Source organism: Shewanella sp. SM21 (assembly GCF_025654335.1).
GTDB classification, from domain to species: Bacteria; Pseudomonadota; Gammaproteobacteria; order Enterobacterales; family Shewanellaceae; genus Shewanella; species Shewanella oncorhynchi.
On sequence record NZ_JAKKRL010000001.1, the window covers coordinates 403,699 to 461,369 of the forward strand.

Here is a 57,671-nt window from a genome sequence, read left to right on the forward strand (position 1 = left end):
AATACATGCATAAGCTGCAACAAAGGAAATCAAAGTGCCTAAGATCAATGCTTGATAATCAATTGGCAGCGCGCTTTCCGCCAAATCTTTACCCACTAAAATTGCCGCGCCTAAGCTCACAGGCACTGACATTAAGAATGAAAAGCGAGCCGCAGCATCTCGACTCAAACCTAGCATTAGCGCCGCGGTCATAGTGGCACCAGAACGTGAAGTTCCAGGGATTAAAGCAAGCGCCTGGGCGAAACCAATTAACAAGGCTTTGCGCCATCCAGTCTGATAGATTGTTAAATCGCGGCGCGACATCTTATCAGCCCACCACAGCAATAAACCAAAAACGACTGTCGTGACCGCGATAACCTCTGTATTACGTAGGTGAGTTGCAATAAAATCCTTAGCCATAAAACCAAAAAATACAGCGGGTAACGTCGCCAGAATAATCCACCATGCCAGCTTGCTGTCTTCGGATTGCTGACCTTTAAAAATGCTTGCAACCCAAGCATTAAACATAGTCCATAACTCGTGTCTAAAATAAATCACCACAGCAAATAACGACCCCGTATTCACCGCCACGTCGAATGACAAACCTTGATCTTCCCAGCCTAAAAGCTGAGCAGGCAGAATTAAGTGAGCAGAACTAGAAATAGGTAAAAACTCAGTTAGCCCTTGAATAAGCGCTAAAATAATGACCTGAAACGTATCCATGACAATCCTATCAATAAATTAAAACGTCAGCCCTTGGGGCCATTCAAACATCACAGGCCAAAGTCGCTGTGACTCTTTATCATACTCTTGCCACAAACTGGCATAGCTTTTATCAACCACGGGATGAATCAATTCCGGCGCTAACTCGGCTAATGGCCATAGCACAAAGGCATTATTAACTATCTCTGCACGGGGGAGCGTAACGGGCGTTTCACAAACCACATGGTCATAAAGCAGCAGGTCTAAATCTAAAGTTCTTGGGCTAAATTTCTTCGCCCCGACAAGCCGGCCGTGATTCTGCTCGATTTGCTTAAACTGCGCAACTACCGCAGCAATATTAAGGTCAGTTTCAGCACTAACAACCATATTCAAAAAGTTAGTGCCACTAAAACCTACCGCTTCACTTTCATACATAGAAGAGAGGCGCAGCGGCCCAAAACACGCTCGCAGCGATATTAATCCCGCTTGCAGATGCTGTTCAGGCTCGATATTGCTACCTAGACTGATATAAATACGTGCCATGCAATGTCCGATTTATCTGAAGATAAACATGATTTCTTAATCAACAGTCAAGTTGATCAAACTCTTATCTAACGTGAACGCTCTATCTCAACGCCAACCGATGCGGCAGTCGCTACCGCCCCCGGCTTCATCACGACAACTTTCACCCAAGTCACGTTAAATTCTTGAAGTAAGCAATCCGCTACGCGCTCGGCAACCGTTTCGATTAACTCGATTGGATGCTCAGTAATAAGTTCTGTTAATCGATTGGAAACTGTCTCATAGCAAAGCGCATATTGATAATCGTCTGTCGCGGCGGCAGGTTTGTTATCCCACGCCATATCTAAATCTAGCAACAGACTCTGATGGATTGTCTTTTCCCACTCATAGACACCAATCACAGTATCAACGCGTAATTGCCGTATAAGTACTTTATCCATGCTTTCTCCAACTAACTTACTACTATGAGGTCTGATAAGCTAAAAGCGATCCTAGCTGTATAATCCGCAATCTTCTGACAGATAACTAATTTGCTTTCTACTCGAGCCAATCCACAGTAGGATAACGCCCTAAAAGGATTTGCTCATTCAGAAAATATCTCAACCTCAAATGGGCGAGTTATTCCACAAACCTATAGCGGGATTGACAACTGAGTCAGCTTTTTAAATTGTTGCGCGATAATACCTTAAGACGCGTAAGGAAACCAATGTGAGTCCATTAACACTGACACTTTTGATGATTTTGGCCGCCTATTTGGCAGGTTCAATCTCGAGTGCTGTGCTGGTTTGTAGAATGAGGGGTTTACCCGATCCAAGATTACAGGGTTCAGGTAATCCGGGAGCTACCAATGTACTGCGAATTGGCGGCGCGAGTTCGGCTGCCATGGTGTTGTTTTTTGACATGCTCAAAGGCGCCCTGCCATCTTATTTAGCCTATCTGATGGGCATAGATGCAGTATCACTCGGGCTTATCGCTATCGCCGCCTGCCTTGGGCATATTTATCCCATATTTTTTGGATTTAAGGGGGGAAAAGGTGTCGCAACGGCTTTTGGTGCTATGGCGCCTATTGGCGATGATTTAGCCATTTGCTTAATGGCATCTTGGATTGTTCTACTCTTAATTAGCCGCTACTCGTCCCTTGCAGCCATTCTGACGGCCTTACTTGCACCACTTTATACTTGGTGGTTAGACGACAGATTTACCATTCCCGTTGCCATGCTATCGACGCTTATCATTATTCGTCATAAAGACAATATCCAACGGTTACTTAAAGGTGAAGAGTCCAAAGTTTCACGTAAAAAAACACCTAAAAAATCTTAATGTGACAACATTATCCCAATAAAAAACTGCGCTATAAGCGCAGTTTTTTTGTCTCAACATAACCTATCAACATCAAAGGCGTTTTATGCCACAGGTGGCAAGGTATCTAACGGCCATCTTGGCTGACCTTTTACCGCCAAATCTTCGTGCTGCCCCGCCTTTAAACGCTGCAATCCTGCAAAGGCAATCATGGCGCCGTTATCGGTACAAAACTCACCACGGGGATAAAACACTTGTCCACCAAGCGAACTCATCATTTCGGCCAAGGTTTCTCTTAAGCGCGTATTAGCACTCACGCCACCAGCGATCACTAAGCGGTTATAGCCTGTTTGCTTCAGTGCACGGCGACATTTAATCGCTAGCGTATCAACCACAGCTTCTTCAAAAGCACGAGCAATATTGGCACGAGTCTGTTCATCGTCAGGTTCGGCAGCAATGGTATTAGCGGTAAAAGTTTTTAGACCCGAAAAGCTAAAATCGAGTCCAGGCCTATCGGTCATAGGCCGCGGAAACTTATAACCTGCTGGTAAACCTTTAGCAGCAAGCTTTGCTAAACGCGGACCGCCGGGGTAATCCAAGCCCATTAACTTAGCTGTTTTATCAAACGCTTCACCCGCAGCATCATCAACAGACTCGCCTAATACTTCATAGCGGCCAATTCCATCGACTTTAACCAACATAGAATGGCCACCAGAGACTAATAAGGCCACAAATGGGAACTCGGGCGCATCATCTTCAAGCATAGGCGCCAGTAGATGTCCTTCCATATGATGCACACCAATAGCAGGCTTGTCCCAAGCAAACGCCAGTGACCGCCCCACGCAGGCGCCAACAAGCAAAGCACCAATCAAACCTGGGCCCTTGGTATAGGCAATCCCATCGAGATCAGCCATTTCAGTATTCGCATCTTTCAGCGCTTGACGAATAAGCGGCACAATTTTGCGTACATGGTCACGCGACGCCAACTCAGGCACCACACCACCATAGTCAGCATGCAGCTTAACCTGACTGTATAAAGTATGAGATAATAAGCCCAGTTCATCGTCATAGACGGCGATACCTGTCTCGTCACAGGATGTTTCAATACCTAAAACCCGCATGGTGTCTCATCAATTGCTAACTCAAGGGCGCCAATTCTACCTGCAAGCGCTCGATTACTCCAGTCGCGCAGGCTATATTGAGTCCACTATAGGACTGAGCTCAGTTTTAGGGCTTTACAAGCCTAGGTGTCTCGGTATAAAATTCCGCACCATTTTAAATAGACTTGGTTCGAGCAATTGAACCAGAACAACCTACACCTAAGGGGTGATGGCGTATGCCAATTATTAAAGTACGTGAAAACGAACCATTCGACGTAGCTCTGCGTCGTTTCAAGCGCTCTTGTGAAAAAGCTGGTATTTTAGCCGACGTGCGTGCTCGTGAATTCTACGAGAAGCCAACTACTGCACGTAAGCGCGCAAAAGCAGCTGCAGTTAAACGTTTAGCTAAGAAGCTTTCTCGCGAAAACGCACGTCGCGTACGTTTATATTAATCTCATATGAGCCTAATTGATCAGCTAAAAGACCATATGAAACAGGCCATGATCGCCAAAGAGAAGGCGCGCTTGAGCACTATTCGTATGGCATTAGCCGCCATCAAACAGATTGAAGTGGATACCCGCGAATCTCTGACTGATGAACAGGTTATAGCGGTCTTAACCAAAATGGTGAAACAACGTCGTGACTCGATTGCTCAATTTGAAGCAGCGGGTCGTAACGAGTTGGCCGACGTGGAAGCAGCAGAGATTCAAGTTATTGAAGCTTTCCTGCCTACCCCTCTTACAGAGGCGGAAATCGCGGCGCTCATCGATGCAACTATTGTAGAAGTAGGTGCATCCGCCATGGCGGATATGGGCAAAGTAATGGGAGCATTGAAATCTAAAGTGCAAGGACGTGCAGACATGGGCGCTATCGGCGCTATGATCCGTGCTAAATTGCAATAATTAGCGTTTCACTGTATGAACAAGCCGTGCCTATGCGCGGCTTGTTTGTTTAAATTCGCGCAAGGCGGGATTTTAAGCACTCAATGGCAATACCTCGTGATTTTATCAATGAGCTAATCGCTCGCACTGACATAGTCGAACTTATCGATCGTAAGGTGCCCTTGAAAAAGGCGGGTAAGAACTACTCGGCTTGTTGTCCTTTTCATAGCGAAAAATCACCTTCGTTTACCGTCAGCCGTGATAAACAGTTCTATCATTGCTTTGGCTGCGGTGCTCACGGCAACGCCATCGATTTTGTGATGGAGTATGACCGACTCGATTTTATTGATGCCATTGAAGATTTGGCGGGCCAGCTTGGATTAGAGGTTCCCAGAGAACAAGGCACAGGCAAGCGACATGATGACGGTTTAAGCCGTGACTTATATCAACTCATGGAAGAAGCAAGCCTTTACTTTCAAAACCAACTTAGACAACACCAAGATAAACAAAAAGTTATCGATTATCTTGCCTATCGTGGTTTATCCGATGATGTAGTAGAACATTTTGGTATTGGCTTTGCGCCAGACGGTTGGGATGGCTTATTGGGCCGCTATCGTCAGAATCAAGATGCGCAGGATAAGTTACTGACTGCGGGTATGTTAATTAGCAACGACAGTGGGAAACGTTACGACAGATTTCGTGACCGCCTCATGTTTCCTATCCGCGACAGGCGCGGACGAGTCATTGGTTTTGGTGGCAGAGTTTTAGGTGATGGCACACCCAAATACTTGAATTCTCCAGAAACGCCCATATTTCATAAGGGCAATGAGCTTTATGGTCTCTATGAACTAAAGCAGCGCTATCGCGATCCAGACAAAGTACTGATCGTTGAAGGCTATATGGATGTGGTGGCATTGGCGCAATTTGGCGTCGATTATGCTGTCGCATCATTAGGCACCTCGACCACAGCAGAGCAATTTCAGCTTTTGCTGCGCAGCGCTAAAGAAGTGATTTGCTGTTACGACGGCGACAGAGCAGGTACTGAAGCGGCATGGCGCGCCTTAGAAACGGCATTGCCATTATTAAAGCCGGGCGATCAAGTGCGATTTATGTTCCTGCCTCAGGCCGAAGATCCTGATTCTATGGTACGTAAAATTGGTAAAGATGCATTTGAAACCTTAATGGACTCTGCCATTGCACTACCCGAGTTTCTATTTGACACGTTAGCGACAAAATACGGTACAGATAAAGGCAACTTAGCGAAACAAGCTTTTATCTTAATTGAAAAAATTCAAGACACTGTGCTGCAAAATTTACTGCTTGAGAACTTAGCTCACAAGTTAGGAATGAACAGCTCAGAAGATATGAAAAAGAAGCTAGGCTTTAGCGTGAAACAAGCTAAACCAATGGCAAGTAAAGGATTAAAAGGACGCGGTACACCATTGCGACTCGCCATCGCACTGTTAGTACAACATCCTAAACTGGGTATGGGTTTACCCCCACAACCCGCACTCGCCCACTTGCAGATGCCAGGCATAGAATTGCTGCCACTGTTATTGGAGATGACTCGAGAGCAAACGTTAAACAGCGCACAACTACTTGAACAATTCAGAGAGCACCCTTACAGCGGCACTCTCCATAAATTGGCCCAATGGGACCATCAAGTGGCGGATGAAAACTTGCTCGAAAAGTTTAAACAAACCCTGGTTTGGTTGAACAATCAATATATTGAACAACGATATCAGGAATTGAGTCTAAAGCAGACTCATACAAAAGAAGAGAAGATGCAGCTCTCGAAGCTGATCTCAGTCATGAAAGGGTTAAACTGAGGCAAAAATGTCCTCATTCGCTACCCCAGTGACTAGCACAGACATGTGCACACGGCTATAATTGACGATTTGCGCGACACTTGGCTTATGCTAAGTGTCCGTCGTTGTAACAGTTTCCCAACTTGGATGATATCTATGGATCATACTCCGCAGTCGCAACTTAAGCTGTTGCTTGCCAAAGGTAAAGAGCAAGGTTACTTAACCTATGCAGAAGTGAACGATCACTTACCTGCAGACATGGTCGATTCTGACCAGATCGAAGATATTATCCAGATGATAAATGACATGGGTATCCGGGTGTTCGAAGAAGCCCCCGATGCCGATGACATGATGATGTCGGAAGACAACACAGACGAAGATGCAGCAGAAGAAGCCGCCGCAGCACTGGCAACAGTAGAAAGCGAACTTGGCCGCACAACCGATCCCGTACGCATGTACATGCGTGAAATGGGTACCGTTGAGCTTCTGACCCGCGAAGGCGAAATTGTTATCGCCAAACGCATCGAAGAAGGCATCAACACAGTTCAAAGTTCAGTCGCCGAATATCCACAAGCGATCGCTATGATCCTTGAGCAATTCGACCAATTTGAAGCCGACGAACTGCGCTTATCTGATATTATCTCTGGATTTGTAAACCCGGATGAAGATGACGTCGCCCCGACCGCCACTCACATCGGCTCAGAATTATCTGAAGAAGAGCTGGACGATGAAGATGACGAAGAGGATGACGATGACAGCGAAGATGAAGAAGAAGGCAACAAAGGGCCTGATCCTGAAGAAGCTCGAGAAAGATTCGGTCAACTCAGAGCCGCTTACGAAAGCGCACTGAAAATTATCGAAGCTAAGGGCCGTGAACACCCTGAATCGGTAAAAGCCCTCTTCGAAATCGGCGAAATTTTCAAAGAATTCCGCTTAGTGCCTAAGCAGTTTGACCGTTTAGTCAAAAGCATGCGCACTATGATGGACCGCGTACGTGTTCAAGAACGTTTAGTATTAAAACTGTGCGTTGAACAAGCCAAAATGCCGAAGAAAAACTTCGTCAAATTCTTCACTGGCAACGAAACCAACCTCGATTGGTTCAACACTGAGAAAGCCTCAACGAAACCTTATGCCGAAGGCCTAAGAATGGTTGAAGATGACGTCATTCGTTGTCGTACCAAGCTTGCAGCAGTTGAAGAAGAAACCGGCTTAGCAATTTCTGCCATAAAAGACATCAACCGTCGCATGTCAATCGGTGAAGCCAAAGCTCGCCGTGCGAAAAAAGAAATGGTTGAAGCCAACTTACGTCTGGTAATTTCTATCGCGAAGAAATACACCAACCGTGGTCTGCAATTCTTGGACTTAATCCAAGAAGGTAACATTGGCTTAATGAAAGCCGTAGATAAATTCGAATACCGTCGTGGTTACAAATTTTCGACCTATGCTACTTGGTGGATCCGTCAGGCGATTACTCGCTCTATTGCCGACCAAGCGCGCACGATTCGTATTCCAGTACATATGATCGAAACGATCAACAAGCTGAACCGTATCTCTCGCCAAATGCTACAGGAAATGGGCCGCGAGCCTTCACCTGAAGAACTGGCTGAGCGTATGATGATGCCGGAAGATAAGATCCGTAAGGTACTGAAAATCGCTAAAGAACCTATCTCCATGGAAACCCCAATCGGTGACGATGAAGATTCGCATTTAGGTGATTTTATCGAGGATACTACCCTCGAATTACCACTGGATTCAGCGACCAGCGAAAGCTTGAAAAACGCCACTCACGAAGTGTTAGCAGGTCTAACCGCCCGTGAAGCGAAAGTACTGCGTATGCGTTTTGGTATCGATATGAACACTGACCACACACTTGAAGAAGTGGGTAAACAGTTCGACGTGACCCGTGAACGTATTCGTCAGATTGAAGCTAAGGCACTGCGCAAACTGCGTCACCCTTCACGCTCAGAAATCTTAAAATCGTTCCTAGATGAATAGGCTGTTACAAGCCTAAAGTCATCTAAGATGGGTTGAAGCCCTGCCCATGCAGGGCTTTTTATTGTCTTTATCACCTCAATTTATGCACAAGCACAGTATCGAAGCCTTAAATTTAGGCAACGATAGCATTTAAGTTGATTAACAGATAACCAATTGAATCAGTTGCGTGAATTTCCAGCCAAAACACGGGTGACAAGCGTAAGTAAGCTTAGTATACTTCCTCCCGCTTCAGGTAATGACGATTACCTTAAGTCGGCCCCTTAGCTCAGTTGGTTAGAGCACACGACTCATAATCGTTAGGTCCACGGTTCAAGTCCGTGAGGGGCCACCACCCGATTCAACAAAAAAGCCCATTTATTCAATGGGCTTTTTTGTATCTAAAAACTGATCTCCGCTAGTTATCACACAATATCCGTGTATTTACACACTCCCCTCGCTGAAGTGTTTTAAATTTTTAGCCTATTCGATGTTATTTAAATATCCATAAAAATAGGCTCTTTGATAAGTGTTAAGCAGCAACACAATCAAAGAGCCTATTTAAAATCAATGAGCTAATTCCACAAATATCTGAGTGCTAGGTTTTTAACTTGCCTAACTGCTCATGTTGCTGCTTCACTAAGTTTGCTAAAACTACACTGCTTTGCTGTGCTTCACCCGCAAGACGCGCAAGTTCAGAAGCCGAATCAGAAATGCCTGTAATATTGCGATTAACCTCTTCAGTCACCGCGCTCTGCTCTTCTGCTGCTGCCGCGATATGGGTCACTTGGCCAGAAATTTCTTCAATCTGACTCACCATAGAGTTCAATGAGTTCAGCGCTTGCTCAGTTTGAGATACGGCCATTTGTGCCCGTTCAGCGCCTTTATCTATGATGCCAGAAGCACTTTGAACTTCTTTTTGCAGTGCATCGATAAGAGTACTAATATCATTCGTCGAGCTTTGAGTCTTAGATGCCAGCGCACGGACTTCGTCAGCCACCACTGCAAAACCCCGTCCTTGTTCACCCGCCCTCGCCGCTTCAATCGCCGCATTTAATGCCAGCAGGTTTGTTTGTGCGGCAATGGAACTGATCACCTCAAGAATACGACTAATATTCATACTGCTGTCTGCGACTTTACTCACGGCCAGCTTAGCTTCCATTGACTCTTTAGACATAGTCGCCACAAAGCCCATCGCCTTAGTCAGACTTTCTTCACTGTGACGAATGTTGCGTGACATAGCTTCTGTTTCTGCAGCGGTTTGCTCAGACGCCTTAGCAACCTCAAGTGCGGTGGCACTCATTTGGTTTACGGCCGTTACCACACTCTCAATTTCACCATATTGACGATTGACACTATCACGCGTGAGCTGGGCAATTTTCGCTGAAGCTTGGCTTTCTTCCTGAGAACGACTCGCGAGGGTTTTAAGTTCGGCAATCAAGTTTTTCAGTTTATAAATAAAGGAGTTGAAACCTTTTGCTAACGCAATCAACTCTGCATGGGAGTCCACTTCTATCGATTGCGTTAAATCGCCATCAGCGCTTGCCAAGTGTTCTACACGGCCTTGGATCATCTTTAAGGGTGAAATAATGCTACGGATCACTAGGCTAATCGTAATCACAGCAGCAATCGACACGACAACACCGACCATGAGCAACAAACTTCCCAAGGAAGTTGCCATTTCATCCATGTCATTATTTAACACAATCGAACTCTTGTACGCCTGCGCAGTCGGCACTTGGATCACTAAGGACCACTCGGCATTCGCTAAAGGGATCTTAATTGGGTAGGCAACAATAATTTCATCATTGTTAACCATGTAACCCGAGTTCTTGTGTAACGAGATAATTTGTGAAGCAATAGCTGGATTTATTGACTCAGCTAAAGGACGGGCCTTTTTACTGTAATGACTTGCTGCAACCACTAAACCTCGGGTACTCAATAAAGTTACTTTCGCTTGCCCATCGTAGAGGCTCTTAGATAACTTATCGATAAGAGTTTGAAAGACGGGTAAGTTTAAATCAACACCGACCACACCGATAAACTGTTTATGCTTAAGCACTGGAACAGTTAGCGAGGTCATTAATGCTTTGTTACCGGGAGTGATTTCGTATAAATACGGCTCCATTAGACAGGGCTTTAAGGTTTCTTTACCGCATAAATACCATTCTGCATCACGGATCCCAAATTCATTTAGGCTAGTAAGGTATTTTTCTGACGAATCTTCAACCTGTTGATGTGCAACAGTGCCATTGTCATCACGGGTATAGTAAACCTCTAGGGCACCTGATGTCGTTACACTGTGGCTGGAATTAATATTCAGAAACTCAGTATCGAGCCCATCATAACCATTAGGTTCAAACTGGGCATACATGGAGGAAACTTGCGCATTCTTCTTAAGCACAGCCGCCACAGTGAGTTCTAAACGATCACGCTTTAAGGGAAGTTCTTCTGCTGTACTCTCCACCATACCGGCAAAAGAGTAAGGAATACGATAGGCTTCGTTAATAAATCCAGCGACCATTTCACCATATTCACCGGCGCGGGCTTCGAGTTTATCCCGCGTTTCAGTTTGTAGGGTATTTTGAACTTGATCCGATAATTGCGCGTTTTGAGCCGACAGTGTCCACCATAAACTGATAGATAAAATAGCCACTATCGATAAAAATAATGCTGATGTAATCCACAACAACTTAGTACTGATGGACAAATGCTTCATCTAGTAAACTCCCAAGAGAACGACAATAGCGTAATTATTTTGATCTACTTTATTTTTATACTTTCTATACAGCATTAAAAATAGCACTTAGGGTAAGAATTACCAGTACTTAAGATAAAGAGTTGTCAATGAAATGTAAAACTTTTGAATGACTAAATCAAAAAAAGGCCAAATTCAAATAAATGAATTCAGCCTTTAATATCAAACACTATTCTTGATTGAGTCTAGGATTAGCGTCCCCACAACCAAGCGGCGCCACGCACCCCAGATGAAGCACCATAATAATTTTTAACAACGGGTGTGTGGCACTCTCGGCCAACCACATAGAGCGGCAAAATTTTCGGTAATTCGGTATAAATAGCATCGATGTTAGACACGCCGCCACCAAGGACGATAACATCAGGATCCATCATATTGATCACATGGGCCAATGAACGGGCTAAACGATCAATAAAGCGGTTAAATGCTTGAGTTGCCAGCGGATCTCCCGCTTGCATCATTTGGGCAATTTCAATACCGCTGTCAGCAATACCGCCCGCAGCGCGAAAGTCGCGAACAAAGCCTGTTCCAGATATAAACGTTTCGATACAGTCTCTATTACCACAAAAACACGTCGTGGTATTAAATTCATCGGCTTTCATCCACGGTAAAGGATTATGGCCCCACTCACCACCAATACCATTGCCACCATCATGTACTTGGCCTTTAATTGCGATACCAGCACCACATCCCGTTCCAATAATGGCACCAAATACAACTGACTTTCCTGCGGCAGCGCCATCTACCGCTTCTGATACGGCAAAACAGTTCGCATCATTAGCAATTTTTACTTTACGATTTAATCGAGTCCCCAGATCCACATCAAGTGGATGACCATTGATCCAAGTTGAATTAGCGTTTTTTACTAGGCCAGTAAAAGGAGAAACAACCCCAGGAATACCTATTCCGATAGTGGCGGTTTGCTGCAGGCTGTCTTCGACTTCAGTTACCAATGCAACCAAAGCATTGACTGTCGCAACATATTCTCTCGGTGTCGGGATGCGTTTACGAAAGACTTCGTTACCATCGCTATCTAATGCGACTACCTCGATTTTTGTGCCACCAAGATCGATACCAATTCGTAACATTCATATACTCCGTTTAAATATATTTAACGCAAAGCGGTGCATTAACAACCTGATGCATATCTGCAACTGTAGAGACGCTGCTAAGTAGAACTTTTCGTTTTAAAGTTATCTACATTAGAATTTCCAAGCGCACTATGCCTGCTGGACAAACAGCAATCAACCTCAATGTATTTAAATACACCATAGCGCATACCCGCACATGCCATTATCTGCTTATCCGATAGTACTGCGAATGTTCCTTGATTTATCCGCAGCAGAAAAACTTGGATAGAACTGTCTCCGCTTAAATCCACCTTAAAATTGATAAGGTCATTTGTAACAAAGTCTGTTTTTGCCTATGTCTGCCATTGGTTTGAATTGGTTATCGCCTTATACTTTTGAGCTCAAATATTAAAACAACAATGTTGGAAGCAAGCGATATGACTATTGGGACTGCTCCGGTAAGTAAAACACATTCATTTATGACTGTGTCTCTTATCGAATTATGGGAACGCTTTGGTTATTACGGCATGCAAGCGCTGATTGTGTACTTTATGGTGCAGCGCCTTGGCTTTGATGACTCACGTGCAAACTTAGTATGGAGTGCCTGTGCGGCACTTATTTATGTATCACCGGCGATTGGTGGCTGGGTTGGGGATAAAATTCTCGGCACCAAACGCACTATGCTGCTCGGTGCGGGGATCCTCTCTCTGGGTTATGCACTAATGGCCGTACCCACTGAAAATACGTGGTTTATGTTTTCAGCGCTCGGCGTGATTGTGGTCGGTAACGGCCTATTCAAGCCGAATGCGGGTAACTTAGTCCGTAAAATCTATGAAGGTGACGATTCTAAAATCGACAGTGCTTTTACCATCTATTACATGGCGGTAAACGTGGGTTCGACCTTCTCTATGTTGCTCACGCCTTGGATTAAAGATTACGTTAACGCCCAGTATGGTAACGAATTTGGCTGGCACGCAGCCTTTGCCGTGTGCTGTGTCGGTATATTGGTGGGGTTAGGTAACTATGCACTCATGCGTAAGAGTCTAGTCCATTACGGTTCTGAGCCAGACACTCGCCCAGTGAACAAGAAAAACCTCGCGATTGTATTGGGTCTATCCGCATTGTCGGTTGTCGCTTCAGCCATTATTCTTGAATACGAAGCTGTTGCGCGCGTCTTCGTTTATGCAGCAGGCGTAGCCGTATTGGCAATCTTCTTCCACTTGATCCGCACCAGCGAAACCAGTGAAAGAGCGGGACTGATTGCAGCACTGATCCTTACCGTGCAAACCGTGTTCTTCTTTATTTTCTATCAACAAATGTCAACGTCACTCGCGCTGTTTGCCCTGCGTAACGTGGATTGGGATTTTCAAGTTTTTGGTACCCACTTGTGGACTTGGTCACCTGCCCAGTTCCAAGCATTAAATCCATTATGGATTATGGTATTAAGTCCAGTACTCGCATGGAGCTATTCGTGGGCTGGACGCAATGATAAAGACTTTTCTATCGCGGCGAAGTTTGCTCTCGGTTTTGCCGTTGTGGCGATTGGCTTCTTTATCTATGGCTTTGCGGGCCAATTTGCCGTCAATGGTAAAACCTCTTCATGGATCATGATCTGGGGCTATGCCTCTTACTCTTTAGGGGAATTGCTGGTGAGTGGTCTTGGACTTGCCATGATTGCTCGCTACGTACCTGCACGCATGGGCGGCTTTATGATGGGTGCCTATTTCGTCGCATCAGGTATTTCACAGTATCTGGGCGGTGTGGTTGCTAACTTTGCCAGTGTCCCCAAAGATTTAGTCGACCCACTGCAAACCTTACCCGTATACACAAGTCTGTTTAATAAACTAGGTATAGCTGCTGTGGTTTGTACCTTTATCGCACTTGCGGTATTACCTCTGATGCGTCGCCTGACTGAGACTCACCATTCACATAACAATGCTGCTGATCATGATATTAATGAAAGTGCTGCAGCATCGCTACGGGATGTGAAAGCCGAGCAGTAATGCTCGACTGACGATAGCGATTTATCTATTGCATAACATTAACTGCCGATAGCCCTGCTATCGGCAGTTTTTTATCACTTCACTTAGTTATACCCTTGTGTTGCAACTCATAACCAAATGAGCTGTAGCAAACCTCACCCAATCCCGCAGTGACAGGCCTAGCGCTGAGTTGCTGAGAATAAGATCTTCAGTTCCACATTATCGTCCCTCACGCTGGGATGACTTCACCGTCTCGATTTGTTACAAAGCAAGTATGAACCTAGACGCACTCGATTTAATAGCGCTGCTCAAGTGCAAACTCAAATTAACATGATTAATGAAATAACGAAGGGTAAAGAGTTAGCCGTTCAAGCTTGAGAAGCGCGGTACTTAGCCCCATATCAATATCACTGAATACCTTTTATTCATCAAGACTGAGCCGTTAACGCTTGTTCTTCGCTATGCGACTAACACAGTTAGCGCCTCTTGTTGTCGCTAGCAAAAACGGCAGTCACTTGGAGACACTATGTCAGAACAGACATCAATATTGGCCGATATTCCCTTCTCGCTATTGGAACTCGCGCCCATGCGCCAAGGCTCAACCGTGGGTGAAACACTGCACAGCAGTTTGCAGTATGCCAAGGAAGCCGACAGACTCGGCTTTAATCGTTTTTGGTTTGCCGAACACCATAATATGCCCGGTATCGCTAGCGCGGCGACCTCGGTATTAATTGGCTATATTGCTGGCAATACTCAGCGTATTCGCGTCGGCGCGGGTGGGATTATGCTGCCAAACCATGCGCCTTTAGTGGTCGCCGAACAGTTCGGTACCCTTGAAAGCTTATATCCTGGTCGAATCGATTTAGGACTGGGCCGCGCGCCCGGCAGCGATCAAATTACCAGCCGAGCACTGAACCGTGATACCAGTCGCGCCGAACAATTCCCTGAAGAAGTCAGTGAATTACAAACTCTACTTGGCCCTTACAATGGTCGTCATGCGGTGCGAGCGATTCCCGGAGAAGGTACTAATGTGCCGATTTGGTTATTGGGCTCGAGTCTCTTTAGCGCGCAGTTAGCGGCGCAGCGCGGTTTACCCTATGTGTTTGCGGGCCACTTTGCACCACGCTTTCTCTACGATGCGATTGAAATCTATCGCCGCGACTTTAAACCTTCTCAAGTGCTTGATAAGCCGTATGTGATGTTAGGTTTGCCGCTCGTTGCCGCCGACACTGATGAAGAAGCGCAATTTCTGGGCACAACCTCGAAACAGCGCGTGCTGGCACTTATCCGTGGTCACGAGTTATGGCTAAAGCCACCGGTTGATACTATGGATGGCTTATGGAGTGCGCAAGAAGAAACCTATGTCGATAATTTCTTAGGTTTATCAGTTACTGGTGGCCCAGCGACGATTAAGCATCGCTTGGAAATGATCGTAAAAGAACTCGGCGTGAATGAGTTTATTTTTACCAACGACTTGTATGACCTTGATAAACGCAAAAAAGCGCTGCAGATCCTAATGGAGATTAAAAAATAGCGATTCATTTAACTGATGAGTGCTGAAAGTCACTGGCAGTAAAAACAGCCAATTCCAAAACAATCGCCCCAATAAAAATCCCGCCGAAGCGGGATTTTTATTGGGCAAAGCTTTTATCTAAAACTGTTTTTATATCAAAGTGATATTAGCTTTTCAGTACGGCATTAAAGCTGGCGTTAAGAATACCAAGGCCTGCATCAATTTGTGCATCCGGCGCCGTTAATGGCACCAAAATACGCAGCACATTACCGTAAGTACCGCAAGATAATAAAATCAATCCACGGTTACGAGCTTCAGCCAACACTTGCGCGCAATAGTGCGGTGCAGGTTTACCCTCTTCCATCAATTCGATGGCGATCATAGCGCCTAAACCACGCACATCGGCGATTTGTGGATGTTCGACCTGCATCACATTTAGGGCAGACTTAATGCGCTCACCAATGGCATTAGCCCTTTCTAGCAACTTTTCTTCTTCAAACACTTCAATGACAGCAAGCGCAGCGGCGCAGGCTAACGGACTGCCGCCATAGGTGCCACCTAAGCCACCGGGGCCAATTGCATCCATTACCTCGGCGCGACCAGTAATGCCAGAAAGGGGGAAACCACCCGCAATAGATTTGGCAAAGGTGGTGATATCCGCAGCAACCCCCATTTGCTCCATTGCGAAGAAAGTACCAGTACGGCCCGCGCCCGTTTGCACTTCATCGGCGATCAGCATAATACCTTCACGGTCGCATAGTGCGCGTAAACGTTGCATAAAGGCGGGCGATGCGGCGTAGAAACCGCCCTCGCCCTGCACTGGCTCTAAAATAATGGCGGCGATATCACTCGGCTCGGCATCATTTTTAAAGATACGTTCAATCGAGGCCATAGCATCATCATCGGACACGCCATGCATTTCGCACGGGAACTCGGCGCGGAACACATTCGCCGACATCAGTCCCATACCTTTACTGTAAGGCGCGACTTTTCCGGTCAATGCCAAGGCCGCAATAGTGCGACCATGGTAGCCCGAGGTAAACGCAATCACGCCAGCACGTTTGGTATAGGCACGCGCCACTTTAACTGCGTTTTCAACCGCTTCTGAACCACTAGTGAATAGTGCCGTCTTCTTGGCAAAATCCCCAGGAACCAGTTGATTGAGCTTTTCACATACTTGGATATAGCTCTCGTAGCCGAGCACCATAAAACAGGTATGGGAAAAATTATCCAGCTGAGCCGCAACCGCCGCCTTCACTTTAGGATGAAGGTGGCCCGTATTGAGCACGGCAATGCCGCCCGCAAAATCGATAAACTCGCGACCTTCAACATCCCACACAGTCGCATTTTCGGCGCGGGCGGTAAAAATAGGGTGAATTTGCCCGACACCACCCGCAACTGCGGCTTGGCGACGTGCCATCAATGAATCATTGGTTGTTGTCATTTAGTCTTCCTCACTCGCCAAATCGGGCCGTATTAAACGGACATACAGATATATTTAATTTCTAGATATTCTTCGATACCGAACTTAGAGCCTTCACGGCCAAGCCCTGAAGATTTCATCCCGCCAAAAGGTGCGACTTCCGTCGAAATCAAGCCAGTGTTGACCCCAACCATGCCATATTCCAAGGCTTCGGCGACTTTCCACACCAATGAAATATCGCGGCCATAGAAATAGGCGGCGAGGCCAAATTCAGTATCATTAGCTTGTTTGATCACATCGTCGACATCGCTGAATTTAAACAGCGGCGCGAGTGGACCAAAGGTTTCTTCGCGGGCAACACGCATACTTTTATCAACGTTAGTGAGTACGGTTGGCTCGAAGAAATTACCGCCAAGATCATGAACTTTGCCGCCCGCGAGCACAGAGGCGCCTTTAGCGATAGCATCGATAAGGTGACTTTGTACTTTCTCGACTGCGGCAGCATTGATCAACGGACCCGTAGTGACGCCCTCGTTAATGCCCTCTCCAACCTTAAGCTTGCCCACTGCAGTGCTGAGTTTTAAGGCGAATTCATCGTATACGCCGTCTTGTACATAAATACGGTTAGCACAGACGCAGGTTTGGCCAGCATTACGATATTTAGCAATCATGGCGCCTTCAACGGCCGCATCAATATTGGCATCGTTAAATACGATAAATGGTGCATTGCCGCCAAGCTCTAGCGACAGTTTTTTTAAGGTAGGCGCACATTGCGCCATTAATTTAATACCGATATTGGTTGAGCCAGTGAAAGACAGCTTACGCACTATCGGGTTGCTGCACATTTCATTACCAATCTGCACCGCATCACCCGTTAACACACTAAATACGCCCGCAGGAATACCGGCACGCTTAGCAAGTTCAGCCATCGCTAATGCGGTAAAGGGTGTTTGGTGCGCAGGTTTTACCACCATAGTGCAACCCGCAGCTAACGCTGGAGCGGCTTTGCGGGTGATCATAGCAGCAGGAAAGTTCCACGGCGTAATCGCGGCGGTTACACCGACAGGCTGCTTAATTACTATCAAGCGCTTATCCCCTTGATGCCCAGGAATGGTATCGCCATAAATACGTTTAGCTTCTTCGGCAAACCACTCGATAAACGAAGCGGCATAGGTTACTTCACCTTTCGCTTCTGCCAGCGGTTTACCCTGCTCAGTCGTCATGAGCAATGCTAAGTCATCACTGTTTTCATTGAGTAATTCAAACCAACGTCTTAACTTAGCGCCGCGCTCTTTGGCTGTGAGCGCTCGCCATGCAGGTAAAGCCGCTTCTGCCGCCTTAATCGCCATTTCAGTTTCAACTTGTCCCATATTAGGAACGTAGCCAATCAGGGCATTGGTTGCGGGATTAACCACCTTTAGCGTGTCACCAGAAACGGCATCACACCATTGACCATTAATAAAAGACTGTTGACGTAGCAAACTCGGATCATTTAATTGCACAAGGATTTCCTCGTATTATGAAGCTACCTAGCTTCTTAAAAGTGATGATGTTAAAGACCTAGTTTGTCTCTTAACGTGTAATACCAAGCTCCGATAGCACTAAAAGGGACGCGAAGTGCGTGACCGCCGGGGAAAGGATAATGTGGCAATGCAGCAAAGGCATCGAAGCGCGTGGCTTGGCCGTTGAGCATTTCAGCCAGTAACTTGCCTGCCAGATGGGTATAAGTGACACCGTGGCCACTGCAACCCTGTGAATAATAGATGTTCTTACCGATACGACCGACCTGTGGCAGGCGCGACAGCGTCAGTAGGAAGTTACCCGTCCACGCATAATCGATCTTCACATCCTTTAATTGTGGGAAGGTTTTGAGCATGTTAGGAATAATGATCGATTTGATATCCGCCGGATCGCGGGCGCCATACACTACGCCGCCGCCGTAAATCATCCGCTTGTCACCAGACAGACGAAAATAATCGAGCAGATAGTTACAATCTTCGACGCAGTAATCATGTGGTAATAAGCTCGCAGCCAGATCGGCACTCAAAGGCTCTGTGGTAATCACTTGCGTGCCGCAGGGCATAGATTTCGCCTGCAGCTCCGGCATTAACTTACCTAAATAGGCGTTACCCGCCACCACCACAAACTTGGCTTTCACACTGCCCTGCGCCGTATGCACAACAGGGCTATCGCCTTCATCGACACTCAACACCGCTGAGTCTTCATAAATCTTACCACCGAGGGATTCAACCGCGCGCGCTTCGCCTAGGGCTAAATTAAGCGGGTGAATATGGCCGCCGCTTTTATCGAGTAGACCACCGACATAACGCTCAGTATTTACCACACCGCGAATACCTTTAGCATCGAGAAGTTCGAGCTGATTAACATGGCCGTGGCTTTCCCACAGTTGTTTTTGATGGCGTAGATGGCCCATTTGCTTTTCGTTCATCGCGGCAAACACGCCGCCATCTTTTAGATCGCATTGAATATTATACTTAGCAATACGATCGCGGATGATTTGCCCGCCCTCAAAGGCCATTTGGCCAAAGAGTTTACCTTGTTCTTTACCGACTGTTTTTTCAATAGTATCAATGTCACGGCTATAACTATTAACGATTTGTCCGCCATTACGGCCCGAGGCGCCCCAGCCAATGCGAGCAGCTTCTAATACCACCACACTCATGCCAGATTCTAATAAATGCAGCGCGGCAGAAAGGCCTGTATAACCTGCGCCAATCACACAAACATCGGCTTCAATCGATTCCTGTAGACGCGGACGTTCAACCTTATCGTTGGCCGATGCCGCATAATATGATCCAGCGTGAGCTATAGCAGACATGTTGTTCCCTTGAATTCTAATGTTCATTATTTTAAACAGCCATCACATCCTACACCTTCATAAAACGAAACACTAGCCAGAAAAGCGCAATAATTTACATTTTGTTTGATATATCAAACACGCGATTATTTTTAGCTCAGTGATTCAATTCTGGTGATCTTGAGTAACAGGACTAGCCTGCAAAGCAAAGCGGGTGATGGGAGCGGTGACAAATATCAAGGATGGCTTTAGCAATACCAAAGCCATCCCCAAATTAAACTAACTAGTTCATTGGTGTACGGTCGCGTTTCTCTGCCCGTCTTGCCATATACCAAGAAAGGAAAGCGATGAGTGAAACACACAGTATGATCAGCGTCGCTAAGGCATTGATCTTAGGAGAAACCCCTAAACGTACCGAAGAGAACACCACCATAGGCAAGGTCGTTGCACCAGGGCCTGAGGCAAAACTTGCGATCACTAAATCGTCTAAGGACAAACTGAATGACAACAACCAACCCGCCACCAGCGCCGGCGAAATCATAGGCACAGTGATCAAGAAGAAAGTCTTGAGCGGTGTTGCCCCTAAGTCCATTGCCGCCTCTTCGATTGACATATCAAGCTCGCGCAATCTTGAAGACACCACCACCGCCACATAGGCAGCACAAAATGTTGAGTGTGCAATCCACACTGTCATCATGCCACGCTCTCTGGGCCAGCCCAACAAATCTGCCATGTGCACAAACAGTAAAAGCAAAGACAGACCAGTGATCACTTCAGGCATTACCAGCGGTGCAGTAATCATGTTCGACAGGGTCAGTTTTGCCCATGAACGCTTAAAGCGTGTCATCACAAAGGCTGCCATAGTACCGATAATGACCGCCATAGTTGAGCTATAAAACGCTATCCGCAGGCTGGTCCATACCGCATCTAAAATCTGTTGATCTTGAAATAATTCACCATACCATTTAGGGGAAAATCCTCCCCATACCGTCACTAATTTAGAGTCGTTAAAGGAATAAATCACCAGCACTAACATAGGTGCATACAAGAAAAACAAGCCAAACCAGAGCATCACTGAAGAAAAGCTTAATTTTTTCATAGGTCTTTCTCCAAACTACGCGCCTGATAGCGATGGAATAAAGTGATCGGAATAATCAATAGACCCAACATCACAATCGCCAGTGACGAAGCCACAGGCCAGTCGCGGTTATTGAAAAACTCTTGCCATAACACTCGACCTATCATCAAGGAATCGGGACCACCGAGTAGCTCTGGGATCACAAACTCACCCACGGCAGGAATAAACACCAGCATAGAACCAGCAATCACACCACTTTTTGACAGCGGGAAAGTAATTTTCCAGAAGGTATTCAAACGGCTCGAACCTAAGTCAGACGCAGCTTCAATCAAACTCATATCAAGTTTCACTAAGGTGGCGTACAAGGGCAGAATCATAAAGGGTAAATACGCATAGATGATGCCGATATACACTGCAATATTGGTATTGAGGATCTGTAACGGCTCAGAAATAATCCCCAACCACATCAGTGAATTGTTAATGATCCCTGTGTTACTTAAGATCCCCATCCAAGCGTAAACACGGATTAAAAATGAGGTCCAAGAAGGCAACATAACTAACAGCAGCAGCACGGTTTGCAACCGCGCAGGGGCACGGGCAATGGCATAGGCCATTGGGTAGCCAATAATCAAGCAGCCCAAGGTCGAAATTAACGCCATTTTCAATGAGCTGAGATAAGCCATGTAATATAGCGAATCATCGAGCAACATCAAATAGTTACCCAAATGCAGGAAGATATTTAATACATCGTCAGCATATTGGAATGTTGCTTCATAGGGCGGGATAGCAATCGCCGCCGTCGAAAAACTCAGTTTAAGGACAATCGCAAACGGTAAGGCAAAAAACAGCAGCAGCCAAGCGTAGGGAATACCTATGGTCCAGAAGCGGCCCTTAAGCCACTTAAATTTAATGGGTTTCTTCATGATCTCAACACCACGCCACTGGTGTCCTCCCAACTAATGAACACTTCGTCATCCCATGTGGCATGATCGGCGCGGCGTTCACGGTTAGTCATACTGCACTGTACGATTTGACCATTCTCTAAACGAATGTAATAGACTGAAATACCGCCTAAATACGCGATATCATGCACGATTCCTTTCGCCCAGTTGTACTGACCTTCAGGCTGTTCACGGCTAATAATGGTCTTTTCGGGACGCACTGCTAGCCAAACATTCTTATCTTCAACGTTAGTCGTGACGCCATAACCGACATAGAAAGGTTGAGCCAAATCATTAGATTTAATGATCAGATGGTCGACTTCATCCACTTCAATCGCGCCACCAAACAAATTCACAGTACCGATAAACTCGGCAATCATACGACTGTTCGGGCTTTCGTAAATATCCATTGGCGAGCCAGTTTGAGCAATCCAACCATCACTCATGATCGAAATTCGACCAGCCATTGTCATGGCTTCTTCCTGATCGTGGGTCACCATCACGCAGGTCACGCCGACACGCTCAAGGATTTCAACCACTTCTAGCTGCATTTGGGTACGCAGTTTTTTATCCAATGCGCCCATAGGCTCATCGAGCAGTAATAATTTAGGTCGTTTCGCCAATGAACGGGCCAGTGCAACACGCTGGCGCTGACCACCAGATAACTGATGCGGTTTACGCTTACCGTATTGCTCCATATGCACGAGTTTCAGCATATCTTGCACACGCTGTTCAATTTCGGCTTTAGGCAGCTTGTCTTGCTTCAAACCAAATGCAATGTTTTGTGCCACTGTCATGTGGGGAAACAAAGCATAGGATTGAAACATCATATTGATGGGACGTTCGTATGGCGGTAAATCGGTGATATCTTCCCCATCAAGGAAAATACGGCCAGAGGTGGGCTTTTCAAAACCCGCCAACATGCGCAGTAGTGTTGACTTACCCGAGCCCGAGCCGCCAAGTAAGGCAAAAATTTCGCCTTTATTGATAGTTAATGACACATCGTCGACAGCCCGCACGTCATCGAATAATTTGCTTACCCGCTCAATCTTGAGCAGTACTTTTTCTTGCGTCTTTGTTGTCGGTTTATTGGTGACGCTCGAGGTGATTGCCATAGTACTTCTCCACCCGAAAATGAGGCGTAGATACGCTCAAACTCTAGGTTCAACACGATTAATGAATGAAAAGTGGTTAAACAAACTGTGTCAAATCCTATACGTGGATTAACTATGCATAGGATTGGACATAGAAGTTTGCCAAGCTGGGGGCAAGCTAGGCTTGCCCCCTATCGACTATTGTCCTGACTTCACTTTGGTCCAAACACGGGTTAATACGCGCTGAATTTTCAAAGGACGAATTTCACCAATATAAAGTTTGTCTAACACTTCTTGTGGTGGATAGATCGCAGGGTCGGTACGGATAGCCTCATCAACCAGAGGTTGAGCGGGATCGTTCGGGTTAGCATAGGCCACATAGTTAGAGATAGGCGCTATGACTTCTGGACGTAGAAAATAGTTAATCAGCGTGAGTGCATTATCGACGTTCGTTGAATCAGCAGGGATAGCTAACATATCGAACCACAGATTGGCACCTTCTTTTGGAATGGAGTAGCCAATCTTATTGCCATTTTTTGCTTCTTCAGCACGGGCCTTCGCCTGGAATACGTCACCGGAGAAACCGTAAGCGACACAGATGTCACCGTTCGCTAAGTCAGAAATATAACGTGAAGAATGGAAATACGTCACATAAGGACGAATTTTTTCCAGTAACTCACCCGCTTTTTCATAGTCTTCAGCCTTAGTACTGTTAGGATCTAAGCCTAAATAAATCATCGCCTGTGGCACCATGTCGTCGGCAGAGTCCAACATAGCAAAGCCACACTTAGAAATTTTTTCAGCGTATTTAGGATTGAAGATCAGTTCCATTGAGTTAAATGGCGCATCTTCCCCCACAGCGGCTTTCACTTTATCGATGTTGTAACCAATGCCATTGGTTCCCCATAAATAAGGCACGGCATATTGGTTACCCGGATCGGCTTTTTCAAGCAACTTCATCAGGGCTGGATTTAAATTTTTAAAATTAGGTAACTTAGCACGGTCTAAAGGTTTGAAAGCACCCGCTTTGATTTGCTTAGCGAGAAAGTGGTTAGAAGGTACAACGATATCGTAGCCACTACGACCAGACAGTAATTTAGCCTCAAGCACTTCATTACTATCAAATACATCGTAAATTACCCTAATGCTCGTTTCTTTCTTGAAGTTTTCTAAGGTATCTTCCGCGATATAATCTGACCAGTTATACACGCGAACCACTTCTTCCGCTTGGGCCACTGCGCTTGCAAATACGCTCGCAGTCACCAGCGCTAATGTGGTCATCTTATTAAATAGCTTCATGCTTTCTCCTTTCTCGGGTAGCAGAACTGCTTAAGCAAATTCTGACATTGTGTCACCGGGCTGCCCGGATATTGTTGTTATTTTCGACCAATGCAACACCTTAAAAACCGCATCGGCAGTCTCTACGGCATGATAACCATGCCTACTTTATATCTTGCTGCAATTTGTTAAGTATCAGGTTTCGTGCCAAATTTTCGAGGCATCGGTATTGCATTAACACTCAAAAAAATAGACTAGATATGACACTGCTTGTACATTTTGCAACATTAAGGCAAATGCCTCAAGTCCCTAAGCAATCGCAAAAAAACACTTAGATAAACACATTTTAAATATGACTAACAATTAGTTAGTAACGCTAGCAAGCGAACAACCTAAAATTGTTAAGCCTATTTTACTTCCCTTGCAGACAAGCAATGGAATTGAATAATCACTTTAACGGACAAGCCATTAAAAACCATCATATTATTTAACAAGCGAGTTGCACCAGTTAAGTGCAACCTCACTAAAACAGTGCACGCATCAGTATCGTTATGGCCAACGTTAACCCCTTATTCCTTGGGTTAACGCGGCAACACGGTCAGTGCAATCAATCCAAAACATTACACAGTGAGTAATAGGAATTCACGTTCCCATGAGCTGACAACACGGCGGAAGTTTTCAAGTTCAGCCTGTTTTACCGCCACAAATCCAGTGGTGAAGGATTCGCCTAAATATTGCTTACAGGCATCACTTTCTTCCATCGCCGCTAATGCTTCCTCTAATGTCAGTGGTAAACAATGGGTATTATTGCTACGACTTTCATTGGCTTTACCTTGCACAGGAGTCGAAGGTTTTAGCGACTCAACCATGCCGATATAGCCACACAACAAGCTCGCGGCAATCGCCAAATAACAGTTAGCATCGGCGCCGGGAATGCGGTTTTCAATGCGACGGTTTTGTGGTGAAGATTCTGGAATGCGTAAACCACAGGTACGGTTTTCATCGCCCCATTCTAAGTTTACAGGTGCCGAAGTGCCGGGGAGGAAACGACGAAACGAGTTCGCATTTGGCGCCATCAGTGGCAGTAACTCAGGAATGAATTTTTGTAGACCTGCAATATATCCCAAGAATAGCTTGCTCTTAGTCCCATCTTCATTGGTGAAAATATTCTTGCCAGTCTCTTTATTGATCACGCTTTGATGAATATGCATCGCACTGCCAGGTTCATCCGTCACGGGTTTTGCCATAAAAGTGGCGCACACATCGTGCTTCAGCGCGGCTTCCCGTAAAGTGCGTTTAAAGATAAACACTTGATCAGCTAAAGATAATGCGTTGCCATGGCTGAAGTTAATCTCCATCTGTGCGGGACCATCTTCATGGATTAAAGTATCGATATCTAAACCTTGAAGCTCACACCAATCGTACATATCTTCAAACATAGGATCATATTCGTTGGCAGCATCAATAGAGAATGACTGGCGACCCGCTTCGGGGCGACCTGAACGACCAATTGGAGGCTTTAAGGGTAAATCGTGGTCGTCACTACGACGAGTCAAATAGAACTCCATTTCGGGAGCGATAACAGGTTCCCAGCCCTGTTCGTCATAGAGAGACAAGACTTTTTTCAACACGTTACGTGGTGACAGCTCAATCGGATTACCCATTCTGTCGTAGCAATCGTGGATAACCTGTGCCGTGGCTTCGATGGTCCAAGGCAACATAAAAACGGCATTTTCATCGGGTACACAAACAAAATCGATGTCGGCGGGATCGAGCAAACTGTAGTAAATCTCTTCGTCGACAAAATCACCGGTCACAGTTTGCAACAACACACTTTCGGGCAAACGCATGCCTTTTTCATCGAGAAACTTATCGACTGGAGCAATCTTGCCGCGGGCGATGCCAGTCATGTCACTGATAACACATTCGACTTCTGTGATTTTTCGTTCTTTTAAAAAAGCGATTAGCTTATTCATTATTATTTCACTCGAGTTGTAGCCCTACGTCGGCATGCATCACCGAAGGCATTGAAAATGGAGAGATAAAACGGATTCTCGCTCACCTTCCACTCTGGATGCCATTGCACACCGAGGGCAAATTCTTTAGTACCAATTACGGAGAAAGCCTCCACTAACCCATCTGGAGCATAAGCTTCTGGCCGCAACCCAACACCCAGGCGCTCCACGCCTTGAGTATGTACAGAGTTAATCTCTGCAGAGTTACGGCCCCAGGCCTCGTAAATAAGCCCCCCGGGCTCAACAGTAATACTGTGAGAAGCCCCATACTGCACATCTAAGGATGCGGTTTTATCTTCTCGATGTTCAATAAAGCCACCCACCTCATGGAGCTTCTGATGCAAACTGCCACCAAAAGCCACATTCATTTCTTGAAAACCGCGACAAATACCTAATACAGGTACCCCAGCAGCAATAGCAGCGTGGATCAGCGGCAAGGTTGTCGCGTCACGTTTAGGATCATGGTGTGTACCAAGCTCACTCGGCTGGCCTGCATAAAGATGGGGTTCTACATTAGAAGGAGAGCCAGTAAACAAAATACCGTCAAGACGCTCTAAAATAGCGTCTATCGGTAAATCGCCACCTAAAGATGGGATCACTAACGGCCAGCCTTTCGCGCCATTAACTACGCCTAAAAGGTATTTTTCACCAACAATATTAAAGGGGTGTGATCCCAATTGTTGATTGCATGCAATAACACCTATGAGAGGTAAATCGGCTGACATATCTCACCTTTAGAATTGATTTTACTAGCATAACGAACACTTTGCCTTTAAATGTTCATTTTTTCACACAGTACACCGAAATTTAGCACTAGGCAAGAGGTTAAACACTTGTTAAAGGTTATTTAATCCACTTATTCTTAATAAGCATAAATAACATGTAGTTAAATGTATATTTACCCCTTTTCTCGCTAATTCATGTATATAAACCAGCGGTTACACCAGCATAAAGCTCACTTTTTACAGGGTAAATTAAACCGTATTCGAACCAAATTTGAACCAATATTATTTACACAAAGAAGAGGATATATAACCAATATGACAGGGTTAGAAAGTAGGTAATACCAATCGTATTAAATATCTGTTCATTCAGCGGGAGTTCAACGCGCTTTAGACAAGGCGAAGGCTTGAAGGCATAGTGGTGCTCTGTCGAAAGCCTTAAACGCAGTATAAAGCGCGTTGCCATGTAGTGAACATCAGCCGCCCTTCGGGAGCCTCACAGGCATCCCACTCCCGTGTTGCATTGACTTAAAAGGGAATGACCATTTCTGCGTCAATGCGCCTTGGATTGAAATGCCTGTGAGGCTCTGAACTGATTAGATATTTAATGTGATTGGTATAAATCCGCAGTAATGTTGAATAACAGTATTACGCCACTCACTTTTAGCGAATAAGTGGCCTAATATGTTGAATAATAGGATAAGTTAATGACTTAATTAGAAGTTTGCAGGCGTAGTCGCACTCACTAGGCGACAAGGTTCATCGAAGGGATTGCGGAATCTATGGGGCAATTCACTGTTAAAATAATAACTGTCACCCGCTTCCAAAATATACACTTCATCCCCAACAGTGAGTTCGAATTTACCTTCTATCACCATAGCGGCCTCTTCACCTTCGTGCTTTAGCATCTCTTCACCCGTATCTGAACCGGGTGGATAAATCTCATTCATCACTGACATTGCGCGGTTCGGGTAATCACGACCGATCAGTTTAAATTCAAGTGGTCCAGTACCGATATTCAGTAATTCATTGGATCGATAGACGACCTTTTGCTCACTATCCGTTGAGGCTTCAATGGAGAAAAAGTCCACTAAAGACATCGGGATACCCGACAGCACTTTTTTTAAAGAGCTGACTGACGGGCTAACACTGTTTTTCTCGATCATTGAAATCGTACTGTTAGTCACACCAGCACGTTTGGCTAATTCTCGTTGAGATAAGCCTTTCATTTTTCGAACAGTTTTGAGGCTGGCTCCAATATCCAAATTTCACATCCCCCTAAAGGCTCGGGTCAATCCCGATAGATGACGAACAGGTTGTTCAGGATAAACACCATCCAGAACGCATTTTCGCCCAAAAAGCGCGTGTTTTACTGCTTTCATTGTATTCTACATAAAAAGCGTGTTAAATAAAACGAACACTTTTTTGCGTCATGTTAAAAGTGTGATGAGTATACTGAGACAAGTCCAATTTACAATAAAAACAATTTTTGGGAGCCATAATGGCAAGCAAACCTCCAGTGCACAGCGAACAGTATCCACACTCTTATTATGTTGATACTGCTAAAGAAATTTACGCTTACCCACAACTCGAAGGCAATATCAATGCCGATGTCTGTATCGTGGGCGGCGGCTTTAGCGGTATCAATACCGCCATAGAACTCACACAGCGCGGTATGAGTGTCGTGCTGTTAGAAGCGAGGCGAATTGGCTGGGGCGCATCGGGGCGTAATGGCGGCGAACTCATTCGCGGCATAGGCCATGACCCTTCGCAATTTCAAAGTGAAATCGGCACTGAAGGTGTTCAAGCAATTCAACAGATGGGCTTTGAAGCCGTCGAAATTGTGCGAAATCGCATACAAGAACACAGTATCGACTGCGATCTGCAAATGGGTTATTGCGACTTAGCGGTAAAACCTCGTCACATGGATGAGCTTGAAGAAGAATTTAGCGCACTCAAGGCCATGGGTTATCAGCAAGAAATCAAGCTGTTAACTAAGCCACAATTAGGTGAAGTCATAGGCTCAGATTTTTATCAAGGCGCGCTAGTTGATATGGGTAGCGGTCATCTACACCCACTTAATCTTGCCCTCGGTGAAGCTCGCGTCGCCCGCAATCTCGGTGCTAGGTTGTTTGAGTACAGCGCTGCTGAAAAAATCATTCAAGGCGCCAAACCTAAGGTCATTACCGCTAAGGGCGAAGTCACATGCCAATACTTAGTGCTGGCGGGCAATGCCTATATCGGCCACAAACTTAATAGCTTTGTAGGGGGGAAAGTATTACCTGCAGGCAGTTATTTATTGGCAACAGAGCCCTTAACTGAGGCCCAATGCGCGAGTATTATCCCGCAAAACATGGCCTTCGCGGATATGCGAATTGCCTTAGATTACTTTCACTTATCCGCAGATCGTCGTTTGCTGTTTGGTGGCCTTTGTACCTATTCGGGTAAAGATCCCAAGGATATTGAAGCGGCACTGAGACCGAATCTTGAGAAGGTATTCCCGCAGTTAAAAGGGGTACGTATCGATTATGAATGGGGCGGTATGATAGGTATCGGTGCTAACCGTATGCCACAAATTGGTCGCCTTCCCGATGCAAATAATATTTTTTACGCCCAAGCCTATGCGGGACACGGCGTGAATGCCACTCACATGGCGGCAAAACTGCTTGCCGAGGCTATTTGCCAACAGGCGGGACATTTCGATGTGTTCGCTAAAATCAAACACATCACCTTCCCCGGCGGCCCAACATTCCGCTCACCTATACTCGCTGCAGGCATGCTGTATCACAGATTTAAGGACTTGTTTTAAGTCGCTTGTTACGCCTTGCCCACAGGATAAAAGGGATAGACCCAAGATAATGCACGACTAAAGCCACCAAGACGCCAAAGCCAATACCACTAGAAGTTAAAGGTATCCCTGGCTTAAAGTTACTGATGGTTTTCTCAAGATAATCAAAGCGAACAGGGTTAAACATATAGGCAGTTTTCTCAAACAAATTGCCCGTATTAAAAATCGCCACGCCCTGTGTTAACGCTTTATAAAGCGCCAGTGTCTGTACCTTTTGCTCAGCGTCGGCACGCACACTTGGCTCCTCATTTTGCTGGTGGCGGGCAATCATGGCATCAACATCAGCGTAATGATATTCCTTAGCCGTTGCCTCGTAACCTTCCACCTGCCATCGAGTGGATTCATAAAGGCCTGATAAAAATTGCTGATAATGATCAGCCAGTTGTGGTAACTGTAAGGCAATCACTAAAATAAATCCAAATACCAACTTATCGATCAATCTCGCTATCAAAGGTTTCTCCTTGGCATTTAGCCAAACGACGTAGAAGTCACATGATGTTCAACAAAAACCACGCTAACTTAATTAATCTACAGCACTAATTTCAATGGTGATACTCAATTAACACTCTATCGGCAGATCGTTACGGCTGCCCCAATCCGCCCATGAACCGTCATAGAGGATGGGATTTTTATGCCCCGCGGCGACCGAAGCTAAGATCAAAATACACGCCGTAATCCCGGAACCACAGCTGAATATCCTTGCGGATTTATCCCCTGCTAGCCCTTGATAAATAGACTGTAGCTCACTGACCGTTTTGATTTTATTACCATCGAGTACTTGAGCGAAGGGTAAATTAACCGAGCAAGGAATATGCCCAGAGCGCACACCGGGGCGCGGCTCACTCACTTGCCCTAAAAAGCGAGGCGCACCACGGGCATCGACAATCGCCGTTCCGGCATCTTCAATTCGTGATAACACGGCCTCGGCATCCATCACAAGCTCGGGGTGGTATTGCAGCACATCCGCCAAAGTATCGATATCCGTCGGGCCATAATCGACGCCTTCGGCTTGATAACGCGATGAGGTAATGCGGTCTTCTTCAATCCATTGAGGCAAGCCACCATCAAGCACATAGACTCGATTAAAGCCCATGACTTTAAAGGTCCACCACGCCCGTGGAGATGAATAAATGCCTTGGTTATCATAGATAACAATAACACTGTCGACCTCAATCCCAAGTTGGGCTATCCCTTGGATGAATTGCTCAAACGTCGGCAAGGCATGAATTTGGGTTGAAGTCTTATCGCAAAACACATTTTCCAAGTCGAATCGACGTGAGCGCGGAATACAAATAGGCTCATCGTAAACTAAGGGTTCTTTACCAATAACGGTTTCCATACTGGCATCGAGCAAGACTAAATTGGGATCGGTGAGATGTGCTTCGAGCCACTGCGTACTAACAAGTGGGTATTCCATAGCGAGTCCTTTTACTGTTATCCAAATCTGCCGATAGTCTCTCACCAAATGCCGTAAAGCCCAAATATCAGCTTAACAAATTGTCTGCTTTGGGATTTTATTTAAAAGCGCCGACTCGGTTTTATGCGCTCAATTATTAGTGCATTCAATCATTAGATTGCAGCGAAGCCGTGTTTTGAAGAGAGTGCTTTCAAACTGCTCATTTTTAATGATGCCGCTTTCAAAACGATCCTGTCGATATGGCCGTGTTCGAGATAGCCGTTTTCGCAAAAGTCCGTTTCGAGACAACTATTTTCAAAATAGCCGCTATTTAATGACTTCTATTTTCACGTCAATCAAGCCAGAAGAAGTGTTGCCTATGCTACTGAACGCCGATTTAGACAGATCAATAATGCGGCCACGCACGAAAGGCCCTCTATCATTGATTTTTACAATCACACTTTTGCCATTATCGACATTGGTGACCTTAACACTCGAGCCAAAGGGTAACTTTTTATGCGCTGCTGTCTTTAATTTATGTTTGTAAAGTTCACCGCTGGCCGTCTGCTTATTCTGATGTTTATCCCCATAAAATGAAGCCTGACCAGCTTCCGTGAATCCCACCCAGTTTCCATTCTCACCCGTCTGCATTGAAGAACAGCCGGCCAAAAAGCTTAGCAATGCCAGTACAAATAGTTTCACGACATTGAACTGCCTAATTGGGTTTTGAAGTGCATTCACATGACACCCTCTCTAATGAGTGAACGCTTTGCTGACGAGTGATTGGCTCAGCAAAAATCACTGGGAAATAACGAACAACCTTAGATGGCAAAGCTCAAGACCTGCATCCTAAAAGATCAAAATAAGAAACAATAAATTTCCACGAGGCTACAGCAGTTGCACGCTAAAATCACGTATTTACAGGTGAATGCTCTTACTTTGAGATAAAATATGCAGTCATAACGAGGCGTTGTTTCCTAATTTAGATCGGTAAACAAAGCCCTAACGAGTTAACACTTCATGGATAATCTCAAATTTGGGTTCTTTACCACTTGGCCATGTAGGTTTCTTTATGGGGTTTTCAAAGGTGGTCAGCCAAATATCAAGATCACTGGAACCAGACAAACAACCCATAAACGCAAAATACATTCCACTATTTATCATGTGACGGGCAAACTGAATAGCGTCTTCAAGAGTGCCCTCTTCCCAGTTATGTGTGAACGTTTCATCATCCCATACCCATTTAATGGGGACTCCACTTTCATCACAAGCGAAGAACCTTACATTTCGATAACCTTTACTTGCTGTTTTTAGAGAATTTATAAAACTTTCTCTGGTGTTATCGAATCTTTTTTTAAACTCTTCAATATCTAGATCTTTGCTAATAAAGTTCTTCATACTTGCCCTAGAGGTAAATACTACCAACGGTATGACATAACCACACACAAAAAATTCTATCCAATGAGCCCAGTGACTGATGTCGTTTAGCTCTGTTAGAAGCTAATTATGCCAAAGATTGGTATTCATTGCTGCCATTATGAAACAACCTAATTTCGATACTTTTTATTTCTTTTTTAGAGGAAATCAATTGCTCCACCAACCAAATATAACCGATTTCATATAGCTTATTTTGTAGGGAGAACAAATCATCTTCTGGCATATTGTCTATATCAACATTCAATAATTGATACCAATTAAAGGCTTTAAATTCTGAAACATCCTCAAACTCACATACTGCGGTTAAAAGCCATGCGCCATTCATCATAGAGGCTATATCGACAAAAAAATCGCAATATGCCTCACCTTGATTCTTACAAGAAATCGCATATTCCCTAACAAGTTCCATAAAATCAGATTTGTAACTATCGAGAGCTTTACTGACGATTGCCCCAAACTCTTCTACGTTGTTCATACTTGCCTTCTTATTCAATGATCTAAGCACCCTATAATATCACAAATAACTTACAACACTTTTCACACTATGCCACTACACTATGACTAAATGCATTAATGGTAATGTTTGAAAGCCACAAATTTATAAGCGATAACTTACGATATTTATGAAGCAGATAAGAATGGAAGTAAATTGAGATATTAATGGGAGTGTTTAAAGTCAATATTCTATCGAGTATGAGTGAGCAACAATATAATGAATCAAGACTGTAACATCTTATCCACAGCAGCAGATACAGATTTTACAAGTAAAATATGGCTTAGAAAAAATGGGGACACCTTGAGCTACAAAAAATAAAAAACCTCTTTCCATGTACGATGAAAAGAGGTTTTAGTATTGAGCGAAAGCGGCTCCTTCTCTTATATAGACAAATATAGACAAAAAAGAGCGGTTATAACACGATCCAAGTCGCTTTCAATTCTGTGTATTTGTCGAAGGAGTGCAGAGATTTATCTCGGCCATTACCTGACTGTTTATAGCCACCGAATGGCGCTGTCATGTCGCCGCCATCGTAATGGTTGATCCATACCATACCAGAACGCAGGGCTTTAGCGGTTTTATGGGCCTTGCTGATATCCGATGTCCACACGCCAGCGGCTAAACCGTAGATGGTATCGTTGGCTATTGATATCGCTTCTTCCATGCCATTAAATTCAATAACAGATAACACAGGACCGAAGATCTCTTCGCTGGCAATTTTCATCTGATTGTTTACGTTAGAAAATACCGTTGGCTGCACATACACACCACCCGTGTCGGCCATAACTTGGCAGCCACCGTGGACTAAGGTTGCACCTTCGTCTTTACCCGCTTTGATGTAACTGAGTACTGTGTCTAACTGTTGTTTATCAACAACGGCGCCGCTCACAGTGGCGGGATCGAGTGGATGCCCTGGATGCCATGAGGCTAGCTCCTCTGCGATAAGCGCGATAAGCTCATCTTTAACCCCGGACTCCACCAGCAAACGCGAACCTGCGGTGCAAACTTCACCTTGGTTAAAAGCAATGGCTTCGGCAGCAGCAACAGCAGCGGCTTTGAGATCTGGCGCGTCATTAAAGACGATATTAGGGCTCTTGCCTCCCGCCTCTAGCCACACGCGTTTCATGTTCGACTCACCAGCGTAAATCATTAATTGCTTGGCAATTTTGGTGGAACCTGTGAAAACCAGCGTATCCACATCCATATGCAACGCTAAGGCTTTACCCACAGTATGACCAAATCCTGGCAACACGTTGAGTACGCCTTTTGGGATCCCAGCTTCAATAGCCAGTTGCGCCATACGGATAGCCGTTAAGGGTGACTTTTCAGAGGGTTTTAATACTACACTATTACCCGTGGCCAGCGCGGGCCCGAGCTTCCAACACGCCATCAGCATTGGGAAGTTCCACGGAACAATCGCGGCGACAACCCCCACAGGCTCACGGGTGATCATGCCAATTTCATTGTGAGCCGTTGGCGCGAGTTCATCGTAAATTTTATCAATCGCTTCGCCAGACCAGCGAATCGCACGGGCAGCACCCGCCACATCCACCGCTTTGGAGAAACGAATTGGTTTACCCATGTCGAGGGTTTCTAACAGCGCGAGTTCATTGGCATTTTCCTCCAGTAACTCGGCGAAACGTATCATCACTTGTTTGCGCTTTACCGGAGACTGCTGCGACCAAACACCAGACTCGAATACGCTGCGGCCATTAGCAACCGCAAGATTAGCATCTGCAAGATCGCAACTCGCCACTTTTACCAACAAGCGACCATCAATAGGACTAATACAATCAAAGGTGTTACCCGAAACGGCATCTTGGTATTCGCCATTGATAAACGCCTTACCATTAATAGACAGGCTGGCAGCCAGACTTTCCCATTCGCTGCGTTTCTTCGGTGTGCTCATGATGACCTCTTAATAATTCGTATAGGTGTGGTTTATCGTTCATCGACAAGAAAATAGGGGCTGTGACGACTTTAACGCAAATGCTAAACATCATCACAGTCATAATCCGAGCTTCAGGTTACGCTGTTTAAGCAATAAAATTCAATATTTTTTACAAAAATAGCTTTTTTGCCACAAATAACTGCACACGGCTCTTCCATGTTCATTATTTCTAACATAGCATAGCAAATATTAGCCACCCTAAAACAAGACCTGAAGATACAGGACAAGGTAGACACTATGGCCGATTTGCCGCTCAATTCCTCAAGTGATGCTTCACATCAATCTTCAACTGAGCATCCCTCACTTGAACATTTCTGGATGCCTTTTACCGCTAACCGCCAATTCAAAGCCAGTCCGCGGTTACTCGCCAAGGCCGAAGGCATGTATTACAAGGATATTGATGGTAATAAAGTGTTAGATGCCACCGCAGGTTTATGGTGTTGTAACGCAGGCCATGGTCGCAAGGAAATCAGCGAAGCGGTCAGCAAACAAATTAAACAGATGGACTACGCGCCCTCCTTCCAAATGGGTCATCCGATTGCCTTTGAACTTGCCGAGCGCTTAGTCGAGCTCAGTCCTGAGGGATTAAACAAAGTCTTCTTTACTAACTCAGGTTCTGAGTCCGTCGATACTGCGCTTAAGATGGCACTTTGCTATCACAGAGCCAATGGTCAAGCCTCACGCACCCGCTTTATCGGCCGAGAAATGGGTTACCACGGTGTAGGTTTTGGCGGCATCTCTGTCGGTGGATTAAGCAATAACCGCAAAGCATTTAGTGGCCAATTATTGCAAGGCGTCGATCACTTACCTCATACCTTAGATATCCAAAATGCGGCATTTACCCGTGGACTCTCGCACTTTGGCGCTGAAAAAGCCGAAGTATTAGAACAACTAGTGACCCTGCATGGCGCCGAGAATATTGCCGCCGTAATCGTTGAACCTATGTCGGGTTCTGCAGGGGTAATATTGCCGCCACAAGGTTACTTAAAACGTCTGCGTGAAATCACTAAAAAGCACGGCATCCTACTGATTTTTGACGAAGTCATTACCGCATTTGGCCGCGTTGGCGCCGCTTTTGCGAGTCAACGTTGGGGCGTTATTCCAGACATTATCACCACAGCTAAAGCCATCAATAACGGCGCCATCCCTATGGGTGCAGTGTTTGTGCAAGATTTTATCCACGACACTTGTATGCAAGGCCCCACAGAACTGATTGAGTTTTTCCACGGTTACACCTATTCAGGTCATCCAGTCGCAGCAGCAGCCGCACTTGCCACACTATCGATTTATGAGCATGAGCAATTATTCGAACGTAGTTTTGAGCTTGAGCGCTACTTTGAAGACGCAGTGCACAGCCTCAAAGGGTTGCCGAATGTGATTGATATCCGCAACACAGGCTTAGTGGCGGGGATTCAATTCTCCCCTAACGCTCAAGGCGCGGGTAAGCGGGGTTACGGCGTGTTTGAACACTGCTTCCGCCACGGCACTTTAGTACGAGCCACGGGCGACATCATTGCCATGTCACCGCCACTGATTGTCGATAAACGCGAGATTGACCAAATGGTTAATAGCCTAAGCGATGCCATTAACGCCGTTGGATAATAGCACCAGCGGTTCGTTCCACTCTCACATTTAACACCCCGCTGCGGCGGGGAACTTCAAAGGTTAACTATGCTCAAGATCACTCACTTTGTTAATGGTCAGCACACCCCTGCCAGTACCAGAACCCAAGATATTTTTGAACCTGCCACGGGTGAGCTACGTGGCCAAGTCTCACTGGCAAGCGGAACCGAAGTCGGCGAAGCCATCGCGATCGCTAAAACCGCCTTTGAAACCTGGTCGCAAGTCACGCCGCTCAACCGTGCTCGAGTGCTTTTTAAATTCAAAGCCTTAGTCGAGCAACACCTAGATGAAATGGCGCAGCTTATCACCCGTGAGCACGGCAAAGTGATCGACGATGCTAAGGGCGAGTTGATCCGTGGTCTCGAAGTGGTCGAATTTGCCTGTGGTATTCCGCACTTGCTTAAAGGTGAACACACCCAGCAAGTCGGTGGCGGCGTCGATTCTTGGTCAGTTAATCAAGCTTTAGGTGTTGTCGTAGGCATAGCACCCTTTAACTTCCCCGTGATGGTTCCCATGTGGATGTTCCCAATCGCGATTGCCTGCGGTAACACCTTTATTATGAAACCCTCGGAAAAAGACCCAAGCTCGGTGATGCGGATTGCCGAGCTGCTTAAAGAAGCGGGTCTTCCCGATGGCGTGTTTAACGTGATTAACGGCGACAAAGAAGCCGTCGATACCTTACTCACCCATAAAGATGTGCAAGCGGTGAGCTTTGTAGGCTCAACGCCGATTGCCGAATACATCTACAGCACAGCCTCTAAACATGGCAAACGCGTGCAAGCCTTAGGCGGCGCGAAAAACCATATGTTACTCATGCCAGATGCAGATTTAGATCAAGCTGTTAGCGCCTTAATGGGTGCCGCTTACGGCAGTGCTGGTGAGCGTTGTATGGCAATTTCAGTCGTACTCGCGGTAGGCGATGTGGGCGACGCGTTAGTGGAAAAACTGCTACCGCAAATCCAAACCTTAAAAGTCGGCAACGGCCTGACGCCAGAGATGGAAATGGGTCCGCTGATCTCAAAACAACACCTTGCCAAGGTCACCCAATATGTTGAAGCCGGTGTGCAAGAAGGTGCAGTGCTGCTGGTCGATGGCCGTAAACTGAGTGTTGAAGAAAATCCACAGGGCTATTTCCTCGGCGCCTGTTTGTTCGACCATGTCACGCCAGATATGAGCATCTACCGCGAAGAAATCTTTGGCCCAGTGCTGGCGATTGTGCGCGTGAAAGATTACCCGACGGCGCTTGAGCTGATTAACCAACACGAATTTGGCAATGGCACGGCGATTTTCACCCAAAGTGGTGAAGCGGCGCGGCATTTCTGCCACCACGTGCAAGTCGGTATGGTTGGGGTGAATGTGCCGATCCCGGTACCAATGGCGTTCCACAGTTTTGGCGGTTGGAAGCGTTCACTGTTTGGGCCGCTGCATATGCATGGCCCCGATGGCGTGCGTTTTTATACTAAGCGTAAGGCAATTACTGCCCGCTGGCCGGTGGGTAAACAGACTCAAGCCGAGTTTGTGATGCCAACGATGAAATAGCCGAATGTCAGCTCAACAAGGAAATCGCAAATGACTGTGAGTATCAACGCCATTATTCGCTTTGCTACGGCGCAAACACCCGTCGAAACCTACCAGTTACCGACGGAAAAGTTGTTAGCTGGCAATCCAACTCAAGGGCTAGAGAATCATTATTCTAGCCCTTGTGATCAATTTCACAGTGGAATTTGGCAAAGTGAATCAGGCGCTTGGAAAATAAACTACACTGAATACGAGTACTGCGAAATCCTCGAAGGGATGAGTGTTATCACAGATCTTCAAGGTCAATCGCAGACTTTCACTGTGGGTGACAGGTTTATCATACCCGCGGGTTTTCAAGGTACTTGGGAAGTCGTGGAGCCCTGCCGCAAGGTTTACGTCATTTTCGAACAAAAGTGAGATCAACGAGGCTGATGTTAGCCTCAAAAAAGCTAAGTTATCTTAGCAATAACTCGCCATGAGGTCACAGCAACGGGTTTTCCTAGGCTGTTATTTGGCAAACCAACGGATGCTCTGGCGCGATTGAATAACCATGGTCGCCAGTAACACGTCCGAGTCAACAAAGAAAATGGGAGAAATACCGTGCATAATAATCTGAAAAAAAAACGGCTGGTACAGCTTGTCGGACTCGCGCTAACCACGACCCTATTCTCCGGCATTGCCGCCGCCGAAGTGACAGGGGAAATTAGTCTTACTAACGACTATCGTTTTCGCGGCGTATCACAAACCGCTGGCGATCCTGCCCTGCAAGGCGGTATTGATTGGAGCTTCGACTCAGGTTTCTCTGTCGGCGCTTGGGCAAGTAACGTGGATTTTGATGAGCCAGGTTATAACGGCCCAGCGATCGAATACGATTTCTATGTCGCCTATGGTGGTGAGATCAACGAAGATCTGACCTACGACATCACCCTTAACCGTTATAACTACTCAGGCGAGAGTGATATAGGTTATTTCGAAGTGATTACGGGTATGGAATTTAAGGGCTTTCGCCTAGCCTATTGGTTTACCAATGATTACGGTGGTACTGACTTAGATTATCACTATGGAGAACTAAACTACTCCTACGAATTTGTCGAGAATTGGAGCCTAGATTTGCACTACGGCTATAACGTGGGTGATGCCTTAGATGATGGAGAAGGCTTCGATAGCTATTCAGATTACTCCATTGGTGTATCGACTGAACTGTCAGGCTTTGGACTTTCATTAGCTTGGTTGGGCACAGATCTCAGCGGTGACCAAAAGGTCTCTGATGGCGCATTCAAAAACTCAGATACCGTGCTTGCGAGCGTAAGTTACGCGTTCTAATTTCGCCTTAGCTTGGTCCAACTAAGACACAAAAAAGCCCTCATCATCGAGGGCTTCTTTTTAGCTATTCAAGCTGACTGGTCTACCAACTACGCATCTTATGGCCTTTCACCGCGTAGAACAGGATGAACAGATAACAGGGCAACATCACAATATAACCGCCCTGCATGCCCATATCAGTCGCCGAGCTCATTAAGCCCCAAGACACTGGACCAAAGGCGCCACCAGCAATCCCCATGATGAGGAGCGCTGAACCCGTGCTGGTCAATTTGCCCATACCAGACAAGGCTAGCGGCCATACTGCAGGCCAAACGATCGCATTGGCTAAACCAAGGAAGGCAATCATCAACAGGGTGTCAGGTAGCGCGACACCACCAAAAGGCACTAACACAACATTCGCGATAGCGTAGGAGTTATTGTCGCCGAACAAAATACCGCATGTCAGTAATAAACCTAAAATGGCCGACACCATCAAAGCCTTATGCTGTGAAATAAAGCGAGGAATTAACAGGATACCAAGCGTGTAACCTAGCACCATACACACCATGGTATAGGAGGTCATCACCCCGTAATGTTCAACCCCGAGTGATAACGCAAAAGTGCCGATAGTGTCACCGGCGATCACTTCCACCGCCACATAAAAAAACAGCGCCAACACGCCAAAAGCTAAGTTAGGGTGAGACAGCGCCGCTTTAAGTTGCCCTTTATCGGTATTTTCAACGGCTTCATCTTCATTGGATAATTCTGGTAATGGGGATTTTTTTACCGCTAACGCCAAAATGCCGATAAAAATCGCCATGCCTAAATACGGCAATACTAAACCGTCAGCCATTTCATCAATTTGAATTTGAGTCAGCTCAGTACCGATACGGTCTTTAAAGCTGTCTAAAATCAGTGCAGAGAACACCACAGGCGCAATCACACCCGCACCTTTGTTCAAAATGCCCATCACGCTCACACGGGCAGCGGCGGATTCTTCAGGGCCTAAACGCACCACATAAGGGTTAACCGCAGTTTGTAATAGGGTTTGGCCTGTGCCCATCACTAATTGGGCCAATAGGAACAAGGCAAATATTTGGGTTTCCGCGGCGGGGATAAACAGTAAACCCGCCAGCATCATCACGCCCATGCCGATCGCCATGCCATTCTTATAACCGACTTTGCGAATAAGCCAGGCGGATGGCAAGGCAGTAAAAGTCACTGCGATATAGAAAGAAAACAGGATCAACGACGCTTGAAAGGGATTGAGTTGCAATATTTGTTTCAAATACGGCATCAAAGACCCATTCAACCAAGTGGCGAATCCGAGGATGAAAAAGAGAGCGGCCACTATGGCCATGGGGAGAAAGCTGCTTTTTTGCTGGCTTTTATCGAGTGTCATTTCCATAAACCTGCTTCTTATAGTAATTAATTATTGAGGTGATAACGGGGTTTAAATTAATGCCTAAGTTCCCGAATATCCGTATCGCGACTCGTCCGCAATGGCTAATGTTATCATCCAAACGCACCATTGTTTCAGTGATGTTAAAACAAATAACACAAAAAGACAACGCTGTCATTTAATAAATTCTCGCGAATATTCCCTCGTAATCATCAATTGGCCGATAGCTAAGTTGTAAGTAAGTGATGACTCACATCCAGCAAATAATGTAAAAAAAGCCGCAGACACTGAGTGTGTGCGGCTTATCTCAAGCGATTAAGCGAACTGACTAAATCCTGACAAAAATATTGCGGCGATACATCCAATATAAAACCAGCCACTGCACCGCGAGCAAGCTGACAACCGCAGCTAACGCTTGAGCGCTTTCAGGCAAGGCCAGCACTAAGCCGCCAAACACGCTTTGAGCGATATATTTCCAATCCACTAAGCTCGACGCTAAGTAAATAATGATGGCGTTCGTGCCTATCACCACGAAGAAAAATGCGGATTTTTGCCACTTAAGCACATCGACTAAGGCATAGAATACCGCCAGCAGTATCATGCTCCAGCCCGACGTCACCAGCACAAATGAACTGGTCCACAGCTCTTTATTGACCGGAATAACAAGATCTAACAGCCAACCTAAGGCTAAGAAAATGCCACCCGCAGCGGCGAGCAATCCCACTTTAGCCCACTCACCTTTAGGATGGGATTTAACAATAAAGTGACCGACAAACACACCCGTTAACGCATTGACTATGGAGGGAATAGTCGACAGTAACCCCTCTGGATCGGGCGTGCGTCCCTGATAGCTCACGCCGGGTAATAAAATCGAATCGACATAGGCATTGATGGATTCCGTTGGCGAGAGCACGCCGGCCTGTCCACCAGGGAAAGGCAACCAAAGTTGCATTGCGCCATAACCAAGCAAAATGCCCAAGGCGACGATAATTTGGGTTCGTAGACTCGTGTGCCACACCAATAATGCGGCAAAAAACCATGCAAAGGCGATTCGACCTAACACACTGGCATAGCGAATTTTTTCAGGATCGGCAGGCGCGCCAGTTCCCCAACCGTGATTGTATAAAATGCCTAGTAACAGCAATAAAAAGAGTCGTTTAATCCCGTGACGATACACAGGTAATCGCTCCTTCATAGGTAATTTATCTAAACGTTTAGGGGATAAACCTAAGGCCACACCAGAGAGGAAAATAAACAGCGGAAAAATCAAATCGTAGAAGTGAAAACCATGCCATTGGCTATGGTGCATTTGTTCATCGCCCCATTGCCAGCCTGCCCAGCCCGTTAGAATAAGCAAGCCACCAAACAAAGCCTCACCGCCCAAAATCCAAAACATATCGAAGCCGCGCAGTGCATCCAGCGACATCAACCTAGGTTTATTCACCTTTACTGGCGCAATTGCATTTGTCTGTGTCGTCCCCATGCCATCATCCTTTATTATTGTTATTAAAAGCTTTTATAAAAGTTGAGCAAAACTAATACTGTACAAAACTAATACTGTTTAAAATTAGTGCTGTACAATAAAAAAACTTAGCCCCTGTCATCAAAATACGACAAGGGCTATACCCAAGCGACCTGAAGATACGAGTTTCAGAGCGCCTAGGGTGCTTCAATTCAAGGCGCATCAATGAAAGAATGTCGGCCACCTTTTGAATTGATGCAACACGGAAGTGGAGCGCCCTAGGCACTCCGTCTCGGCAGGTTTTAACGCACTTTATACTGCGTTGGTTATTTTTAACTTAGTCCACTAGGTCTGCAAATAACCGCAATCGCCATGGATGGCGTGAATGCCATTTATGCAGGAGCAATAAATGGCATTGCCTAAAGTGCGTTAAATTCCCGCTGAATCCTGCATTTTCAGGTAGTTTGGGTATAGATGTTAAAAATCACCTAAACTGCAAAAGCGATTTAAGGGTGTGCCCCTATTGCCTGGCCCGCATAAATCGGCCCTGAATAGACTGCCCGTCCCGCAATGTAGTTTGCCTGCACTTTGTTATGTGCATCGAGCAAGACAAAATCAGCCCTATGTCCCACTGCTAAACGGCCAGCTTTATGCTCAATCCCGAGGAACTGTGCGGGATATAACGCCGCCATTCTCAAGGCTTCCGCCAAAGGTAAACCTAACAAGTTCACCGTATTATTGACCGCAGTCGCCATATCGAGCACACAACCCGCCAGCTCACCTGTCACGGCATTTAATCTATCGCCGACTCTTAACACTCGAGTACCAAAAAGCTCGAAGCTAGTCTCATCCTCCATACCAACTGGCGGCATAGCATCGGTGACTAACATCATTTTGCCTCTAGGTTTTGCCCGTAGTGCGACCTTTGCCGCCGCGGGATGCACATGGTGACCATCGACAATCAAACCACACCAAGCGGTTTCACTCTCAATCGCCGCGCCAACCATGCCTGGCTCACGGGAGCCCAGAGGAGACATTGCATTATAAAGGTGGGTAAAGCCCGTCGCGCCTGCCGCTAATGCCGCAACCACAGTATCGTAGTCGGCATTAGAATGACCCAAACACACCTTAACGCCCGAGGCGACAAGCGTGCGGATCACCTCTGGTGACACATTCTCAGGCGCAAGCGTGACCACTTTAATCCCCAGATCTTGACGACAAAATACGGCGAGTTCCGCATCGGTGATTTCGCGAATAAAGCCCTGTGGATGCACACCTTTTTTAGGCACAGATAAATGTGGCCCTTCAAAATGCACTCCTAAAACACCAGCGCTACCTTTGACTAAAGCCTCGGCCACTGCATCGGCCGCATTGGCCATCACGCTGACATCATCGGTGATAAGCGTAGGTAAAAATCCTGTCGTGCCAAAACGCGCATGGGCACGGCCGATAGTTTCAATGCAATTAACACTCGGATCGGCATTGAATAACGCCCCGCCGCCACCGTTCACTTGTACATCGATAAAACCAGGCACCAGCGTTCCGGCTTGGCGGATTTCCTTCGCGCCAACAACCGTATCAAACGCCAGAATGTGCCCGTCTTCAACAGTTACAGGCACATCTTGATGGAAATATTCACCATCAAAAATACGCCCGGCGATCAAGGTGATTTTCATCGCAAACCTCTTTCAATAAATAACACGAGTGACTTAAGTCTTAAATTAAGTTCACTGCGAGGGCTTAGCTGCACGAGCTTAGCTGAACAGGTTTAATCGTGCAGCTGCTTAATCGTGCAGCTAAAAGTCCGCTAAATCTAATCCGCAGCACCTAAACCTCTTAAACTTTGGCCACTTAAAGCTCGGCGGCTTAGAGCGTTTGGGTCACTTTTTTAAGACCTGCCGGTTGATCGGGATCGATACCGCGGGCAATCGCAACCGCAGCCACATCGATATAGAAACGTTGTAATAACGCTAACGGAGCAACACGAGGGTGAATGTCCGTCGAGGTTTGATTCAGATGCACTAAATCGGCGCCGCGTTGGCTCACGTTTTCAATTTGTTCAATATGGCTAGCGTAAGATTCATCGCCAATACACACATCGACGATAGTAAGTTTTTTCTCAACTAAAGTGACAGGGCCGTGGAGGAACTCGGCGCTGCTGAACGCTTCGGCATGGATTGAACACACTTCTTTTAGCTTAAGCGCGATTTCCTTGGATACCGCATAACCTAAACCACGGCCGAGTACGACTAAGTTCTTCACGTCGGCAACGGATTCTGGCGTGAGCTGCGGCTCAGCGTCCACCGCCGTTTGCAGCGCTTGGGGTAAAGACGCTACAGCGCTAGCGAGCGATTCGCTTTGAGTCCAAGCGGCGGCGAGTTGTAAAATCGCCGACAAGGTCGCGAGGTAACTCTTAGTTGCGGCAACGGCTTTTTCTTCGCCGGCACGTAAAGGCACAACGACATCGACGATATCTTTAATCGGTGCACTTTCATCATTCACTAAGGCAACACAGAAAGCACCAGCATTTTTTGCCATACGCGCCTGCGCCAAAATATCAGGGCTACGGCCAGATTGTGAAATCACAATCACTAGCGCGCCTTCGAGTTTCAAAGTTTTACCATACACACTCGCCACTGAAGGCGCGGCGGCGAAGGTTGGTACACCCGCTTCAATTTCAAATAAGTATTTAGCGAACACTCCCGCATGATCCGATGAGCCGCGACCTACTATCATCACAAAACGAGGGGCGAAGGCGCGCAGTTCCTCACCTAACTGCTGCATGATGTCAGCGTTAGCTTCTAATTGACCCGCAATTTTTTGCGGTGCAGTGCGAGCTTCTTGTTCCATAATAGTGTTTGTCATGTCTTTTACCTTCACGTTCAAATACAGGATTTGGCTTCAGTGCCTATGTGCACTGACAACGACTTATTAAATTCTTGCTGGGCGAAATACATAGCACCGAGTTCGGGGGGGGCTAAGGTTTCTGAAATCTTAGCGACGACATCGGCACCGAGCCAAGCTTGTAGAGGCCCTGCAAGACCACCGATCATAGAAAAACGCACCGGATTTAGGCTAAATAACTTACGCGCCATGTCGCTAATATAATCAGCACCTTCTTGTACGATAGCAGTCGCTACCGCGTCACCTTCATTGGCACAATCGAGTACGCTTCTGGCTAATGCGGCGTAGCAACTTGATGATTTACCGGCTAGATTTTCGACAATGCCGAGCGCATCGGTGACACCAAATTCATTCAACAGCATATCGGTTAATCGAGTTGGTACGGCAAAGCCATCGAGTGCTAACAGCACGTGTTCCGCAGCTTTTAATCCAAGCCAAGCACCGCTGCCCTTATCGCCCAATGCAAAACCATAACCACCAATACTCAAGCTGGTATCACCAACATGGGCATAACCGCAAGAGCCAGTACCCGTGATGATCACAGCGCCATCGGCACCGCGGTGGGCACCAATACAAGCCGTATGCAAATCGGTAGTGACATACATGGCTGCAAAAGGATGCTGCCAGTTGATAACATCTTGATATAACCTAGGGACATTTACGCCAGCAAGACCAAGACCCGCCACCAGCAAGTGGCTATCGCTCTCGTTCATACCCGCATCTAGCAACGCCAGGCGAGTCGATGCTTCAATGGATTCAAATGTTTGTGTGAGACCATGCAGTGGATTTGCACGTCCTGCAACACCTGTCCCTAAAACGGTACCGTCTGCGCAGTAGATGGTGGCTCGGCATTTACTACCGCCTCCATCTACACCTATAAACAGTGGTTGATCTTTTGTCTGGACTAACCCCATGACACCCCTCTTCACCTATCAATGCAGCGCTACCGTTGCTTATTATTTGCCGTTAATACAGCGCTCAACTTTAGTTAACTCAATGTTACAGCAAAAATGACAGCGTTGTCATTTACTTTTTTAAGTGATTTATGATCTAAAATCAAATTTAGGCAATCACTGACACAGAAAAACAAAAAGGCTGTATTTTATCTTTAAAATACAGCCAGATATAAAAACGATTTAGTTAACGATTAAACTTCGGCCTTTACGAATACCATCGGCCGCAATGGCACGGATCTCAATCGGTGCAGTGACCGCCAATCCCGCTTGATAAGCTTGCCATTGGCCATTGAGGCTACGGTATTCGAGTTTAAGGCCGGGATAGGCAATATTGGCAAACAGTTTACCGTCACGGATCTCGGCGCCGACCGTCGGTACGCGATAATCAATCCCCGCTTTATCTAGCTTAATAAACTCTTTATGGCCTAAGGTATTTGCAAGTTTTTGCCACTCCTTTGCCTGTGCATCACGCATGGCTAAAGTAAAAGCACCCGAGCTTTGATTATATACAGCACCTTGATATTGATAAGGTACTTCCCATGCCGCTTGATGCCAAGCACGCTCGGCCAACATCAACAAACGCGGGAACACCATATATTCAATCGTATCGTCACTGCGAATCGACTCACTCCAAATCTGCCCTTGCAAGCCAGTAAAAGGCTTGCCTTTCTCCCTTGGACCCGAGACTTTGTTACCCGCCTCATCAAGTTTTATTCTGTCGTCCGCTTCGAACGGCTGATTTTCAATATCGGTCCATTGCTCGGCATTGGCTGCTAAGTTATCAGGCATAAAGCTAAAGACTTTATGGCTGTTGGTCGCACGACTCGCCCAGTAATAACCATGCTCCTTAGGATCGGCCTCATAGGGGAAATCAAAGTACAGCACCTCTGGATTAGAGAGCACGGTTTCCCAACCAAGATTCGCCTGCTGATTGGCGCGCTCATGACCTTTATGGGCAATCACATCCCAAATATTAGACTGCACTTTAGCGGGCATATTCTCAGGGCGAACATGGCTCATGCCATCGCTCCATCCTGCAGCTTCAATGCCTTTTGCCGCTAACATAGTCGAAATTCGTTCAATAAAATAAGCGCCTAAGTCATCTATCGACTTAACGCCTTTATCGTTATTGGCGACAAATGCTAAACACTGGGGTGATTGTTTCCAAGCTCCCGCCGTTTCATCGGCACCAATGTGGTAACGCGTCAATGGTTGACCCGCGGCTTGGTGTAGCTTGGCTATTTCATCAATCACCTTATCGACAAACTGATAGGTCGATTCCATACACACGTTAAGCGTATTGTCGTCGTAATATTGCACTGAAGAATAAACCGTTTTGTCGTTTGCATCGGATAACAAATATTGCTCAGCTGCAGTGGTTTGCCCTTCAGCTTGCAATTGACGCTCGCCCGCATCTAACGCTTTTACCGCTGTGTTAGCTTGATTTGCCGTTTCCTGCACAGGGACAACCTGCACTTTGCCCGTGTTTTGAAGCTCTACGTCTTCAGCCTGTAATCGACGAAAACGCGCATCCATCGCTTTAATCGCGGCGCGGCTATGACCCGGCATATCCATTGATGGGATCACTTGAATTTGACGCGCCTCGGCATATTTCACTATGTCGATATAGTCTTGTTTAGTATAGAAACCATTAACGCTCGACTCCGCAAAAGGACCACTGCCCAGTTGCGGTAACAGACAGGTATTTTCAGCAAGATCATGGCAACGTTTACTGCCGATGTCGGTCAGCTCAGGTAACCCGTCGATTTCTAAACGCCAACCTTCATCGTCAGCCATGTGTAAATGCAGTTTATTGAGCTTATAAGCCGCCATCTGGTCGAGCAAATCCAGCAACAATTGTTTGCTGTGGAAATTACGTGCCACATCAATGTGCATACCACGAAACGGATAACGTGGGCTGTCTTCAATGGTCATCGCATTCACTTTCAGCGAATTCACATCCACAAGGCTTGCTAATGATGACAAACCGTAAGAGAAGCCCGCCGCATCATTGGCAGCAATCACAATTTCAGTTGGCTGAATATCTAAGCGATAACTGCCCTCATCCCCTTTTTGGCTGGCAAATTTCACCGTAATGCCACTCGCAGATTCAGCCACACCTAGGCGAGCTAAACGTACCACCGCCGCCGCAACTTGACGCTTTTGCTCTGGGTTATCATGCTGATATTCGAGCTTAATACCACCAGCAAGGGATACTGGTGTATCGGTTGAATGGATCTTCACCTTTTGTGGCGTTGGGATAATGGTATCCACAGCCAAGGCGGCATCGTCACTCACGCTTCGATTGGCTTTAAATAATTGCGCGGCATCGGCTGGCGCGAGTTTATCCGTTTCAGTGCGTTGATATTGGGTTTTAAAATTCGTAACCCCTTCAACATACGGACGCGTCTCTAAACCCGTTTCGGCATCTTTACCCACTTGAGTGCTGGCGATAATGACGGGCTCTAATCCTTTTGCTGCGAGGTAATAGTTTGGCATAGCGTCGGTTTCAGCCAATTGCCACGGCTCACCACGGAATGTCAGTTGCTTTTTCTCGCCCTTAACAAATCCCTTAAAAGCAGCCGTTGGCGTAATACGATGTAAATCGCCTTTAACGTGCGTTATCGTCAATTCACCGCTTTCAACCGATTGCACTGGGCGCATTTGGCTTAAATAAATTTCCCAATCTTGGCTGGCTAAATCCATACTGGGGACGAAATCAATTTGAGCGACAAAACAGCGACCATCGGCTTTATCTTTTAGGCACTTATCGTCTGGCATATTGGTCACAACACGGTAAGTTACGACTAACGAATCCCCGAGTTGTTGCAACTGCGCTTGAGTTAATGCGTCCTGAACTTGCAGTATTTGAGCCACAGCCTTATCGGCTGACGCTGCGGAAGGCGCCTCGGAACAGGCCGTTAATCCTAAAGCCAGTAAAATGGCGCTTGTTGAAAGTGTTTTTTTCATGATTATCCTTATCTAGCTCCAGAAATGGCTACAATCTGAAGGAAGTTACTAACGTCCGCAGTCTTTCCCCTTGGTGAAACAGTCGCTCGCTCGAGTGCGCTAAGTGCTCGCTATCGAGTGAGGCTGAACCTGAGACATTGGCAAGATCATTTAACGTGCGAGAAATCGCTTCGGTGACGCAGGTTTGCTCCTGTGCCGCATGGGAAACTTCGATGTTCATATTACTGATATTTGAGACTAAATCAGTCACTTTAGTAAGCACTAACTTAATTTCTTCTGAGCGGTTAACGCCCTGAGTTGAGAGGGCTTGGCTCGCTTGCATCACAGTGACCGTTTCGGCCACTCGGCTCTGGACCTGCAGGATCATCTTCTGGATCTCACCAGTTGCCTGTTGGGTTCGGCTCGCCAGCGTACGCACTTCGTCGGCAACAACAGCAAAACCGCGCCCTTGTTCACCCGCCCTCGCCGCTTCAATCGCAGCATTAAGCGCCAGTAAGTTGGTTTGTTCGGCAATGCTGTTGATCACCACGACCACTTCATCAATCTTTTGGGTTTCTTGCTGTAGCTGTGAAACGGACAATGCCGAGCGGGCTAATTCAGATGCCAGTTTACGAGTGATGTCTAATCCCGAATCGAACTGACGCTGACTGTCATCGACCGCTTTATCGGCCTGACTCGCCACGTCCGCGGTGCGCTTGGCATTAATGGCGACTTCGTTAGCACTGGCGCTCAGTTGAGTTACCGCCGTCACTGCGGCCTCGGTTTCTTTTAGTTGGGTTTGCACGCGATCATTATTCGTTTGCGACAGCGACCCCAGCGCTTTAGCATCGCCCAGTAATTGCCCTGAGGTTTCGTGCACTTTGGAAATCGTGCCGTGGATTTGCTCTACAAAACCATTAAATGCCTTAGCAAGCTGACCAATCTCATCCTGACTCTCAACCGGTAATCTGTGGCATAAATCACCGTCACCGCTGGCAATTTCTTCCATGGCGCGAACAATATTATCCAGTGGATTAATCACTAAACGTTTAAGAATAATGAAGATCACAAATAAACTACCACCGAGAATTAACAACGCCTGCAAGAAATAACCTAAGAGTAAATCTGACAACTGAGCGCGAATAGGCAACATAGAAAACTGAATGGCCAATTGGCCCGTTGGGTTGCCTTGATCAGCAAATTGAATTTCACGTTTCACTAGATACTCATCGGCCACTGTTTGAGCCTGTTGACTCTCGGCTAATACTTTACCGCGATGGTCACTCACGACAATATGATAAATTTGCGCAGATTTAAGCATCACAGATAGCACTGCACGGATCTGCTCATAGTCGTAGGTGAAGATGGGCTGCGCCATAGTGACTTGTAAATTGGCGACGGTATTTTCTTCAAACTCAGTTTCACTGGCAGCCAATTTATCGTTCGCCAACCAGTAAGATGCACCGAACAGAACGCTAACAATCATAAAAATTGCTGCCGCTAATCCAATCTGTACTTTTAAGGCTAATGTTTTCATTATTTTGCACCTTGCATACTAAAAAGATCTAACCATAATTCTGTGCGTTCTATTGGTGTTAATGGACTTAAATCAGGTGTATCAAGACGGATAATCACTCGTTGTTCAAACTTAGCCTCACGGTACAGTTGCTCAATTTTAAGCTCGCGATTAAACATCTCATCAAAAGAGCCGTCGCTTACCATACTTTCAAGCCCGGCTAAAATAGCCGCAGCAAGTTCGGGGCGCTTAGGGGAAACAAAGAAATAAGCTGGCGAACGATATTGCAGCAGGATATGGCTATCGATCTTAAGTACGGGATCGGGGTGATTTGCGAGTTCTTCGCCAATTTCCTGGGCGCCGAGGGCAAGATAATCGAAACGCCCGCCTTCTAACATGGGGTATAAATTGATGTACTGATAGCTAGTGACGACGGGTAATCCATTGGCTTCTAAAATCGTGGCATCGGGCCAATAACGATTTTGCCCCGCCTTTAACTGCCTAAAATCTGCCATGGTTTTCACATTAGCAAATCGTGCTTCATCCGATTTACGGATAATCAGCAGCCGATTACCGAGTAACCCTTTAAACAATGGAATGCGCACGGGAAGCACAGTTTCTTCCAATTCTTTTGAGGTCATGCTCCAAAACATGTCTACTGTCCCAGCGAGTGCTTCTTCGACCTTGCGCTTTTGATTCATTTGAGTCGACATTTCTTGCACTTGATAACCCGAATCCGAGCGCCGCAGTGCTTCTTCAAGTAACTTTAGCAACCATTCCTGCTGTATCGCGGTGGTGATTTTTTTTGAAACCTGTGCAGACGATTTAGACACATCAGAATTTGAAGCTAAATTGTTTGTGGCTGTGTCGGTAGCAAATACAGCAAAAGAGGAAGATGCCGAAAAAAACGCTAATGCCATTATAAACAGGGGTATGCAAACCGTTCTTCTTGTCATGATGAGTGCGGTGACATGGCCAATGACACTCGACATGCCAATTGCAATGACACGCATCGCAGCCGTTAAATGAATCGCCATAAATTGCAGCCTCTTTTATTATCTGGTTTATACCAGTGAGTTTTATTTATCTATGCCGCTAACGTTCAAGTGCTGAGGTAGGCAGTTGAGTAATACCGTAAAAACATCCTAAAAAAATGGCTGGGCACTGCTTACAGTACCCAGCCCACGCTAGTTTCTGGGGAGAGACTATCAAAATATCAAAGACAAACGTATCGCCGCCCGACAGCAATACTCCTGCCAAACACATGATAAGGAGACCTCATCCTCTCATGCAGACCTTACAAACAACGCGTCACACAAGCAGATGACAGCGTTGTCATTATTAAAGTACACAAGAAAGAACAGGATTTCTACATTTTTTTGACAATTATTGTTATTTTTTATGAAAAGACATAATTAATGCTAATTTTTCATATACTTAAAATGTTTATTTTATTTATTCAAGCTTATGTGACAACGCTGTCTTTCATTGATAACATAGCGATAACATGACAAAGATCACGGTAGCTATTGATGAATCCCATTAACACACTTGTGCCCAATAATACCCAGCCTGCTCCGCGCTTAAATCGGTATTACCTAAACCTCAGTTTGGTATTACTACTCTGTGGAGCTTGGTTATTTTGGGCGAACCATTTTCATTCGCTATTTGATCTTATCCAAGAATATGGACGCTTCGTTTTTCTAGGCATCACAGGAGCGATATTTGCAAACTCGACGGGAGCTGGCGGTGGCGTCATCTTTATTCCGGTATTTTCGAGCCTCAACTTTAGTGAGTCTCAAAGTGTCTCGACTTCATTTATGATCCAATGCTTTGGCATGACAGCAGGCGCAATTTCATGGTCACTGCATTATAAAAAGCACCATCGAGAAGATGATGCATGGTCTGGTTTTGTAAAAGCATCATTACTTGCAGCCTTCTTTTCTGTCTTAGGTTTCTGGAGTAGCCAATTACTACAACTCAATTCGCCCTCTTCGCTACACACAAGTTTCAGCATCTTCTCGATTGTACTCGGTATCGCCATCGTTATTAGTAGCAAAAGTAGCACGCCAATAACTCGCGCTATAAGGCCTGTCGATTTTCTTTGGCTCGCTCTCATAGGCTATTTCGGCGGCATTATCACAGCTTGGTTATCGGTAGGCGTCGGTGAATTAGTCGTCATTTATCTGATGTTACGGGGACTATGCGCTAAAATGGCGGTCGCCACCGGCGTTGTTGTCTCTGCGATTACCGTTTGGTCGGCAAGCCCTATCCATATTTTTTCAACAAATAGCCATGCCCTCTTTGAGCTAGTTTTATTCTCAGGCCCAGGCGCCATTATCGGAGGATTACTCGCTCGTAAATTAGCACTCTTTCTCCCAGTAAAAGTATTAAAACTCTTTTTCTCCATTTGGATCATTTTGACGGGTAGCGTCATGTTGGCGAGTTAATAGGAAACATTAAGATGAATAATTCTCCGCTAAAAAGTATCACGATTGTCGGTGGCGGTAGCACAGGCTGGATGACGGCTCTCTACTTGAGTAAGTTATATAACCACTCATCTAATATCATAGATATTAGACTTATCGAAAGTAAAGAAATTGGTATTATTGGCGTTGGCGAAGCTACCGTTCATAGTCTACGATTCTTCTTTGCAGCTATGGGATTAGATGAAAATGAGCTACTTAGAGAAACAAACGCAACATTAAAGACCGGCATATTATTTCGTAACTGGATGAAAGCAGTAGATGGTAAAATGCATGAATATTTCCATCCATTTGAGCAACAAAAACCATCTGGAAAAATTGATAATGCAAGTGCTTGGATTTTAAATAATCAGATTAATGAATCAAACAGCACTCCCTTTGCTGAAGCAACAAGTCTTTCATTTAGCTTAATGCAAAATAACTTAAGCCCTAAAACGCAATACTTGAACCAATATCAAGGTATTGTCCCCTATGGTTACCACTTAGACGCGACGCTCATGGCGGCCTTTTTAAAGCGTAAAGCCACCCAAGCAGGTGTAGAGCATGTAGAAGCAAATGTAACGGACGTTCTGGTTAATGATGGCAACATCACTGAGGTTGTAACTGACCTAGGCTCATTCAAGAGCGACATATTTATCGACTGCACAGGCTTTAAAGGGCTTTTAATTCAAAGCCTAAAGAATGATAACTGGCAATCATTCGAAACAGAATTACCTTGCAATAAAGCCGTTGCAATGCAGCGGGAATATCTGCCTCACCAGCTACCAAGAGCTTATACGACAGCAACAGCGCTTAGTCATGGTTGGGCTTGGGAAATTGACCTAACGAATCGTCAAGGAACGGGTTATGTCTACGATGGCAATAGTCTAACGAGGGAACAGGCTGAGGCTGAATTAAAAGCTTATCTTGGCGATGAACAAGAGATCATAAGAACTGTTCACTTAGATATGAAGATAGGTTGTAGACGTGAATTTTGGGTTGGAAATTGTATTGCAATGGGTCTCGCAGGTGGATTTATTGAACCCTTAGAATCGACAGGCTTGCATCTTATAAACTTAGGTGCAAGATTGCTAGCGACGCATTTAACGTCATCAAATCCCTCCCAAGCAATAAGGACGTCATATAATACCGCAATGAACGGCTTGTATACCGATCTTAGACAGTTTATCGTACTTCATTACTGCTTAACTGATAGAGATGAAAATGAATTTTGGCAAAAAGCAGCACAAAGCTCAGCATTCATCCCTGCTCTAGAACAAAAAATGACACTATGGAAAGACAAAGTTTGTGAGTATGTCGATCTTGCCAATGGATATAGTTCAGTTTTTACAGATGAGAATTATCGCTACGTACTTTATGGTATGCAGCATATTCCTGAAATTCATATACCTTGTCCCCAAAATGAAATATCAAGAATACTCGACAACTTAAAAACACAACAGTTTAGAGCAAAAGAGCAATCTTTATCACATCAAGAATTCTTAGCGAAAATAAAAAATATTTAAAATAATAAAGAGCAAGATTAAAAATCTTGCTCTACTTACCATTTAATTCAACCATTAATTAAGTTGGATGCCATACAACTTGATACGTTCAATTAACTCTCTATGGGGTAATAATTGCGATTTGAGTAATGTAACCTGCTTGCCTAATTTCTCGGTCATTACCGTGAAAAGCCTTTCCTCTTCATCATTTAATTTCCTCTCTAATTTTGACTCAAAGTCTGAGCCATAGAGTACATATAAATAATTTTCTAAATTGAAAAATTCTAGCGTAGAAGTAAAGTCATAGGCAGTCGGTATGTGATAGCGCCACAATTCTAAATGTTCTTTTAATGTGTCTGGAATACTTATTTCATTTTTATTATCAACCCAAAATGGCGTATCCATTCGTTTAGCGATGACATAATGAAGTTTAATAAAATCAATCACCCGATTCCAAGCATTCGATACGCGCTGATTATAACGATTAGCCACAAGTGGCATAACGTCAGTATTAGCAGGAAAACATTCGGCTAACATTCTGGCTGTCGCATCAAACATAAGCAGACCAGTCGCTTCTAGAGGTTCAACAAAACCACTCGACAAACCAATCGCCACACAGTTACCTTGCCACGATTTCTCTCTATACCCCACCTTCATCGGTATGTGTCGAAACGAGACGTGTTCTGCTGCTTTACCAAGATATTCCCGCAATACACTCTCAGCTTGCTCTATTGATGAATATTGACTGGAATACACATAACCAACACCACGACGTTCAGACAAACCGATATCCCATATCCAGCCAGCCTCTTGTGCTGTTGATTTAGTGAAACAAGGGATAGGCGTATATTTATCTTCATAAGGAAGCTGCACAACTAATGCTGAGTCGACAAACAAGATGTCACTCTTATCAACGAAGGGAACTTTACATGCATCTCCAATGAGTTGAGCACTAAATCCTGTACAATCAACATACAAGTCCACATTCAATACACCAGCATTATCAGTATGTAACTCTAAGATATGTCCCAGAGCGTCCATTTTTGTATCAATGACTTCTGCAAGAAGATGTTTAACGCCTAACTGTTCAACACCAAATTTGGTTAACATCTTGGTAAACTTTGCAGCATCGAGATGATACGCGTAATGCATAGCACCTCGATATTGAGGCTGTGTCATCACTTTAGGTCCAAGTCCCGCATCAATCAAATGACCTTGAACTGACACAAGATCAGCGTAGCGGCCTCTATCTGAAAGAGATTTATTAAGCCAAGTTGAAGTAACGTCTTTAAAGTAGGGATAATCAAATAAATGGTGATAGTACTCCCCTGAATTGGGTTTATTCCAATCAATGAATTTAACACTCTGCTTAAATGTTACGTCACAGCAACGAATAAACTCATCTTCTCGAATACCAAAATACTTTAATGTTTCGCGTAACATAGGTACAGTCCCTTCACCAACACCGATAGTGGGAATATTCGGGGACTCAACTAACATAACTTGTACTTTAGGTGTTCTAACATTCAACTTTTTAGCTAAATGGCAGGCAGAAATCCAACCTGCAGTTCCGCCACCAACAATGACGACACTCTTTATTTCTTTTCTTGAAGTCATGATCTATGCCTGCTGATTACTTAAACGCTCAACTCGATTTCTTCTTTCGCTAGGCGATTAATTTGATGCAATGAGTTCAAATGGCTGTAAATCGGCGCTAAAAGGCCCCGTTGCTTGATATCTAAGAACTCATCTGAGTTGAGTTGATTTAACTTAGCTTCGTCGATGAAATAGATACCATTTATGCCGCGTTTTTCGCCTTTAATGTCAACAGTAAGACTTTGGGGAGAAAATAATTCTTTTTGTGCCAAAAATGCAATAATTGCCTTACTCATTTGCTCTTGTTCGAAGTTTTTTATAATACTGTCTTTACGCAATCTTAAAAACGCAGTTTCCTCTCCACCTTCAAACAATGCATTTCCCTTATCAGTGCTCACATGGGCGCTTTCTTCTCGTATCCCCACCCATACTTTATCCTGCTGTTCAGCACTCAACATTAAACCAAACGGATAGTTTTTAAGTATATTTGGAATATACAGCCCTAACCATTTGCCATCTTTTTGCTTCAAATTCTGTCCAGGTTTTAATCCAAGCATAATTACGGACTGATATTCTCCTGTTTCACTATGTTTAACAAAAACAACAGGAGCATCTACAGCAGCAAAGGCAAACTCATAAATTGAAATGGGTAGTAAGTGTTGCGCAGCAACATGTTCATAAGTGGTAGGAGTCACTTTCAGGTGCGCATGTTTTGCTGAGTCAAGTGGGGTGATTGAATTAGTCATATGAGCTCCTTGAGGGCTTCTTCTGATTGAATATTATTGAGATATAAAAAAAGGGAGCAAGCTCCCTCTTTCATTTATACATGAGTTAAATCGAGATTAGAATCGTACGCTAGCGCCTAATGTAATTCGGCGGGCCATGTTGTATTCAAATACAGGGAAGCCATCCGTAAAACCACTTAGATTAGATTGGAACTGATTGTTACCAAACTGACGTGAACCTTCTTCTAACAGGTTATTACCATCAAGTTTAATATCCATATAATCAGTAACATGCCAAATTGCACTCAAGTCCAAGCTACCAAATGCATCGTGTAAACGATTACCGTATGAACCAGTTTCACGGATCATATATTCACTACGCCAGTTATATGCTAAACGAACTTGGAACAAATCGTTTTCAAAATAACCAGTTAAGTTATATGAGTGCTTTGAACTATCGCTTAAGAACGGGTTGCGATCTGTATATGTATTTGGGCTAGTTTCACTATCAGTATAAGTGTAGTTAACAATTGAGCCGAAGCCGTTCCCAAAGTCTTGTTGATATTGCAGCTCTAAACCTTGGATTGTCGCCGATTCGCCATTGGCTTTCTCTTGCACAGTCCAACCACCAGCAACTTCATCAGGTTTTAACGTGCCAGTAAATGG

The 57,671-nt window shown here is 45.5% G+C and carries 47 protein-coding genes and 1 tRNA gene (2 of these 48 only partly in view); 15 read left to right on the forward strand and 33 right to left on the reverse strand.

Translation table 11 applies throughout. The features are described from left to right. The 3 genes from L5L94_RS01640 to folB all read right to left on the reverse strand — a co-directional run. Nucleotides 1-702, reverse strand: partial view of an undecaprenyl-diphosphate phosphatase gene (locus L5L94_RS01640; RefSeq protein ID WP_173246178.1) — the 5' portion only. Its footprint begins 99 nt before the window's first position; 702 of the gene's 801 nt are visible here — the first part of the coding sequence; its start codon is at nucleotides 700-702; its stop codon lies off the left edge, out of view. 18 nt (nucleotides 703-720) lie between these two features. Then, nucleotides 721-1,224 (reverse strand): 2-amino-4-hydroxy-6-hydroxymethyldihydropteridine diphosphokinase, encoded by a 504-nt coding sequence (gene folK / locus L5L94_RS01645; protein WP_173246181.1) that lies wholly within the window; start codon nucleotides 1,222-1,224, stop codon nucleotides 721-723. Nucleotides 1,225-1,292: 68 nt separating this feature from the next. Then, entirely contained in the window at nucleotides 1,293-1,643 is a 351-nt protein-coding gene (gene folB / locus L5L94_RS01650) for a dihydroneopterin aldolase (RefSeq protein ID WP_105249889.1), read from the reverse strand. A gap of 268 nt (nucleotides 1,644-1,911) precedes the next feature. On the opposite strand from folB, the gene plsY reads away from it, so the two are divergent. Then, on the forward strand, nucleotides 1,912-2,523 hold the full coding sequence (gene plsY / locus L5L94_RS01655; protein WP_212599962.1) for a glycerol-3-phosphate 1-O-acyltransferase PlsY: 612 nt from the start codon (nucleotides 1,912-1,914) through the stop codon (nucleotides 2,521-2,523). Nucleotides 2,524-2,606: 83 nt separating this feature from the next. Here plsY and tsaD read toward each other — a convergent pair whose 3' ends face one another. After that, nucleotides 2,607-3,623, reverse strand: coding sequence for a tRNA (adenosine(37)-N6)-threonylcarbamoyltransferase complex transferase subunit TsaD (tsaD, locus tag L5L94_RS01660; RefSeq protein WP_071939217.1), 1,017 nt, complete (start codon nucleotides 3,621-3,623; stop codon nucleotides 2,607-2,609). A gap of 215 nt (nucleotides 3,624-3,838) precedes the next feature. Between tsaD and rpsU the strand changes: the two genes are divergently transcribed. From rpsU to L5L94_RS01685, 5 genes are all read left to right on the forward strand, one after another. Then, entirely contained in the window at nucleotides 3,839-4,054 is a 216-nt protein-coding gene (rpsU, locus tag L5L94_RS01665; RefSeq protein WP_006080725.1) for a 30S ribosomal protein S21, read from the forward strand. A gap of 6 nt (nucleotides 4,055-4,060) precedes the next feature. Further along, nucleotides 4,061-4,504, forward strand: coding sequence for a GatB/YqeY domain-containing protein (locus tag L5L94_RS01670; protein ID WP_028760869.1), 444 nt, complete (start codon nucleotides 4,061-4,063; stop codon nucleotides 4,502-4,504). An 83-nt stretch (nucleotides 4,505-4,587) separates the two neighbouring features. After that, nucleotides 4,588-6,312 (forward strand): DNA primase, encoded by a 1,725-nt coding sequence (dnaG, locus tag L5L94_RS01675; RefSeq protein WP_105249891.1) that lies wholly within the window; start codon nucleotides 4,588-4,590, stop codon nucleotides 6,310-6,312. Nucleotides 6,313-6,447: 135 nt separating this feature from the next. Beyond that, nucleotides 6,448-8,286 carry an RNA polymerase sigma factor RpoD gene (gene rpoD / locus L5L94_RS01680; protein ID WP_105249892.1) on the forward strand — a complete coding sequence of 613 codons (1,839 nt, stop codon included), beginning with the start codon at nucleotides 6,448-6,450 and terminating at the stop codon, nucleotides 8,284-8,286. A 254-nt stretch (nucleotides 8,287-8,540) separates the two neighbouring features. After that, nucleotides 8,541-8,617, forward strand: a tRNA-Ile gene (locus tag L5L94_RS01685). Nucleotides 8,618-8,860: 243 nt separating this feature from the next. Here L5L94_RS01685 and L5L94_RS01690 read toward each other — a convergent pair. Both L5L94_RS01690 and mak read right to left on the reverse strand, forming a co-directional pair. Further along, the gene (locus L5L94_RS01690; RefSeq protein WP_263160856.1) at nucleotides 8,861-10,981 is read right to left on the reverse strand and encodes a methyl-accepting chemotaxis protein; all 2,121 of its coding nucleotides are present in this window, start codon (nucleotides 10,979-10,981) and stop codon (nucleotides 8,861-8,863) included. Nucleotides 10,982-11,211: 230 nt separating this feature from the next. Beyond that, complete coding sequence (gene mak, locus L5L94_RS01695) at nucleotides 11,212-12,108, reverse strand: fructokinase (RefSeq protein ID WP_263160858.1); 897 nt, start codon at nucleotides 12,106-12,108, stop codon at nucleotides 11,212-11,214. A gap of 419 nt (nucleotides 12,109-12,527) precedes the next feature. On the opposite strand from mak, the gene L5L94_RS01700 reads away from it, so the two are divergent. Together L5L94_RS01700 and L5L94_RS01705 are read left to right on the forward strand one after the other, a co-directional pair. Continuing rightward, the gene (locus L5L94_RS01700; RefSeq protein ID WP_028760874.1) at nucleotides 12,528-14,093 is read left to right on the forward strand and encodes a peptide MFS transporter; all 1,566 of its coding nucleotides are present in this window, start codon (nucleotides 12,528-12,530) and stop codon (nucleotides 14,091-14,093) included. 505 nt (nucleotides 14,094-14,598) lie between these two features. Then, nucleotides 14,599-15,606 carry an LLM class flavin-dependent oxidoreductase gene (locus L5L94_RS01705; protein ID WP_263160860.1) on the forward strand — a complete coding sequence of 336 codons (1,008 nt, stop codon included), beginning with the start codon at nucleotides 14,599-14,601 and terminating at the stop codon, nucleotides 15,604-15,606. A gap of 145 nt (nucleotides 15,607-15,751) precedes the next feature. Here L5L94_RS01705 and gabT read toward each other — a convergent pair whose 3' ends face one another. The 10 genes from gabT to L5L94_RS01755 all read right to left on the reverse strand — a co-directional run bounded on the left by gabT (nucleotide 15,752) and on the right by L5L94_RS01755 (nucleotide 28,219). Then, on the reverse strand, nucleotides 15,752-17,029 hold the full coding sequence (gabT, locus tag L5L94_RS01710; RefSeq protein ID WP_263160863.1) for a 4-aminobutyrate--2-oxoglutarate transaminase: 1,278 nt from the start codon (nucleotides 17,027-17,029) through the stop codon (nucleotides 15,752-15,754). Between the two features lie 32 nt (nucleotides 17,030-17,061). Continuing rightward, nucleotides 17,062-18,510: an NADP-dependent succinate-semialdehyde dehydrogenase gene (gabD, locus tag L5L94_RS01715; RefSeq protein ID WP_263160864.1), complete on the reverse strand. Its 1,449-nt coding sequence runs from the start codon at nucleotides 18,508-18,510 to the stop codon at nucleotides 17,062-17,064. Between the two features lie 50 nt (nucleotides 18,511-18,560). Beyond that, nucleotides 18,561-19,847 (reverse strand): NAD(P)/FAD-dependent oxidoreductase, encoded by a 1,287-nt coding sequence (locus L5L94_RS01720; RefSeq protein ID WP_263160866.1) that lies wholly within the window; start codon nucleotides 19,845-19,847, stop codon nucleotides 18,561-18,563. 262 nt (nucleotides 19,848-20,109) lie between these two features. After that, nucleotides 20,110-20,925: an ABC transporter permease subunit gene (locus L5L94_RS01725; RefSeq protein ID WP_105249905.1), complete on the reverse strand. Its 816-nt coding sequence runs from the start codon at nucleotides 20,923-20,925 to the stop codon at nucleotides 20,110-20,112. Continuing rightward, entirely contained in the window at nucleotides 20,922-21,827 is a 906-nt protein-coding gene (locus L5L94_RS01730; protein WP_263142773.1) for an ABC transporter permease subunit, read from the reverse strand. Before L5L94_RS01730 ends, L5L94_RS01725 begins: the two co-directional genes overlap by 4 nt. Then, on the reverse strand, nucleotides 21,824-22,960 hold the full coding sequence (gene potA / locus L5L94_RS01735; protein ID WP_028760881.1) for a polyamine ABC transporter ATP-binding protein: 1,137 nt from the start codon (nucleotides 22,958-22,960) through the stop codon (nucleotides 21,824-21,826). Before potA ends, L5L94_RS01730 begins: the two co-directional genes overlap by 4 nt. A 177-nt stretch (nucleotides 22,961-23,137) precedes the next feature. Beyond that, nucleotides 23,138-24,238: a polyamine ABC transporter substrate-binding protein gene (locus L5L94_RS01740; RefSeq protein ID WP_028760882.1), complete on the reverse strand. Its 1,101-nt coding sequence runs from the start codon at nucleotides 24,236-24,238 to the stop codon at nucleotides 23,138-23,140. A gap of 599 nt (nucleotides 24,239-24,837) precedes the next feature. Further along, a complete protein-coding gene (locus L5L94_RS01745; RefSeq protein ID WP_105249908.1) occupies nucleotides 24,838-26,193 on the reverse strand; it encodes a glutamine synthetase family protein in 1,356 nt (451 codons plus the stop codon). A gap of 2 nt (nucleotides 26,194-26,195) precedes the next feature. Then, nucleotides 26,196-26,957, reverse strand: coding sequence for a gamma-glutamyl-gamma-aminobutyrate hydrolase family protein (locus L5L94_RS01750; RefSeq protein WP_105249909.1), 762 nt, complete (start codon nucleotides 26,955-26,957; stop codon nucleotides 26,196-26,198). Between the two features lie 713 nt (nucleotides 26,958-27,670). Next, nucleotides 27,671-28,219 (reverse strand): cupin domain-containing protein, encoded by a 549-nt coding sequence (locus tag L5L94_RS01755; protein WP_028760885.1) that lies wholly within the window; start codon nucleotides 28,217-28,219, stop codon nucleotides 27,671-27,673. A gap of 236 nt (nucleotides 28,220-28,455) precedes the next feature. Between L5L94_RS01755 and L5L94_RS01760 the strand changes: the two genes are divergently transcribed. Then, entirely contained in the window at nucleotides 28,456-29,763 is a 1,308-nt protein-coding gene (locus tag L5L94_RS01760) for an NAD(P)/FAD-dependent oxidoreductase (protein WP_263160868.1), read from the forward strand. Here the strand turns inward: L5L94_RS01760 and L5L94_RS01765 are convergent. From L5L94_RS01765 to L5L94_RS01790, 6 genes are all read right to left on the reverse strand, one after another. After that, nucleotides 29,747-30,253 carry a DUF2937 family protein gene (locus L5L94_RS01765; RefSeq protein ID WP_028760887.1) on the reverse strand — a complete coding sequence of 169 codons (507 nt, stop codon included), beginning with the start codon at nucleotides 30,251-30,253 and terminating at the stop codon, nucleotides 29,747-29,749. The two genes, L5L94_RS01760 and L5L94_RS01765, sit on opposite strands and share 17 nt — an antisense overlap. A 108-nt stretch (nucleotides 30,254-30,361) precedes the next feature. After that, a complete protein-coding gene (locus tag L5L94_RS01770) occupies nucleotides 30,362-31,219 on the reverse strand; it encodes a sulfurtransferase (RefSeq protein WP_263160870.1) in 858 nt (285 codons plus the stop codon). Nucleotides 31,220-31,525: 306 nt separating this feature from the next. After that, complete coding sequence (locus tag L5L94_RS01775) at nucleotides 31,526-31,939, reverse strand: septal ring lytic transglycosylase RlpA family protein (protein ID WP_131525451.1); 414 nt, start codon at nucleotides 31,937-31,939, stop codon at nucleotides 31,526-31,528. A gap of 261 nt (nucleotides 31,940-32,200) precedes the next feature. After that, complete coding sequence (locus L5L94_RS01780) at nucleotides 32,201-32,596, reverse strand: hypothetical protein (protein ID WP_105249914.1); 396 nt, start codon at nucleotides 32,594-32,596, stop codon at nucleotides 32,201-32,203. 106 nt (nucleotides 32,597-32,702) lie between these two features. After that, nucleotides 32,703-33,110 carry a hypothetical protein gene (locus tag L5L94_RS01785; RefSeq protein WP_219234052.1) on the reverse strand — a complete coding sequence of 136 codons (408 nt, stop codon included), beginning with the start codon at nucleotides 33,108-33,110 and terminating at the stop codon, nucleotides 32,703-32,705. A 433-nt stretch (nucleotides 33,111-33,543) separates the two neighbouring features. Next, the gene (locus L5L94_RS01790; RefSeq protein ID WP_263160875.1) at nucleotides 33,544-35,040 is read right to left on the reverse strand and encodes an aldehyde dehydrogenase; all 1,497 of its coding nucleotides are present in this window, start codon (nucleotides 35,038-35,040) and stop codon (nucleotides 33,544-33,546) included. Between the two features lie 279 nt (nucleotides 35,041-35,319). Here L5L94_RS01790 and L5L94_RS01795 point away from each other — a divergent pair, with 279 nt between their 5' ends. From L5L94_RS01795 to L5L94_RS01810, 4 genes are all read left to right on the forward strand, one after another. After that, nucleotides 35,320-36,684, forward strand: a complete 1,365-nt coding sequence (locus L5L94_RS01795) for an aspartate aminotransferase family protein (protein WP_131525454.1) — start codon at nucleotides 35,320-35,322, stop codon at nucleotides 36,682-36,684. Nucleotides 36,685-36,753: 69 nt separating this feature from the next. After that, nucleotides 36,754-38,244, forward strand: a complete 1,491-nt coding sequence (locus L5L94_RS01800; protein WP_263160877.1) for a CoA-acylating methylmalonate-semialdehyde dehydrogenase — start codon at nucleotides 36,754-36,756, stop codon at nucleotides 38,242-38,244. 30 nt (nucleotides 38,245-38,274) lie between these two features. Beyond that, nucleotides 38,275-38,640, forward strand: coding sequence for a cupin domain-containing protein (locus L5L94_RS01805; protein WP_263160879.1), 366 nt, complete (start codon nucleotides 38,275-38,277; stop codon nucleotides 38,638-38,640). Nucleotides 38,641-38,823: 183 nt separating this feature from the next. Further along, the gene (locus L5L94_RS01810; protein WP_263160881.1) at nucleotides 38,824-39,546 is read left to right on the forward strand and encodes a TorF family putative porin; all 723 of its coding nucleotides are present in this window, start codon (nucleotides 38,824-38,826) and stop codon (nucleotides 39,544-39,546) included. An 82-nt stretch (nucleotides 39,547-39,628) separates the two neighbouring features. On the opposite strand, the gene nagP is transcribed toward L5L94_RS01810, so the two are convergent. From nagP to L5L94_RS01850, 8 genes are all read right to left on the reverse strand, one after another. Continuing rightward, nucleotides 39,629-40,927, reverse strand: coding sequence for an N-acetylglucosamine MFS transporter NagP (gene nagP / locus L5L94_RS01815; RefSeq protein WP_012196774.1), 1,299 nt, complete (start codon nucleotides 40,925-40,927; stop codon nucleotides 39,629-39,631). Between the two features lie 328 nt (nucleotides 40,928-41,255). Further along, entirely contained in the window at nucleotides 41,256-42,410 is a 1,155-nt protein-coding gene (gene nagX / locus L5L94_RS01820) for a transmembrane glucosamine N-acetyltransferase NagX (protein WP_259523526.1), read from the reverse strand. A gap of 485 nt (nucleotides 42,411-42,895) precedes the next feature. Beyond that, complete coding sequence (nagA, locus tag L5L94_RS01825) at nucleotides 42,896-44,065, reverse strand: N-acetylglucosamine-6-phosphate deacetylase (protein WP_263160884.1); 1,170 nt, start codon at nucleotides 44,063-44,065, stop codon at nucleotides 42,896-42,898. 190 nt (nucleotides 44,066-44,255) lie between these two features. Then, a complete protein-coding gene (nagB-II, locus tag L5L94_RS01830) occupies nucleotides 44,256-45,254 on the reverse strand; it encodes a glucosamine-6-phosphate deaminase NagB-II (RefSeq protein WP_263160886.1) in 999 nt (332 codons plus the stop codon). Between the two features lie 17 nt (nucleotides 45,255-45,271). After that, nucleotides 45,272-46,207 carry an N-acetylglucosamine kinase gene (nagK, locus tag L5L94_RS01835; RefSeq protein WP_263160887.1) on the reverse strand — a complete coding sequence of 312 codons (936 nt, stop codon included), beginning with the start codon at nucleotides 46,205-46,207 and terminating at the stop codon, nucleotides 45,272-45,274. 222 nt (nucleotides 46,208-46,429) lie between these two features. After that, nucleotides 46,430-49,219, reverse strand: coding sequence for a family 20 glycosylhydrolase (locus L5L94_RS01840; protein ID WP_263160888.1), 2,790 nt, complete (start codon nucleotides 49,217-49,219; stop codon nucleotides 46,430-46,432). A 28-nt stretch (nucleotides 49,220-49,247) separates the two neighbouring features. Then, complete coding sequence (locus L5L94_RS01845; protein WP_263160889.1) at nucleotides 49,248-50,735, reverse strand: methyl-accepting chemotaxis protein; 1,488 nt, start codon at nucleotides 50,733-50,735, stop codon at nucleotides 49,248-49,250. Continuing rightward, the gene (locus L5L94_RS01850; RefSeq protein ID WP_263160890.1) at nucleotides 50,735-51,751 is read right to left on the reverse strand and encodes a substrate-binding periplasmic protein; all 1,017 of its coding nucleotides are present in this window, start codon (nucleotides 51,749-51,751) and stop codon (nucleotides 50,735-50,737) included. Before L5L94_RS01850 ends, L5L94_RS01845 begins: the two co-directional genes overlap by 1 nt. Nucleotides 51,752-52,246: 495 nt before the next feature. Between L5L94_RS01850 and L5L94_RS01855 the strand changes: the two genes are divergently transcribed. Together L5L94_RS01855 and L5L94_RS01860 are read left to right on the forward strand one after the other, a co-directional pair. Continuing rightward, the gene (locus L5L94_RS01855; protein WP_263160891.1) at nucleotides 52,247-53,164 is read left to right on the forward strand and encodes a sulfite exporter TauE/SafE family protein; all 918 of its coding nucleotides are present in this window, start codon (nucleotides 52,247-52,249) and stop codon (nucleotides 53,162-53,164) included. Nucleotides 53,165-53,178: 14 nt separating this feature from the next. Continuing rightward, nucleotides 53,179-54,705, forward strand: a complete 1,527-nt coding sequence (locus tag L5L94_RS01860; protein WP_263160892.1) for a tryptophan halogenase family protein — start codon at nucleotides 53,179-53,181, stop codon at nucleotides 54,703-54,705. Between the two features lie 54 nt (nucleotides 54,706-54,759). Here the strand turns inward: L5L94_RS01860 and L5L94_RS01865 are convergent, their stop codons facing one another. From L5L94_RS01865 to L5L94_RS01875, 3 genes are all read right to left on the reverse strand, one after another. Then, nucleotides 54,760-56,301 carry a tryptophan halogenase family protein gene (locus L5L94_RS01865; RefSeq protein WP_131525955.1) on the reverse strand — a complete coding sequence of 514 codons (1,542 nt, stop codon included), beginning with the start codon at nucleotides 56,299-56,301 and terminating at the stop codon, nucleotides 54,760-54,762. A gap of 20 nt (nucleotides 56,302-56,321) precedes the next feature. Further along, the gene (locus tag L5L94_RS01870; protein ID WP_131525954.1) at nucleotides 56,322-57,026 is read right to left on the reverse strand and encodes a SapC family protein; all 705 of its coding nucleotides are present in this window, start codon (nucleotides 57,024-57,026) and stop codon (nucleotides 56,322-56,324) included. Between the two features lie 96 nt (nucleotides 57,027-57,122). Next, on the reverse strand, nucleotides 57,123-57,671 hold the end of the coding sequence (locus tag L5L94_RS01875; protein WP_131525953.1) for a TonB-dependent receptor. It continues 2,130 nt past the right edge of the window; 549 of the gene's 2,679 nt are visible here — the last part of the coding sequence; the start codon falls outside the window, past its right edge — the gene reads right to left on this strand; the stop codon is at nucleotides 57,123-57,125.

Bases quoted from the DNA above. Each gene is read 5' to 3' on its own strand.
- folK (WP_173246181.1), bottom strand. From the start codon at position 1,224: ATGGCACGTATTTATATCAGTCTAGGTAGCAATATCGAGCCTGAACAG.
- folB (WP_105249889.1), bottom strand. From the start codon at position 1,643: ATGGATAAAGTACTTATACGGCAATTACGCGTTGATACTGTGATTGGT.
- tsaD (WP_071939217.1), bottom strand. From the start codon at position 3,623: ATGCGGGTTTTAGGTATTGAAACATCCTGTGACGAGACAGGTATCGCC.
- rpsU (WP_006080725.1), top strand. From the start codon at position 3,839: ATGCCAATTATTAAAGTACGTGAAAACGAACCATTCGACGTAGCTCTG.
- L5L94_RS01670 (WP_028760869.1), top strand. From the start codon at position 4,061: ATGAGCCTAATTGATCAGCTAAAAGACCATATGAAACAGGCCATGATC.
- dnaG (WP_105249891.1), top strand. From the start codon at position 4,588: ATGGCAATACCTCGTGATTTTATCAATGAGCTAATCGCTCGCACTGAC.
- rpoD (WP_105249892.1), top strand. From the start codon at position 6,448: ATGGATCATACTCCGCAGTCGCAACTTAAGCTGTTGCTTGCCAAAGGT.
- L5L94_RS01690 (WP_263160856.1), bottom strand. From the start codon at position 10,981: ATGAAGCATTTGTCCATCAGTACTAAGTTGTTGTGGATTACATCAGCA.
- mak (WP_263160858.1), bottom strand. From the start codon at position 12,108: ATGTTACGAATTGGTATCGATCTTGGTGGCACAAAAATCGAGGTAGTC.
- L5L94_RS01700 (WP_028760874.1), top strand. From the start codon at position 12,528: ATGACTATTGGGACTGCTCCGGTAAGTAAAACACATTCATTTATGACT.
- L5L94_RS01705 (WP_263160860.1), top strand. From the start codon at position 14,599: ATGTCAGAACAGACATCAATATTGGCCGATATTCCCTTCTCGCTATTG.
- gabT (WP_263160863.1), bottom strand. From the start codon at position 17,029: ATGACAACAACCAATGATTCATTGATGGCACGTCGCCAAGCCGCAGTT.
- L5L94_RS01720 (WP_263160866.1), bottom strand. From the start codon at position 19,847: ATGTCTGCTATAGCTCACGCTGGATCATATTATGCGGCATCGGCCAAC.
- L5L94_RS01725 (WP_105249905.1), bottom strand. From the start codon at position 20,925: ATGAAAAAATTAAGCTTTTCTTCAGTGATGCTCTGGTTTGGCTTGTTT.
- L5L94_RS01730 (WP_263142773.1), bottom strand. From the start codon at position 21,827: ATGAAGAAACCCATTAAATTTAAGTGGCTTAAGGGCCGCTTCTGGACC.
- potA (WP_028760881.1), bottom strand. From the start codon at position 22,960: ATGGCAATCACCTCGAGCGTCACCAATAAACCGACAACAAAGACGCAA.
- L5L94_RS01740 (WP_028760882.1), bottom strand. From the start codon at position 24,238: ATGAAGCTATTTAATAAGATGACCACATTAGCGCTGGTGACTGCGAGC.
- L5L94_RS01745 (WP_105249908.1), bottom strand. From the start codon at position 26,193: ATGAATAAGCTAATCGCTTTTTTAAAAGAACGAAAAATCACAGAAGTC.
- L5L94_RS01750 (WP_105249909.1), bottom strand. From the start codon at position 26,957: ATGTCAGCCGATTTACCTCTCATAGGTGTTATTGCATGCAATCAACAA.
- L5L94_RS01760 (WP_263160868.1), top strand. From the start codon at position 28,456: ATGGCAAGCAAACCTCCAGTGCACAGCGAACAGTATCCACACTCTTAT.
- L5L94_RS01770 (WP_263160870.1), bottom strand. From the start codon at position 31,219: ATGGAATACCCACTTGTTAGTACGCAGTGGCTCGAAGCACATCTCACC.
- L5L94_RS01780 (WP_105249914.1), bottom strand. From the start codon at position 32,596: ATGAAGAACTTTATTAGCAAAGATCTAGATATTGAAGAGTTTAAAAAA.
- L5L94_RS01785 (WP_219234052.1), bottom strand. From the start codon at position 33,110: ATGAACAACGTAGAAGAGTTTGGGGCAATCGTCAGTAAAGCTCTCGAT.
- L5L94_RS01790 (WP_263160875.1), bottom strand. From the start codon at position 35,040: ATGAGCACACCGAAGAAACGCAGCGAATGGGAAAGTCTGGCTGCCAGC.
- L5L94_RS01795 (WP_131525454.1), top strand. From the start codon at position 35,320: ATGGCCGATTTGCCGCTCAATTCCTCAAGTGATGCTTCACATCAATCT.
- L5L94_RS01800 (WP_263160877.1), top strand. From the start codon at position 36,754: ATGCTCAAGATCACTCACTTTGTTAATGGTCAGCACACCCCTGCCAGT.
- L5L94_RS01805 (WP_263160879.1), top strand. From the start codon at position 38,275: ATGACTGTGAGTATCAACGCCATTATTCGCTTTGCTACGGCGCAAACA.
- nagP (WP_012196774.1), bottom strand. From the start codon at position 40,927: ATGACACTCGATAAAAGCCAGCAAAAAAGCAGCTTTCTCCCCATGGCC.
- nagX (WP_259523526.1), bottom strand. From the start codon at position 42,410: ATGGGGACGACACAGACAAATGCAATTGCGCCAGTAAAGGTGAATAAA.
- nagA (WP_263160884.1), bottom strand. From the start codon at position 44,065: ATGAAAATCACCTTGATCGCCGGGCGTATTTTTGATGGTGAATATTTC.
- nagB-II (WP_263160886.1), bottom strand. From the start codon at position 45,254: ATGACAAACACTATTATGGAACAAGAAGCTCGCACTGCACCGCAAAAA.
- nagK (WP_263160887.1), bottom strand. From the start codon at position 46,207: ATGGGGTTAGTCCAGACAAAAGATCAACCACTGTTTATAGGTGTAGAT.
- L5L94_RS01840 (WP_263160888.1), bottom strand. From the start codon at position 49,219: ATGAAAAAAACACTTTCAACAAGCGCCATTTTACTGGCTTTAGGATTA.
- L5L94_RS01845 (WP_263160889.1), bottom strand. From the start codon at position 50,735: ATGAAAACATTAGCCTTAAAAGTACAGATTGGATTAGCGGCAGCAATT.
- L5L94_RS01850 (WP_263160890.1), bottom strand. From the start codon at position 51,751: ATGGCGATTCATTTAACGGCTGCGATGCGTGTCATTGCAATTGGCATG.
- L5L94_RS01855 (WP_263160891.1), top strand. From the start codon at position 52,247: ATGAATCCCATTAACACACTTGTGCCCAATAATACCCAGCCTGCTCCG.
- L5L94_RS01860 (WP_263160892.1), top strand. From the start codon at position 53,179: ATGAATAATTCTCCGCTAAAAAGTATCACGATTGTCGGTGGCGGTAGC.
- L5L94_RS01865 (WP_131525955.1), bottom strand. From the start codon at position 56,301: ATGACTTCAAGAAAAGAAATAAAGAGTGTCGTCATTGTTGGTGGCGGA.
- L5L94_RS01870 (WP_131525954.1), bottom strand. From the start codon at position 57,026: ATGACTAATTCAATCACCCCACTTGACTCAGCAAAACATGCGCACCTG.